The 57,671-nt window shown below is 71.1% G+C and carries 47 protein-coding genes and 1 tRNA gene (2 of these 48 only partly in view); 25 read left to right on the forward strand and 23 right to left on the reverse strand.

Annotated features, from left to right (window positions below):
- Positions 1-419, forward strand: the 3' portion of a protein-coding gene (locus tag AMK18_RS20100) for an SSI family serine proteinase inhibitor (RefSeq protein ID WP_018101812.1). Its footprint begins 40 nt before the window's first position; 419 of the gene's 459 nt are visible here — the last part of the coding sequence; the start codon falls outside the window, past its left edge; the stop codon is at positions 417-419.
- Positions 420-631: 212 nt separating this feature from the next.
- Positions 632-5,011, forward strand: coding sequence for a response regulator (locus tag AMK18_RS20105; protein ID WP_073863816.1), 4,380 nt, complete (start codon positions 632-634; stop codon positions 5,009-5,011).
- 75 nt (positions 5,012-5,086) lie between these two features.
- Here AMK18_RS20105 and AMK18_RS20110 read toward each other — a convergent pair whose 3' ends face one another.
- From AMK18_RS20110 to AMK18_RS20135, 5 genes are all read right to left on the reverse strand, one after another.
- Positions 5,087-6,736 (reverse strand): long-chain fatty acid--CoA ligase, encoded by a 1,650-nt coding sequence (locus tag AMK18_RS20110; RefSeq protein ID WP_073863817.1) that lies wholly within the window; start codon positions 6,734-6,736, stop codon positions 5,087-5,089.
- 168 nt (positions 6,737-6,904) lie between these two features.
- A complete protein-coding gene (locus AMK18_RS20115; RefSeq protein ID WP_018101815.1) occupies positions 6,905-7,528 on the reverse strand; it encodes a SigE family RNA polymerase sigma factor in 624 nt (207 codons plus the stop codon).
- Between the two features lie 258 nt (positions 7,529-7,786).
- Positions 7,787-8,098, reverse strand: a complete 312-nt coding sequence (locus tag AMK18_RS20120) for a hypothetical protein (RefSeq protein WP_018101816.1) — start codon at positions 8,096-8,098, stop codon at positions 7,787-7,789.
- A 390-nt stretch (positions 8,099-8,488) separates the two neighbouring features.
- Positions 8,489-8,573, reverse strand: a tRNA-Ser gene (locus tag AMK18_RS20130).
- 54 nt (positions 8,574-8,627) lie between these two features.
- Positions 8,628-10,133: a S1C family serine protease gene (locus AMK18_RS20135; RefSeq protein ID WP_073863818.1), complete on the reverse strand. Its 1,506-nt coding sequence runs from the start codon at positions 10,131-10,133 to the stop codon at positions 8,628-8,630.
- 190 nt (positions 10,134-10,323) lie between these two features.
- On the opposite strand from AMK18_RS20135, the gene AMK18_RS20140 reads away from it, so the two are divergent.
- From AMK18_RS20140 to AMK18_RS20155, 3 genes are all read left to right on the forward strand, one after another.
- Positions 10,324-11,172: a glycerophosphodiester phosphodiesterase family protein gene (locus tag AMK18_RS20140; protein ID WP_073863819.1), complete on the forward strand. Its 849-nt coding sequence runs from the start codon at positions 10,324-10,326 to the stop codon at positions 11,170-11,172.
- A 284-nt stretch (positions 11,173-11,456) separates the two neighbouring features.
- On the forward strand, positions 11,457-11,996 hold the full coding sequence (locus tag AMK18_RS20150; protein WP_202534888.1) for an ATP-binding protein: 540 nt from the start codon (positions 11,457-11,459) through the stop codon (positions 11,994-11,996).
- Between the two features lie 121 nt (positions 11,997-12,117).
- The gene (locus AMK18_RS20155) at positions 12,118-13,083 is read left to right on the forward strand and encodes a DUF5926 family protein (RefSeq protein WP_018101820.1); all 966 of its coding nucleotides are present in this window, start codon (positions 12,118-12,120) and stop codon (positions 13,081-13,083) included.
- Between the two features lie 606 nt (positions 13,084-13,689).
- On the opposite strand, the gene AMK18_RS20160 is transcribed toward AMK18_RS20155, so the two are convergent.
- The gene (locus tag AMK18_RS20160) at positions 13,690-14,385 is read right to left on the reverse strand and encodes a bifunctional DNA primase/polymerase (protein ID WP_018101821.1); all 696 of its coding nucleotides are present in this window, start codon (positions 14,383-14,385) and stop codon (positions 13,690-13,692) included.
- A gap of 595 nt (positions 14,386-14,980) precedes the next feature.
- Between AMK18_RS20160 and AMK18_RS20165 the strand changes: the two genes are divergently transcribed.
- Both AMK18_RS20165 and AMK18_RS20170 read left to right on the forward strand, forming a co-directional pair.
- Positions 14,981-16,351, forward strand: coding sequence for a PP2C family protein-serine/threonine phosphatase (locus AMK18_RS20165; protein ID WP_376455873.1), 1,371 nt, complete (start codon positions 14,981-14,983; stop codon positions 16,349-16,351).
- A 98-nt stretch (positions 16,352-16,449) separates the two neighbouring features.
- Positions 16,450-17,910, forward strand: coding sequence for an aminopeptidase P family protein (locus AMK18_RS20170; RefSeq protein WP_073863820.1), 1,461 nt, complete (start codon positions 16,450-16,452; stop codon positions 17,908-17,910).
- Between the two features lie 36 nt (positions 17,911-17,946).
- On the opposite strand, the gene AMK18_RS20175 is transcribed toward AMK18_RS20170, so the two are convergent.
- Entirely contained in the window at positions 17,947-18,492 is a 546-nt protein-coding gene (locus tag AMK18_RS20175; RefSeq protein WP_073863821.1) for an ATP-binding protein, read from the reverse strand.
- A 269-nt stretch (positions 18,493-18,761) separates the two neighbouring features.
- Between AMK18_RS20175 and AMK18_RS20180 the strand changes: the two genes are divergently transcribed.
- The 9 genes from AMK18_RS20180 (at position 18,762) to AMK18_RS20220 (ending at position 28,493) form a co-directional block, all read left to right on the forward strand.
- Positions 18,762-19,577, forward strand: coding sequence for a hypothetical protein (locus AMK18_RS20180; protein ID WP_198957045.1), 816 nt, complete (start codon positions 18,762-18,764; stop codon positions 19,575-19,577).
- Positions 19,578-19,718: 141 nt separating this feature from the next.
- Positions 19,719-20,456 (forward strand): YcnI family copper-binding membrane protein, encoded by a 738-nt coding sequence (locus AMK18_RS20185; RefSeq protein ID WP_073863823.1) that lies wholly within the window; start codon positions 19,719-19,721, stop codon positions 20,454-20,456.
- A gap of 69 nt (positions 20,457-20,525) precedes the next feature.
- The gene (locus tag AMK18_RS20190; RefSeq protein ID WP_073863824.1) at positions 20,526-21,179 is read left to right on the forward strand and encodes an SCO family protein; all 654 of its coding nucleotides are present in this window, start codon (positions 20,526-20,528) and stop codon (positions 21,177-21,179) included.
- On the forward strand, positions 21,176-21,625 hold the full coding sequence (locus AMK18_RS20195; RefSeq protein ID WP_018101828.1) for a copper chaperone PCu(A)C: 450 nt from the start codon (positions 21,176-21,178) through the stop codon (positions 21,623-21,625). Before AMK18_RS20190 ends, AMK18_RS20195 begins: the two co-directional genes overlap by 4 nt.
- Before the next feature lie 14 nt (positions 21,626-21,639).
- Positions 21,640-23,574 (forward strand): copper resistance CopC/CopD family protein, encoded by a 1,935-nt coding sequence (locus tag AMK18_RS20200; RefSeq protein WP_073863825.1) that lies wholly within the window; start codon positions 21,640-21,642, stop codon positions 23,572-23,574.
- Between the two features lie 8 nt (positions 23,575-23,582).
- Entirely contained in the window at positions 23,583-24,887 is a 1,305-nt protein-coding gene (gene efeB / locus AMK18_RS20205; RefSeq protein WP_073863826.1) for an iron uptake transporter deferrochelatase/peroxidase subunit, read from the forward strand.
- 59 nt (positions 24,888-24,946) lie between these two features.
- Positions 24,947-25,882, forward strand: coding sequence for a prephenate dehydratase (gene pheA / locus AMK18_RS20210; RefSeq protein WP_018101831.1), 936 nt, complete (start codon positions 24,947-24,949; stop codon positions 25,880-25,882).
- A 518-nt stretch (positions 25,883-26,400) separates the two neighbouring features.
- The gene (serS, locus tag AMK18_RS20215) at positions 26,401-27,690 is read left to right on the forward strand and encodes a serine--tRNA ligase (protein WP_073863827.1); all 1,290 of its coding nucleotides are present in this window, start codon (positions 26,401-26,403) and stop codon (positions 27,688-27,690) included.
- Complete coding sequence (locus AMK18_RS20220; RefSeq protein ID WP_073863828.1) at positions 27,687-28,493, forward strand: HAD family hydrolase; 807 nt, start codon at positions 27,687-27,689, stop codon at positions 28,491-28,493. Before serS ends, AMK18_RS20220 begins: the two co-directional genes overlap by 4 nt.
- Before the next feature lie 81 nt (positions 28,494-28,574).
- On the opposite strand, the gene AMK18_RS20225 is transcribed toward AMK18_RS20220, so the two are convergent.
- The 5 genes from AMK18_RS20225 to AMK18_RS20245 all read right to left on the reverse strand — a co-directional run bounded on the left by AMK18_RS20225 (position 28,575) and on the right by AMK18_RS20245 (position 33,075).
- Positions 28,575-29,267, reverse strand: a complete 693-nt coding sequence (locus tag AMK18_RS20225; protein ID WP_073863829.1) for a hypothetical protein — start codon at positions 29,265-29,267, stop codon at positions 28,575-28,577.
- Positions 29,268-29,557: 290 nt separating this feature from the next.
- Positions 29,558-30,277 carry an ABC transporter permease gene (locus AMK18_RS20230; RefSeq protein ID WP_018101835.1) on the reverse strand — a complete coding sequence of 240 codons (720 nt, stop codon included), beginning with the start codon at positions 30,275-30,277 and terminating at the stop codon, positions 29,558-29,560.
- A gap of 23 nt (positions 30,278-30,300) precedes the next feature.
- The gene (locus tag AMK18_RS20235; RefSeq protein WP_073863830.1) at positions 30,301-31,212 is read right to left on the reverse strand and encodes an ABC transporter ATP-binding protein; all 912 of its coding nucleotides are present in this window, start codon (positions 31,210-31,212) and stop codon (positions 30,301-30,303) included.
- The gene (locus AMK18_RS20240; protein WP_018101837.1) at positions 31,209-32,117 is read right to left on the reverse strand and encodes an ABC transporter permease; all 909 of its coding nucleotides are present in this window, start codon (positions 32,115-32,117) and stop codon (positions 31,209-31,211) included. Before AMK18_RS20240 ends, AMK18_RS20235 begins: the two co-directional genes overlap by 4 nt.
- The gene (locus AMK18_RS20245; RefSeq protein WP_073863831.1) at positions 32,107-33,075 is read right to left on the reverse strand and encodes an ABC transporter ATP-binding protein; all 969 of its coding nucleotides are present in this window, start codon (positions 33,073-33,075) and stop codon (positions 32,107-32,109) included. The genes AMK18_RS20240 and AMK18_RS20245 overlap by 11 nt, the downstream gene beginning before the upstream one ends.
- Before the next feature lie 369 nt (positions 33,076-33,444).
- Between AMK18_RS20245 and AMK18_RS20250 the strand changes: the two genes are divergently transcribed.
- The 3 genes from AMK18_RS20250 to AMK18_RS20260 all read left to right on the forward strand — a co-directional run bounded on the left by AMK18_RS20250 (position 33,445) and on the right by AMK18_RS20260 (position 36,899).
- A complete protein-coding gene (locus tag AMK18_RS20250; protein ID WP_107422355.1) occupies positions 33,445-35,217 on the forward strand; it encodes an SDR family oxidoreductase in 1,773 nt (590 codons plus the stop codon).
- 41 nt (positions 35,218-35,258) lie between these two features.
- On the forward strand, positions 35,259-36,188 hold the full coding sequence (locus AMK18_RS20255) for a MerR family transcriptional regulator (RefSeq protein WP_073863832.1): 930 nt from the start codon (positions 35,259-35,261) through the stop codon (positions 36,186-36,188).
- Between the two features lie 168 nt (positions 36,189-36,356).
- Positions 36,357-36,899 carry an RNA 2'-phosphotransferase gene (locus AMK18_RS20260; RefSeq protein WP_073863833.1) on the forward strand — a complete coding sequence of 181 codons (543 nt, stop codon included), beginning with the start codon at positions 36,357-36,359 and terminating at the stop codon, positions 36,897-36,899.
- Positions 36,900-36,956: 57 nt separating this feature from the next.
- On the opposite strand, the gene AMK18_RS20265 is transcribed toward AMK18_RS20260, so the two are convergent.
- Positions 36,957-37,907, reverse strand: coding sequence for an LLM class flavin-dependent oxidoreductase (locus AMK18_RS20265; RefSeq protein WP_073863834.1), 951 nt, complete (start codon positions 37,905-37,907; stop codon positions 36,957-36,959).
- 151 nt (positions 37,908-38,058) lie between these two features.
- Here AMK18_RS20265 and AMK18_RS20270 point away from each other — a divergent pair, with 151 nt between their 5' ends.
- Positions 38,059-38,943 (forward strand): Cof-type HAD-IIB family hydrolase, encoded by an 885-nt coding sequence (locus AMK18_RS20270; RefSeq protein WP_107422350.1) that lies wholly within the window; start codon positions 38,059-38,061, stop codon positions 38,941-38,943.
- A gap of 55 nt (positions 38,944-38,998) precedes the next feature.
- Here AMK18_RS20270 and AMK18_RS20275 read toward each other — a convergent pair whose 3' ends face one another.
- The 5 genes from AMK18_RS20275 to hisC form a co-directional block, all read right to left on the reverse strand.
- Entirely contained in the window at positions 38,999-40,675 is a 1,677-nt protein-coding gene (locus AMK18_RS20275; protein WP_018101844.1) for a GAF domain-containing sensor histidine kinase, read from the reverse strand.
- A 125-nt stretch (positions 40,676-40,800) separates the two neighbouring features.
- Positions 40,801-44,325, reverse strand: a complete 3,525-nt coding sequence (gene cydD / locus AMK18_RS20280; protein WP_073863835.1) for a thiol reductant ABC exporter subunit CydD — start codon at positions 44,323-44,325, stop codon at positions 40,801-40,803.
- 44 nt (positions 44,326-44,369) lie between these two features.
- Positions 44,370-45,371, reverse strand: a complete 1,002-nt coding sequence (gene cydB, locus AMK18_RS20285) for a cytochrome d ubiquinol oxidase subunit II (protein ID WP_018101846.1) — start codon at positions 45,369-45,371, stop codon at positions 44,370-44,372.
- 16 nt (positions 45,372-45,387) lie between these two features.
- Positions 45,388-46,896 (reverse strand): cytochrome ubiquinol oxidase subunit I, encoded by a 1,509-nt coding sequence (locus AMK18_RS20290; RefSeq protein WP_073863836.1) that lies wholly within the window; start codon positions 46,894-46,896, stop codon positions 45,388-45,390.
- Between the two features lie 252 nt (positions 46,897-47,148).
- On the reverse strand, positions 47,149-48,228 hold the full coding sequence (gene hisC, locus AMK18_RS20295) for a histidinol-phosphate transaminase (RefSeq protein WP_018101848.1): 1,080 nt from the start codon (positions 48,226-48,228) through the stop codon (positions 47,149-47,151).
- A gap of 371 nt (positions 48,229-48,599) precedes the next feature.
- Between hisC and AMK18_RS20300 the strand changes: the two genes are divergently transcribed.
- From AMK18_RS20300 to AMK18_RS20310, 3 genes are all read left to right on the forward strand, one after another.
- Positions 48,600-49,712 (forward strand): LacI family DNA-binding transcriptional regulator, encoded by a 1,113-nt coding sequence (locus AMK18_RS20300; protein ID WP_026171354.1) that lies wholly within the window; start codon positions 48,600-48,602, stop codon positions 49,710-49,712.
- A 175-nt stretch (positions 49,713-49,887) separates the two neighbouring features.
- On the forward strand, positions 49,888-50,946 hold the full coding sequence (locus tag AMK18_RS20305; protein WP_073863837.1) for a metallophosphoesterase: 1,059 nt from the start codon (positions 49,888-49,890) through the stop codon (positions 50,944-50,946).
- A gap of 182 nt (positions 50,947-51,128) precedes the next feature.
- On the forward strand, positions 51,129-51,938 hold the full coding sequence (locus AMK18_RS20310) for a hypothetical protein (RefSeq protein ID WP_073863838.1): 810 nt from the start codon (positions 51,129-51,131) through the stop codon (positions 51,936-51,938).
- Between the two features lie 56 nt (positions 51,939-51,994).
- On the opposite strand, the gene thiC is transcribed toward AMK18_RS20310, so the two are convergent.
- The gene (gene thiC, locus AMK18_RS20315) at positions 51,995-53,788 is read right to left on the reverse strand and encodes a phosphomethylpyrimidine synthase ThiC (protein WP_073863839.1); all 1,794 of its coding nucleotides are present in this window, start codon (positions 53,786-53,788) and stop codon (positions 51,995-51,997) included.
- A 196-nt stretch (positions 53,789-53,984) separates the two neighbouring features.
- Here thiC and AMK18_RS20320 point away from each other — a divergent pair, with 196 nt between their 5' ends.
- On the forward strand, positions 53,985-55,307 hold the full coding sequence (locus tag AMK18_RS20320; RefSeq protein ID WP_026171355.1) for a YibE/F family protein: 1,323 nt from the start codon (positions 53,985-53,987) through the stop codon (positions 55,305-55,307).
- Between the two features lie 79 nt (positions 55,308-55,386).
- On the opposite strand, the gene AMK18_RS20325 is transcribed toward AMK18_RS20320, so the two are convergent.
- The 4 genes from AMK18_RS20325 to AMK18_RS20340 form a co-directional block, all read right to left on the reverse strand.
- Positions 55,387-55,824, reverse strand: a complete 438-nt coding sequence (locus AMK18_RS20325; RefSeq protein ID WP_018101854.1) for an SsgA family sporulation/cell division regulator — start codon at positions 55,822-55,824, stop codon at positions 55,387-55,389.
- Between the two features lie 101 nt (positions 55,825-55,925).
- Positions 55,926-56,696 (reverse strand): IclR family transcriptional regulator, encoded by a 771-nt coding sequence (locus AMK18_RS20330; RefSeq protein WP_275940990.1) that lies wholly within the window; start codon positions 56,694-56,696, stop codon positions 55,926-55,928.
- Positions 56,697-56,936: 240 nt separating this feature from the next.
- Positions 56,937-57,152 (reverse strand): DUF5326 family protein, encoded by a 216-nt coding sequence (locus tag AMK18_RS20335; protein WP_026171356.1) that lies wholly within the window; start codon positions 57,150-57,152, stop codon positions 56,937-56,939.
- Positions 57,153-57,281: 129 nt separating this feature from the next.
- Positions 57,282-57,599, reverse strand: coding sequence for a cupin domain-containing protein (locus AMK18_RS20340; RefSeq protein ID WP_018101857.1), 318 nt, complete (start codon positions 57,597-57,599; stop codon positions 57,282-57,284).
- 68 nt (positions 57,600-57,667) lie between these two features.
- Between AMK18_RS20340 and AMK18_RS20345 the strand changes: the two genes are divergently transcribed.
- Positions 57,668-57,671, forward strand: partial view of a phage holin family protein gene (locus tag AMK18_RS20345; RefSeq protein ID WP_018101858.1) — the 5' end (the start) only. 374 nt of this gene lie beyond the right edge of the window; the window shows 4 of its 378 coding nt (coding positions 1-4); its start codon is at positions 57,668-57,670; the stop codon falls past the right edge of the window.

Raw genomic sequence — 57,671 nt, forward strand, 5'->3', positions numbered from 1 at the left:
CCGCGCTGTCCGCCGCCGCGCCCGCCGCCACCGCCGCGTCCGGGCCCCTGCCGCTGCCGCTGTCCCTGCCGCTCCTCCAGGACGACGGCGCGGGGACGCGGCTCACCGTGGTCGTCGCCGGGTCGGGGAACCCGGAGGCAGACGGCAGGTACGAGCTGGAGTGCGGGCCGGCCAGGGGAAGCCACCCGGTCGCGGCGCAGGCGTGCGAGCGGCTGGATCAGCTGGAGGGGGAGGGGGCAGACCCCTTCGCGCCGGTTCCCCGGGACGCGATGTGTACGCAGCAGTTCGGCGGGGAAGCCACCGCCCGGGTCACCGGCACCTGGCACGGCCGCCACGTCGACGCCTCGTTCCGGCGGACGAACGGGTGCGAGATCGCCCGGTGGAACGGTCTGCGGCCGGTCCTGCCGAACGTGCGGTGACCGGGCCCGAGGCCCCTCGGCGGGCCGGCCGCGGAGTGCGAGGCGACTCGGAGCCGTACAACGTACGCACCAAACCTTGGTGAGAGCTCCCCCTCATCCGCAGCCCCACGCCCCTCCCCTGCCTTTAGACTCCTTCAGTGACAGCCTGAGGCCCGAGGGGCAAGATGGGGCCGCTGTCGGCAAGGTGCAGTAATCAGGGAGGAAGCGTCGTCGTGAGCAGCAGGCCATCCCGAGGCGCTGCTCGCCTCGCAGCCATACTCGACGCCCTTCCGGACGGGCTTCTGCTCGTCAACTGCAACGGTACGGTCGTCAACGCCAACACCATCGCCCTCGAAATGTTCGAGTCGCCGGGCACCGCGCTCGTCGGCCGCGGGCTGCTCGATCTGCTGCCGGAGTTCGACTCCAAGCTGATCCCGGGGTCGATGCGCCGGCCCGAGGCTGCGGACGAGCGGGGCCGTACCAAGCCCACGCGCATGATCGCGCGGCGTACCGACGGCAACGAGTACCCCGTCGAGGTGACCAGCGCCAGCCTGGAGGACGGGCAGGCGGCCTACAAGGACGTCCAGGGCTCGTACGGGGGCAGCTACACCGGTGACGAGCTGCTGATGCTCGTCGTGCGCGACCTCTCCGGCACCGTCGACACCGAGGCCGAGCTGGCCCGCTCGCAGCGCCAGACCGAGATGATCCTGCGCGCCGCCGCCGAGGGTGTCGTCGGTACGGACACGGACGGCCGGGTCGTCCTCGTCAACCCCGCCGCCGCGCAGATCCTCGGCTTCCGGGCCAGCGATCTCGGCGGCCAGGAGCTGCACCCGCTGATCCTGCACTCGCGCGCGGAGGGCGAGCCCTTCCCGTACGAGGAGTCCCCCCTCGCCGACACGCTGAAGTCGGGACGCAAACACCGGGTGCGCGGGCAGGTTCTGTGGTCCAAGAGCGGGGAACAGGTGCCGGTCGACCTGACCACCGCCCCCGTCCGCGACGGCGACCAGCTCGTCGGCGCCGTGATGACGTTCACCGACCGCCGCCCCTACGAGGAGCTGGACAAGCGGCGCAAGGACGAGACCGCCGAGCTGACCGCGAGCCACACCGCCGCGGTCACCGAGCTCACCGAGCGGCACACCGCCGAGCTCGCCGCCCTCAAGGAGGCGCACGCCGCCGAGCTGGCCGACCGCACCGAGCGGTACGCCTCCGAGCTGGAGGAGCAGTCCGAGCGGCTGACCGACCTCACCGCCCGGCACACCCAGCTCACCGCCGTGCTCGGCGAGTCGCTGCGCGGCCCCCTGGAGGAGCTGCGTGGTGAGCTCTCCGCGCTCGCCGCCGACCCCGCCGGTCAGCTGTGGCCCGAGGCGAACCAGATCCTGCACCACCTGGCCGCGGGCTATGCGCGCATGACGACGCTCATCGACAACGTCCTCGGCTACCAGCGCCTCGACGCCGGTGCCGAGGCACTGGTCAAGACGCGGGTGCTGCTCGACGGGGTCGTCACGGCCGGGATCGACGCCGCGGTCGAGCTGATCGGCCCCGGCCGAGCCCAGTTCGCGGTGCACGCCCCGCCGATCGAGGCCGAGGTCGACGCCGGACGCCTGGTGACCGCCCTCGCGCACCTCGTCGCGGACGTCGCCGGCGTCGACTCGACCGGCAAGGCCCGCCTCGTGCCCGGTGGCGGGTACGTCGACTCCACCGTCGTGGTCGCCGCCGCCCAGCGCGGTGACGTCGTACGCATCGAGGTGCGCGGACCGTTCGCCGGGGGAGACCCGGTGCACGTGCCCATCGTGAGCGGCATCGTCCGCGCGCACGGCGGTGTGCTCCAGACGCACGAGATGCCGGGCATGAGCGGCAGTGCGTACGTACTGGAGGTACCGATCGGCGCGGGTGCGGGGACCGTGGCGCCTCCGGAGCCGCCCGCACTGCCGCAGGTGGAGGCCGCTCCTCTGGTGGCGCCCGCGTCTCTTCCCCTCGGGGAGGCCGGTCATGCGGACCCGGCGCCGGTGGTGTCGGACGCGCCCGAGGCGGGAAGGGGGCGGCGCCGTGCGCGGCGTTCCTCCACCGACGCCTTCCTGGACAGCCCCGTGGGCGGCTCCGACGGCAGCGGCGAGCTGGAAGCGGCCCCCGGGGACACCGGCGCGGCCGCGCCGACCGGGCGGCGGCGTGCGCGCCGTGCCGCCCCCGCGCCCGAAGCCCCGAACGAGCTGATCCCCGCCCAGCAGGTCACCGAGGGCTCCGGCCGCCGTCGCGGGCGCCCCAGCCCCGCCGAGACGGGCGCCCCGGGCCAAGCCCTCGCGCTGCCCGCGGCCGCCCCGTCGGAGGGGTCCGTGGTGACCGCCGCCGAGGGTGCGCAGGGTGGGCGGCCGCAGCTCGGGCAGACGGTGCCCCCGCAGGGCGTTCCGGCCGGGGCGCAGGTCCCGGTCGCCGCCGGCGGACACCGGGGGAACGCGGGTGACGAGGGCCGCCTCGCCCTTCCCCCCGTGGTGAACGCCGTCGAGTCCACGGCACCCGCCGCCTTCTCGAACCTCGAAGACGCCGGACGTCCGGCTCCCGCCCCGGTGGGCCCCTCGCCGGAGCTGCCCGCCCCGGCACCGCAGCCGACCGGGCGACGCCGCCGCGCCCTGGCCGCCGCCCAGGAACGGGCCGCCGCCGCCGAGGCCGGACCGCGCGTCCCCTTCGCCCTCCCGCCCGCCGACGCGGACCGGGCGGTCCCTGCTGCCGGGGGGCCGGACGGGTCCCTGGGCGCGGGGGTCGAGGGTGCGGTCGGGGTGCCGGGTTCTGCCGACGCGCTTGCGGGCGCCGATTCGGGTTCGTATGACGTCGGCGTGGGTACGGACGAGGCCGCTGCGGGCGATTCGTACGGCATCGGTGCGGGTACGCGTGCGGCCGGGCCCGCCGCGTTCCAGCCCGGGACCGGGCTGCCCGGTGGGGCGGAGGCCGCCGCCGGCGCCCCCGCCGCCACCCCGTCCGACTCCCCGGCCGGGACGCCGGAGCACGCCCCCGTGCCGCCGCAGGCCCAGCCCGCCCCCACGGGTCGGCGCCGCGCCCGCCACGGGGACACGGGGTCGCAGGAGGCGCAGACCGCACCGGCCGCGCAGACCGCACCGCCCGGCCCGGCCGCCGAGACCGCGCCGCCCGCCCCCGACAGCCCCATCGCCGACCCCAGGCTCGGCACCCCGGGCGCCCCCTTCGCGCCCGCCCGGCCGGAGCAGCCCGGCGGCCCGGCCGATGTGCCCGCACCGGCCGCGCACCCCGGCGGCTGGGAGGACGACGACGCCTCCGGCCAGGGGCCCGCCGCACCCGCCGCCCCGCCGGAAACGCAGAGCACCGGCCGTACGACCCACACCACCGGCACGGCCGCCCCCGGCGCAGCCGCACCCGCCGGCCCCCCGGCCCGCCCCCGTACGCTGGCGCCCGCGCCCGACGCCCGGCGGCAGCCGCTGCCCGCCGAGGCGCCGATGCCAGGGGGCTCGGACTCGACGCAGGGGCGCGCGTTCAGCGTGCGCACGCTGGGGCAGGGCGTGCCGTTCGCCCAGCACATCGCCCACCAGCAGAACCAGACCCTGGGCGGCAGCAGCGTCGGCCGCCGTCGCAAGCTGGCCGCGCCCCCGGAGCCCGAGCCCGCCCAGGACGAGCGCCCCGCGCCGCCCGCCCCGGCTCCCGCCCCCGCACCCCCGCAGCCCGCGCCCGCCGCCACACCCCCCGCCCCCACCGTGCACGGTCAGGGATCGGGGCAGCTGCTCTCCGCACCCGCCGCCGAAGGGCGCGCGTACGCCATCGGGGCGCCCGACGAGGGCGCGGCCGAGGGCCCGGAGCCGCTGGACGGCCCCGGTGGCGCCGTCGAGGTCGCCAACCGCCCGTCCCCGCAGCCGGTGGACGACGAGCTGCCCCCCGAGCCGCTGGACAACCCGCGCCGACTGCTCGTCTGGCCCGCGCCCGACGTCTCCACGCAGCAGGCGCTGAGCGACCGCGGCTACCGGCCGGTGATCGTGCACTCGCGCGAGGAGGTGGACGCGCAGATCGCGGCGTTCCCCGCCGCGCTCTTCGTAGACCCGTTGACCGGGCCCATCACCCGAAAGGCGCTCCAGTCCCTGCGGCAGGCGGCGGTCGCCGCCGAGGTGCCCGTCCTGGTGACCGCCGGTCTCGGACAGGCGTCGCGGGAGGAGGCGTACGGTGCCGACCCCGCCGTACTCCTGAAGGCGCTCGCGCCGCGCGACAGCGAGCAGCACCCGCCCCGCGTCCTGCTGATCGAGGAGCACCAGGACATCGCGGCGGCGCTGACGGAGACGCTGGAACGGCGGGGCATGCAGGTGGCGTGCGCCGCGACGGACAGCGAGGCCGTGGCGCTGGCGACCCGGATGCGGCCGAATCTGGTGGTGATGGACCTGATGCAGGTACGCCGCCGCCGGGCCGGGATCGTGGACTGGCTGCGCGCCAACGGACAGCTGAACCGCACCCCGCTGGTCGTCTACACCTCGGCCGGTATCGACGAGGCGGAGCTGCCTCGCCTCGGCTCCGGCGAGACCGTGCTGTTCCTGGCGGAGCGCTCCACGAGCGACGAGGTGCAGTCCCGCATCGTCGACCTGCTCGCGAAGATCGGCACGAACTGACCGGCGTACCGAGGCATACGACGAGGGCGGTACGGGAACACACCCGTACCGCCCTCGCCCTGTCCCTACAGGGGCTCAGAGCTGCGTGATGTCCAGCTCGCCCTGCGCGTACTGCTTGCGGATGACCTTCTTGTCGAACTTCCCGACGCTCGTCTTCGGCACGGACGGGATGACCGACCACCGCTCCGGCAGCTGCCACTTCGCGATGCCGGACTCGGCGAGGAACGCCCGCAGCGCCTCGTAGTCGGCGGTGGCGCCCTCCTTGAGGACGACCGTGGCGAGCGGACGCTCACCCCACTTGTCGTCCGGTACGGCCACGACGGCGGCCTCCGCGACGTCCGGGTGGGCCATCAGCGCGTTCTCCAGCTCGACGCTGGAGATCCACTCGCCACCGGACTTGATGACGTCCTTCGCCCGGTCGGTGAGCGTGAGGAAGCCGTCCTCGCTGATCACACCGACGTCACCGGTCTTCAGCCAGCCGTCCTCGCTGAACTTGTCCGCGGGCCGCAGCGCCTCGCCGTCCGCGCCGCCGTAGTACGCACCGGCGATCCAGGCACCGCGCACCTCCAGCTCACCGGCCGACTCGCCGTCCCACGGCAGATGCTCGCCGGCCGGGCCGACCAGCCGCGCCTCGACGCCCGCCGGGAAGCGGCCCTGGGTGACGCGGTAGGGCCACTCCTCCTCCGGGGTCAGTCCGGCGGGCGGGTTGGCCATGGTGCCGAGCGGCGAGGTCTCCGTCATGCCCCAGGCGTGACAGAGACGGACGCCCAGCTTGTCGTACGCCTCCATGAGGGAGGGCGGACAGGCGGCGCCGCCGATCGTGACGTTGGCCATGGACGTGAGGTCGCGCGGGTTGGCGGTGACCTCGGCGAGCAGGCCCTGCCAGATGGTGGGGACGGCCGCGGCGTGCGTCGGGCGCTCGCGCTCGATCATGTCGGCGAGCGGGGCGGGCTGGAGGAAACGGTCCGGCATCAGCATGTTGACGCCCGACATGAACGTCGCGTGCGGCAGGCCCCAGGCGTTCACGTGGAACTGCGGAACGACGACGAGGGTGGTGTCCTTGTCGGTCAGACCCATCGACTCGGACATGTTGACCTGCATGGAGTGCAGGTAGATCGAACGGTGCGAGTAGACGACGCCCTTCGGGTCCCCCGTCGTGCCGGAGGTGTAGCACATCGCGGCGGCCTGGCGCTCGTCCAGCTCCGGCCAGTCGAAGCTGGTGGGGCGGCCGGCGAGCAGCTCCTCGTAGTCGTGCACGCGCACCGCCGCGCCGTCCAGGACGGAACGGTCACCGGGACCCGAGACGATCAGGTGTTCCACCGACGTCAGCTGGGAAAGCAGCGGCGCGATGAGCGGCAGCAGGGAGCCGTTGACGATGACGACCTTGTCGTCCGCGTGCTTGACGACCCAGACCAGCTGCTCGGCGGGAAGGCGGAGGTTCAGCGTGTGAAGGACGGCGCCCATGGACGGGATGGCGAGGTACGCCTCCACGTGCTCCGCGTTGTTCCACATGAGCGTGGCAACACGCTGATCTGCGTCGATGCCGAGTTCGTCGCGCAGGGCGTTGGCGAGCTGGGTGGCGCGCCGGCCGACCTCCGCGAAGCTGCGCCGGTGCGGCTCCGGCTCTCCGGTCCAGGTCGTGACCTGCGACTTCCCATGAATCGTCATCCCATGCGTCAGGATGCGGGTGACAGTCAGCGGTACGTCCTGCATGGTGCTGAGCACGGCGTCCTCCCGGTGGGCGCTACGCGGCAGTAGGGTTCCGCTGATTCTGCGCACATACCGCTTGGTATGTCACTACTTCCGGGGGTACGAATCGGTGTCGCCCCGCAATGTCACACCACCCGGGACCGGGCCGGATCACCCTGTTCCGCCGCTGCGGGAGGCCACCGCTCAGCGGTCCGAGGTCAGCTCCGGGTCCTCGCGGAGCTTGCCGAGCGCCCGCGAGACCGCGCTCTTGACCGTGCCGACGGACACCCCGAGGACCTCGGCGGTCTGCGCCTCGCTCAGGTCCTCGTAATAGCGGAGGACGACCATCGCCCGCTGGCGGGCCGGCAGCTTCAGGACCGCGCGCCACATCGCGTCGTGCAGCGACTGCCGCTCCGCGGGGTCGGGGCCGGGAACGGCCTCCGGCTCGGGCAGCTCGTCGCAGGCAAACTCGTCGACCTTGCGCTTGCGCCACTGCGAGGTCCTGGTGTTCAGCAGGGCCCGGCGGACATAGCCGTCGAGCGCACGGTGGTCCTCGATCCGGTCCCAGGCGACGTACGTCTTGGTGAGCGCGGTCTGCAGCAGGTCCTCGGCGTCGCTCGGATTGGCGGTGAGCGAGCGCGCCGCCCGCAGCAGCACCGGACCGCGCGCCTGCACGAACGACGTGAACGAGGGGTACGGGAGGTGCGGCACCGCCGAGGTGCGCGCCGTGTGCGCGGCGCGGCCGGAGGCGCCCGGCGTGCGCGCAGACGCGTACGTGCGTACCGGTGCGGCTCCCCTGTGGGTGCCCGTGCGGACTGGCGTGGTCATGCCTCCACGCTAGGAGCGGGGCCCGCTGCCCAAATCGCCCCCAGGTCCCGAAACCGCGTCCGCCTCAGGGTGTAGGACCGGGGCCCCCTCCACCTCCTGAAGGTGGAGGGGCAGGTACCTGCGGCGTCGGGGTCACCCCTGAGGCCGAGGGCGCGAACGGCGGACGGCCCGCCCGCGCGCCGGAGTGGCGTACGGACGGGCCGTCGGGTGCGCCCGTCGCGGCCCGGCCCCCCGACCGGGCCGCGAACGGAGCGGCGGTCACCAGAGGTTCGTGAAGTTCACCGCCAGGTTGTGCGTGGACTGGTCGATGTTGGTGAAGGCGGACCCGTTCACCTGCGCGGAGGTGCTCTGGTTCGACGCCCCGGACCCCGTCGCCTGCTGCTGCGAGGTCGAGGAGTTGCCCGCGTTGTCCCGGCCGACCCCGCTGCCACTGATCGTGGCCACGCCCGCGTTCGATCCGCTGCTCGCGAACGAGCCGTTGTCCGCCTGGGCCACTCCGCCGAGGAGAACGGCGGCCAGCGGCAGCGCGGCAACAACGGCGAGGACACGAGCGGTACGGATGCTTGCCATGTCTGTTCCTCCAGGAACCGGAAGTAGGGCTGAGGCTGAACCCGGGCCGGCGGCCGACCCGCCCGGTGTGCTGATCACGACGTCGCGGACCAGAACTGCCCACCGCCACCCCGGCGAACCACCCACAGCTTCCGGTTCCCTCGCAAGCGTGAGGAACCCGAACCAAACCCCTGACCTGGGGCGAACTATGCGCCCAGCGCCCGCATGAGCGACCTCGAACGAGGGAAAGGCGGAGGCGGACCCGACCGGATTCGAACCGGCGTCCTCACGGTTTTGGAGACCGCGCGCGACGACCTCTGCGCTACGACCCCGCCCCCACCGGCCATCCTAGGAGCCCCCGCACATACGAACGGCCCCCGACCGATGCGCCCGGTCGGGGGCCGTTCACCGCGGTGGGTGTGGGATTTGAACCCACGGTGACTCGCGCCACGACGGTTTTCAAGACCGTTCCCTTAGGCCGCTCGGGCAACCCACCCCGCGCCGGCGCGGTCGGTGAGGACCGGTCCGGCGCGGGGAACAGCCTAGCCGGTCAGCTGTCGCCCTTGCGCTCCCCCAGGGTGACTTCGGCCGTTGCCGTCTTGCCGTCGCGCTCGTAGGTCAGGGTGACCCGGTCGCCCGGCTTGTGGGTCCAGATCTCGCCGATCAGGGTGGGGCCGCTGTCGACGGGGGTGTCGTTGAACTTCGTGATGACGTCGCCCGCGCGCAGGCCCGCCTTGGCGGCCGGACCGTCCTTCGTGACCGCCTCAGTGCCGCCCGTGCCCTGGTCCGCGATGACGGCGCCGTCGCCCTTCTCGTCCATCGTCACCGTGGCACCGATGACCGGGTAGACGGGCTGGCCGGTCTTGATCAGCTGCCGGGCGACGGTCGACGCCTGGTTGATCGGGATCGCGAAGCCGAGGCCGATGGAGCCCGCCTGGCTCTGGCCGGAGCTGCCGGTCGACTGGATCGCCGAGTTGATGCCGATGACCGCGCCGCCCGAGCTGAGCAGCGGGCCGCCGGAGTTGCCCGGGTTGATCGAGGCGTCGGTCTGCAGGGCGCTCATGTACGAGTTGCTGCCGCCGTTGCCGTCACCGGAGGCGACCGGGCGGTTCTTCGCGCTGATGATGCCCGTGGTGACCGTGTTGGACAGGCCGAACGGGGCACCGATCGCGATCGTGGAGTCGCCGACCGCCACCTGGTCCGAGTTGCCCAGCGGCAGCGGGGTCAGGGACTGCGGCGGGTTCTTCAGCTTGATGACGGCCACGTCGTAGCCCTGGGCCCGGCCGACCACCTCGGCGTCGTACTTCTTGCCGTTGGAGAACGTCGCCGTGAGCTGGCCGCTGTCCGCTGCGGAGGCCACCACGTGGTTGTTCGTGAGGATGTGGCCTTCCTTGTCGTACACGAAGCCGGTGCCCGTACCGCCCTCGCCGTCACCGCCCTGCGCCTCGATCGTCACGACGCTCGGCAGCGCCTTGGCGGCCACACCGGCGACCGTGCCCGAGTCGCGCTTGAGGTCCTGCGGGTTCGCCGAGGCGGAGACCGTGGTCGAGCCCGAGCCGTCGTTGCGGTCCGCGGCCCAGTAGCCGAGGGCACCGCCGATGCCGCCCGCCACGAGCGCCGCCACCACCACGGCGGCCACCAGACCGCCCGCACCGCGCTTGCGCGGCGCCTCGGGCGTGTGCGTTGCGCCGGGCGGGCCCCAGACCGGGCCGCCACCGCCGCCGTGCGCCCCCTGGGCGTACGCCGGGACGGCGGGCGGCGGCGGGGGCCAGCCCGCGTCGGCCGCGGACTGCGGCGGGGGCGGGGGCGCGTACTGCGGGTTCGTCGGGAAGGCGGCCGTCTGCGCGGTCGCGGGGTCCGGCGAAGAAGGGACGGGGGCGGGCTGCTGGTCCGGCGCCTGCGCGACCGGCTGCTGCCGGGTGGCCGTCTCGTCCGGGTGGGAGGCGGCGGGGGGCGCGTCCTCGGGGTGCGCCTGGGGAGCGTCGGCCGGCACGGGAGGTACGGACGGGGCGGCCTCGGCCGCGTTGCCCTCGTTGCCCTCGTTCTCGGTGCTCACAGCTCTTTACTCCTCGGTTCCACATCAGTCATTCGGCAAGAGATCCGCTGTGTACGTGTCCGCAGTCAGCTTTTCCCACGACACGTCAGGCCACTGTAAGCAGGAGCTGTGCATCTGCGCACGACCCTTACATCGGACAAAACGGCCCGGCGTCGCAAGGTGTGCACGGCCGTGTTCCCGCGGTGACACCATGAACCGGGTGAACCGAGCACGGCAGCAGCACCCCATGCAGCGTCCCATCCAGGTCATCGCACACCGGGGCGCGTCCGACGACGCCCCCGAGCACACCCTCGCCGCGTACCGGAAGGCGATCGAGGACGGTGCCGACGCCCTGGAGTGCGACGTACGGCTCACCGCCGACGGCCACCTCGTCTGCGTACACGACCGCCGGGTGAACCGTACGTCCAACGGGCGCGGCGCGGTCTCCGCCCTGGAGCTGAACGCCCTCGCCGCCCTCGACTTCGGCTCCTGGAAGGACCGCGACGAGACGGAGTCGCCGGACTGGGACCCGGTGCCCGGCGAGCTCACCTCCGTACTCACCCTGGAACGCCTGCTCGAACTCCTCGTGGAGACGCGGGCGTCCGGGCGGCCGCTCCAGCTGGCGATCGAGACCAAGCACCCGACCCGCTGGGCGGGACAGGTCGAGGAGCGCCTTCTGCACCTGCTGAAACGCTTCGAGCTCGACGCGCCGCCACCGGCCGGCACCCCTTCGCCGGTCCGCGTCATGAGCTTCTCGGCCCGCTCGCTGCACCGCGTCCGGGCGGCCGTGCCCCATCTGCCCACCGTGTACCTGATGCAGTTCGTGTCGCCCCGGCTGCGCGACGGACGGCTGCCCGCCGGGGCACGGGTCGCCGGACCCAGCGTCCGGATCGTACGCAGCCACCCCGGCTACATCGAACGCCTGCACCGGGCCGGACACCGGGCGCACGTCTGGACGGTCAACGAACCGGAGGACGTCGAGCTCTGCGTACGGCTCGGAGTCGAGGCGATCATCACCAACCGCCCCAAGCAGGTCCTGGCCCAGCTCGGCCGTTCGTGACCGCGGCGCACCCTTACCGCGACGCACCTCTACCGCGGCGCCCCCTTTGCACAGGAACGCACCTTTACGTATGAACGCATCAGCCCATCTGCTCATCAGGAGATCAACTACAGGGAGTACACCGGCGCACTCGGACTGTGCCTGTTCGTGACGAGTGCGTCACTGACAGCCCCTTGGCCGGTTTCCGGCACAGCTCAGGAGGGCATCCACTCCGTGGCGTGGGGGCAAAGGAGGTCTCGGGGGTGGCGTTGGTGGTGGCACAGGAGGTGCCCACGTCGTCGAGCATGGCCGTTCCCCATGGTCCTGCGGGCGTGGGCCAGGCGCGGCACCGGATGCGCGAGCAGTTGCGCAGCCACGGGGTGTCGGATTCGGTCGTCGACGATGCGGTGCTGATTCTTTCCGAACTGCTCAGCAATGCCTGCCGGCACGGCAGGCCGCTGGGCTGGCAGACCGAGACGGGCGACGGCGACGTGCGCGCCGCCTGGCGTGTCGACAGGACGGGCGGACTGACCGTCGAGGTGACGGACGGCGGCGGCCCGACCCGGCCGATTCCGGCCACCCCCTCGGTGACCGCTCGCGGCGGCCGGGGGCTCAACATCATCAGCGCCCTGGCCCAGGAGTGGGGCGTACGGGACGACGCACCGGGCGAGGTCACCGTCTGGGTGCTGGTCGACGGGGGCCACGGCTCCCACGGCGCGCGGGGCAGCGGGCGACCGGCCGGGATGACCGGGCTGGCGGCCGCACCGAAGGCCACCGTCGTACCGGGGCTCGAAGGGCTGGATTTCAGCGGCGCGTTCGACGACGCGTTCGATGACGCGGGCTGAACACCCGAGCGGGGCCGTGCGGGTCGTGTACGTGAACCGGGTCGGCCGTACGCGCGGTGGTGCCCGGGGCGACTAGGCTCGCGGGCCAGACCGCACTGTCGCAATCGGGAGTAAGCCCACCATGGCGAAGAAGCGCCCTCAGACCAAGGCCGGGAAGCAGCAGCTCAAGGACGGCGAGATCCCGGTGGTCGGGGCTCGTGAGCCCTGCCCGTGCGGTTCGGGCCGCCGCTACAAGGCGTGTCACGGCCGCGCCGCGGCACAGGCGGTGACCGAGCTGGTCCAGCGTCCGTTCGAGGGCCTGGCCGGGGAGTGCGACTGGGTCGCGCTGCGCGAGCTGGTCCCGGCGGCCACGGCCGGGCTGACGCTCAAGGGCGGCCTGCCCGAGGGCGTGCCGTCGGTGACGCTCGCGACGGTCCTGCCGATGGCGTGGCCCGCCCTGCGCCGCGACGACGGCTCCGTCCTGCTCGCCCTGCAGAACGACACCTCCTCCGGCGACCTCAGCCGGGACCTCGCGGACACGCTGAGCCGCGCGCTGGAGGCGGAGCCCGGTTCGCCCGTGGCCGCCCGCCGCGTGCCGGCCGACGGACCCCGGCTGCAGGACCTCCTGGACACCGAGGCGCCCTTCGAGCCGGTCGTCCACTCCGGCTTCGAGTTCTGGGTGCCGGACTCGGAGAACGCCACGGCCGAGGTGTCCGCCTCGCTCGAACGCGCGAACGAGGCTGCGATCCCGACCGCCCTGCTGTCGGGCGTGGACGCCGCCTACTGGTGCGAGACGCCGGAGAAGAACCACCTGCGCTGGGTCATGCCGCACGCCGAGGAGGAGCTCCTCGACGCGCTCGCCCGGCTGCACGCCGCGGGCGAGTCCTCGCTCGGTGAGGACACCCGGCTGGTCGGCTCGTTCCGGGCGCACGGGCTGATGGTCCCGGTCTGGGACCTGCCGAGTGCGATGGGCGCCGAGGACTGCGAGAAGCCCGCCGCCGCGTTCGCGGAGCGGCTCGCCAAGGCGCTCGCGTCGGACGCGCCGCTCACCGCCGAGGAGCGGCGGGCGCGCGGCGGCCTCACCAACCGCCAGGTGACGCTCAGCTGACCGTGACCGCCGCTCGGCCCGGACGGTGACTCCCGTCACAACTCGCCGTACTGGCAGGTAAATCGCTGTCCGAATACGCGAGATCGAATTTGCGAACGGCAGATCTCTTGTTACGGTTCAAGAAGCCCGGTCGCTGGTGCATCCCCCGTCGCCAGCGACCGGGCATCCTCATTTCCGGGTACGGCGCGCTCCGCGCACCCGGGGCGCGCAGGCCCGCGTACGGGCCCCTCCCGGTCCGCCCCACCGCTCACCCGCCCCGGCTCCTCGGCACGATGGCCCGGCGTCAGCCCTGCGGCCCAGGAAGCCGGTTGGACCTGCGCCGGGACCGGAACAGCCCCGAGGTGCCATCAGAAAGCTTCGCGCCGCCGGGTTTTACGACGCCCGAATTCCGCGGCATCACCGACACCTCCGGACAAACGGATGCGCCGAGAGCAACGCCACCGTTTACCCGGAAATCGTGAAGCCAGACAGAGGGAAGTGGGGGGAACGAGGGAGAACGGAAGGGATTCACCGGAGATCGGACAGAGAAGCGACAGAACTCCGTAATGAATGCCATCTGAAAGAACACGCACGCATCAGAATCTGGCCAACCCTGCCCCCGACCGCTCAGTGCGTCAGTCTGCTACCGCCGTCCGGGGCACTCGTGCTCGCCTCGACCAGGGCGTCCAGCACGGCCTCGACGTCCGGCAGCCAGGGCGACGGCACGGCGGCGCCCTTGGGGCGTGAACCCGGAGTGCGCTCCGGCGCGCGCTCCCAGCGAACCTGCCCGGTACCGATCTCCGAGGGCGGCAGGACGACGTAGCCGCCCTCCCCGTGGAACCGCAGCGAGCTGGGCACCCGGTCCTGCGCGTACAGCAGCTCGCCGAGCCGTTCCAGGGTGTACGGGGCGACCAGCAGCGCCCACCGGGTGGGCGTCGCCACCACGGGGCCCAGGCGCAGGCCCGCCCGGTCGAGCGCGGTCAGGGCGCGGGCACCGGCCACCGCCGGCAGGCTCAGGGCGCACGGCGCGCGGCCGCCCGTGGCGAGCAGCACCGGCGCCGTCGGCCGGTTCGTCCACCACCAGCGCACCATCCGGGCATCGGTGGTCGCGGCGAGCAGTCCGGGGTCGAAGGGGTGCGCGCCGGGCACCGCGCACTCGGGATCGGGGCACGCGCAGCGACGGGTGCGGTCACCGTCCCCGCGCAGCCCCGCTCCGGGGAGCACGGGCCACTGCCACTCCGTGGCGCAGGTCAGGGCCGCGTCGAGCCGGGCGGAGCCGCCCCTGCGGCCGAGCCTGCGTCGCCTTCCGAGGATCTCGCGCATGACCGCTCGTTCCTTTCCGTTGAACGCCGAGGGTCCGCCTCACATCGTGCGTGGTCACACCATGCCTGCGGATCTTCTGGGTGTACGTGCTCGTCGAGCCTGCGGTACGGGTCGTTCGTCGGTACCGAGCGTGAGCCGTGCTGAGCCGGATCGAGCTGCTTGCTGTCGGCATCGTGGCGAGGTGCGGGGCACACGGCGCTTCCGCGGTCCGTGCGTGCGGCCTCACCACTCGGGGGTGGGGCGCGGCCGTCACAAGAGAGGACGTCCGGACCCGCTGCCAGGTTCCGGGGGCGGGCGGGGCCACCCCTGGCCATCCAAAGAATTACGTACCCAGCATGCCCGGAATGACGCGCCCCAGGGACTTCACCCGGAGGTGCACCCCCGTAGGGCAGACCCAGTCGACCGCTAATGCGCACGGCGAGGTGCGTTTTTTGGCCAAGTTGATTTAGGCGTGGACACCGGGTTTTCCGGGGGGACAATGCTGGACATCGCCTCACTTGTGCGTGTACATGTGGATGCACTGGTAGCGGCGCAGAATGACATGGGGGTTTGCGATGCTATTCGACGGAACACACCGCTCGGAAAGCCGGCGACCATGAGCGCTCCGCACCTGCCAAAACTGGCTGGAATCGATCCCACAGTTCCGGTTTCGGACGAGACTCCCGGGCCAATCGAGGCGGTGCCCGCGGCGCCCGGCGCCTTCATCCAGGACCGGCTCGCCGGCTGGGTCTCCGACCTCACCACGCTCCACGAGCTCACCGAGCGCCTGGCCGGAACCAGCACCCTGGACGACGCACTGCACGAGTTCCTCGACGCCGGAGCCGCCCTGGTCGGCGCCCGCCGGGGCCTGGTCGCCTTCGAACCCTCCGATCGGCGGGGCCCCGTCAGCACCATCGGTCTCGGGCTGGCCCACGCCGAACTGGGCCAGATCGAGACCGTGCCGCGCAGCGCCACCTCGTACGGACGCATCCTGGAGGGCCTGCCCAACCCGGACGGCCCGCTGACCACCCCCGACCTGCTCGGCGACACCGGCCTGGACCCCCGCAGACGCAAGGTCGCCGCCCGCCTCGGCTACGCCGCCAGCTACGCACTGCCCCTCGCCACCGCGACGACCGGACGGCTCGGCGCCGCCGTCTGGCTCTACGACGAACCCGCCGAGCCCCTGGAACGCCAGCGCCACCTCGTCGGCCTGTACGCCGGATACGCCTCCGAGCACCTGGCCCGCCTGCTCGAACTGGAACGGGCCAGGGCGGACGTCGCCACCGTGGCCGAGGAGCTGCTGCCCACCCGGCTGCCCCGGATCCCCGGCGTCCAGCTCGCCGTCCGCCACGAGGTGGCCCCGCAGGGCGGCGGCGACTGGTACGACGCGCTCGCCCTGCCGGAGGGCGCCCTCGGGCTCGCCGTCGGCTCCGTGGGCGGCTCGGGCCCCAGCGCGCTCGCCGCCACGGGACGGCTGCGCGCCGGACTGCGCGCGTACGCGGTGATGGAGGGCGAGGACCCCGTCGCCGTGCTCTCCGACCTCGAACTGCTGCTCCGGCTGACCGAGCCGGCCCGTTCGGCGACCGCGCTCTTCGCGTACTGCGAACCGGCCCGCCGCAGGATCCTGCTCGCCGGGGCCGGGCACACGCCGCCCCTGATCATCGGCGAGCGCCGCACCTCGTACGTGGAGACCACGCTCTCCGCCCCGCTGGGCATGCTGTCCTGCTGGGAGGCGCCCAGCGTGGACATCACCGCCGCACCCGGAGAGACGGTTCTGCTGTACACCGACGGGCTGCTGCGCCGGGCCGGCGACTCGATGGACCGGGCGTACGCACGCCTCCATTCGGCGGCGGCGAGTGTCCCCAGGGCGCTGCGCGGGGACCCCGCCTCGGTGGCCGACCACGTGGTGCGCACCGTGCTGCCGGACGGGGCGGGGCGGGCGGACTGCGCCGAGGACGTGGTCGTGCTCGCGGCCCGCTTCGACTGATCCGGGACCTTCGCGTGTAAGAGGTCTTCCGGCCCTGGGCCCCCTTCCGTACGCCCGTACGATGGAAGAGGTCCAGCGTCGTATCAAGGAGAACAGTCGTGTCTGAGGAGTTCCCGGAGACCCCGGAGACCGAAGAGACAGAGCCGGTCAAGCAGCGGAAGAACGGCCTGTACCCGGGCGTGTCCGACGAGCTCGCCGCGAGCATGCAGTCCGGCTGGGCCGACACCGAGCTGCACGGTCTGGAGCCGATCGCCCAGGCCGGTCACACCGCCGACCGCCGCGCCGCGCTGTCCGCGCGCTTCCCCGGCGAGCGGCTGGTCATTCCCGCGGGCCGGCTGAAGACCCGTTCCAACGACACCGAGTACGCCTTCCGCGCCTCCACCGAGTACGCGTACCTCACCGGCGACCAGACGCAGGACGGCGTCCTCGTCCTGGAGCCGGTGGAAGACGGCCACGAGGCGACCATTTACCTGCTGCCCCGCTCGAACCGGGAGAACGGCGAGTTCTGGCTCGACGGCCAGGGCGAGCTGTGGGTCGGCCGCCGCCACTCCCTCACCGAGGCCGAGCAGCTGCTGGGCATCCCCGCCAAGGACGTGCGCGAGCTGCCCGCCGCGCTGGCCGAGGCCACCGGCCCCGTCCGCAACGTCCGCGGCCACGACGCCGGCATCGAGGCCGCCCTGACCGACAAGGTCACCGCCGAGCGCGACGAGGAGCTGCGGGTCTACCTCTCCGAGGCGCGCCTCGTGAAGGACGCCTTCGAGATCGCCGAGCTGACGAAGGCGTGCGACATCACCGCGCGCGGCTTCGAGGACGTCGTGAAGGTCCTCGACAAGGCCGAGGCCACCAGCGAGCGCTACATCGAGGGAACGTTCTTCCTGCGCGCCCGCATCGAGGGCAACGACATCGGGTACGGCTCGATCTGCGCCGCGGGACCGCACGCGACCACCCTGCACTGGGTGCGCAACGACGGCGCCGTCCGCTCGGGCGAGCTGCTGCTGCTGGACGCCGGGGTGGAGACCAACGACCTCTACACGGCCGACGTGACCCGCACCCTTCCCATCAGCGGCACGTTCACACCGCTCCAGCGCAAGATCTACGACGCGGTGTACGAGGCGCAGGAGGCGGGTATCGCCGCGGTCAAGCCCGGCGCCGACTTCCGCGACTTCCACGACGCCGCACAACGGGTCCTCACCGAGAAGCTCGTCGAGTGGGGCCTGCTCGGCGACCTGTCGGTGGAGAAGGTCCTGGAGCTGGGCCTCCAGCGCCGCTGGACCCTGCACGGCACCGGCCACATGCTCGGCATGGACGTCCACGACTGCGCCGCCGCGCGCACCGAGGCGTATGTGAACGGCACCCTGGAGCCGGGCGTCTGCCTCACCGTCGAGCCCGGTCTCTACTTCCAGGCCGACGACCTCACCGTGCCCGAGGAGTACCGCGGCATCGGCGTCCGGATCGAGGACGACATCCTCGTCACCGAGGACGGCAACCGGAACCTCTCGGACAAGCTGCCCCGACAGGCCGACGAGGTCGAGGCGTGGATGGCCCGGCTCAAGGGCTGATCCGCCGCCTGCGCCGCGTGAGGAGGGGCGCCCCGCTCAGGACACCATGAGCAGGGCGTCCTTCCGCCATTTCAGGACCTTGTCGAAGCTCACGACCGCGCCGGCGCACCCCGGACGGTTGCCGAAGTGGACGTGGTCGGCAAGCTGTTCGATCAGGCACAGGCCCCGTCCCTCCTCGGCGGTGACGGGCGGATACGACGCGTACTGCGGGTCCGGCAGTCCGCTCCCGGGCTGCCGCTCCGACGTGCGGGGCCCGCCCCGGGTGGGAAAACCGGGGCCCGAATCGGCGACTTCGATGCGGCACTTCTCGCCGTCCAGATACGCGGTGACCCGGTACTGGCCACTGGCCGTGGCCGACGGTTCCTCCCAGGCATCCCGGTCCTTCCGGGTGCCGTCGGAGGTGGCGTCGTACTCCCCGCCGTGCTCGACCGCGTTCGCACAGGCTTCGCTGAGCGCGAGAGACAGGTCGAAGGAGATGTCCGGGTCCACGCCCGCGGATTCCATCGTGCCGAGCAGGAACCGGCGGGCGAGCGGGACGCTCGCAGCATCGCGCCGCAAATGGAGTGACCACCAGATGCTCATGCTCCGGCCTCCTGGTTGCGGCTAGACATACCGCTACGTATTGCCGCACTCGGGCGGTCGTAAGCACGTGCGTGCTCTGATGCCGCCCATTCGGCGGATAGCCGGAGGCACCACACCGGTGTATTCCGGGCCCCGCACGCCCGTTGCACCCGTCCGGGGAGCTGCCGGAATCCGCGCGAACAACCCTGGTCACACCCAATCCGCCCGGAAGACGACCTTCCGGACCTGCCGTACGGGGGCGGGGGGCCGGGTGCGATGATGGGCCCGCCATGTCTGTGTCAGTGGGACGCGCCGGAGCCGGTCTACGGCTACTGAGGGCCGCGGTGTTCGCCGCGGTCTGCGTCGCGTTGTCCGCGGCCGGACACGCGCTGGCCGCCTGCGCGACCGTCCCCTGGTGGACACTGCTCGCCGGTTTCCTCTGCGTCCTCGCGGTGGCCGTCCCCCTCGCCGGACGCGAACGCTCACTGCCCTCCATCGCCGCGGCCCTGGCCGGCGGACAGCTCGCCCTGCACAGCCTGTTCGGGCTGGGCACGCACACCATGACCCCCGGGGCGACGGGCGGCGACGACGCGCTGATCCGGTTCGCGGCGAGCCTCGTCTGCGGCGCCGGACCCCAGCAGTTGAACGCCGCCGACGCGCGGCACATCGTCGGCACCGCGGGCATCGACCCGGCGGCGGTGACCGCTCAGGCGCACCAGCATCCGACCGCCGCCCCTTCCGGCCCCGCCTGGGACACCCCGGCCGGCCTCCTCCACACGCTTCCCAGCCTGCCCATGCTCCTCGGGCACCTGCTGGCCGCCCTGGCCACCGGCTGGCTGCTGCGGCGGGGCGAGGTCGCCCTGTTCCGGCTCGCCCGGCTGTCGGCGCACGGCGCCCAGCAGGTCGCGGCCGGGGCCCGGCTCCGGGCGCTGCGCGACGCGTTCCGGCTCGTCGCCGCCCTGCGCACCGGCCTGGCCGACGGGCCCGCGACCGGGCCGCGCACCCCTCGTACCGCCGTGGACGCACCGTGCCCGGCCACCGGGGATCCGTTGCAGCACCTGGTGATCCGGCGCGGACCGCCCTCCGCGCTCGCTCTCGCAGCCTGACGCGACGCCCTCCACACGATGCGCACCCGCCCCTCCGGGCCGCGGTGCGCGTTGCACCCGTACGGAAGTGGCGTCGCGATACCGGTGCGCACCCGTGCGCCGGAGCACCCTTCCTTCGTGCCCTGTGGAGTGATCCCTGTCATGAACGTTTCCCGCATCGCCCTCGCCGGCGGCGTCGCCGCGTCCACCGTGCTGCTGCTCGCCGGTACGGCGTCCGCCCACGTCAGCGTCCAGCCGCAGGGCGAGGCCGCCAAGGGCGGCTACGCCGTCATCAACTTCAAGGTCCCCAACGAGCGTGACAACGCCTCGACGACCAAGCTCGAAGTGAACTTCCCGACCGACCACCCGCTGGCGTCCGTCATGCCGCAGCCGGTGCCCGGCTGGGACATCGAGGTGACGACGAGCAAGCTGGCCAAGCCGCTCCAGATGCACGGCAAGACGATCAACGAGGCCGTCTCCAAGGTCACCTGGACCGGCGGCAAGATCGAGCCCGGCCGCTTCCAGCAGTTCCCGCTCTCCGTCGGCCAACTCCCCGAGGACGCCGACCAGCTGGTGTTCAAGGCGATCCAGACGTACTCCAACAAGGAGGTCGTGCGCTGGATCGAGGAGCCCAAGGAAGGCGCCGACGAGCCCGAGTCCCCCGCTCCCGTCCTCAAGCTGACGGCCGCGGCCGATGACGCGCACGGGGCGGCCGGCGCGGACTCGAAGTCCTCGGACTCCGCTGCCGACTCCGCCGAGAAGGGCGGCGAGACCACCGCTTCGGCGGCCTCCTCCGACTCCTCGGACAACACCGCCCGGGTGCTCGGCATCGTCGGCATCGTCATCGGCGTCGCCGGCGTGGCGTTCGGTGTCCTGGCCGGGCGCCGGCGTACGACCTGACAGGCCCCACGGGGGCCAGGCTCTTCCTGGCCCCCACCCGCTCCACCGACTCCTCAGGAACAGTGCTCCATGGTTAAGAAGATCGTTCCGGCCGCGGCGCTCGTCGTCGCGGCCGCGCTCGCCCTGTCCGCCTGCGGCGGCAGTGACAACGACAGCAAGAAGCCCGTGGCCGACGTGTCGATGCAGACGAAGACGCAGGCCGCGACGGTGCTCGACCAGCCGTTCACCAAGCCCGACCTCGTCCTGACCAACACGCACGGCAAGAAGTACGACCTGCGCAAGGAGACCAAGGGCAAGCCGACGCTCATCTACTTCGGTTACACCAACTGCCCCGACGTCTGCCCGCTCATCATGAGCAACATCGCCATCGCCAAGAAGGCCCTGCCCAAGGCCGACCAGGACGACCTCCGGGTCGTCTTCGTCACCACCGACCCGGAACGGGACACCCCGGCCTCCCTCGGCAGCTGGCTCAAGGCGCAGGACCCGTCCTTCGTCGGCCTCACCGGCGACTTCCCGGCCATCCAGGCAGGCGCCCGGCAGATCGGCATCGGCATCTCCCCGCCGAAGAAGGAGAAGGACGGCACGATCGTCTCGATGCACGGCTCGCAGGTCATCGCCTTCTCCCCGAAGACCGACAAGGGCTACGTGCTGTACAGCGAGGACACCACGCCCGACGACTACACCAAGGACCTCCCCAAGATCGTCAAGGGGGAGAACCCGTGAACCACCGCACCACCCTCGCCGCCGTCCTGGCCGTGACCGCGGGCCTGACGCTGGCGGGGTGCTCGACCTCCTCGGACAAGCCGGAGCTGAAGGTCATCGGCGGGTTCATGCCGCAGCCCGTCAACGACATGGCGGCCGGCTTCCTCGTCGTGCAGAACAACGGCACCGGCGACGACCGCCTCACCTCGGTCACCAGCCCGCTCTCGGACGACGTCACGATCCACGAGACGAAGGACCAGGTCATGCGGAAGGTGACGTCCTTCGACGTGCCCGCGGGCGGTGAGCTGGATCTCGAACGTGGTGGCAGCCACATCATGTTCATGAAGCTCAAGAAGCAGCCGAAGCAGGGCCAGAAGGTGTCCGTGGAACTGCACTTCGAGAAGGCCGGCGCGATCGAGGTCGACCTTCCCGTGAAGGAGACCACCCACAACCCGAAGAAGCAGTGAGGGACTGACACGCCATGACAGCCACCGCCCCGCCCTTCGGGCCGCCCCCGTCCGCCCTGCGCCGGCCGCTCGCCGCGGCCGGACTGCTCACCGCGCTGCTCGGCGCGGTGCTCGGTCTGCTGCTGGCCGTCGCGGCTCCCGCGTCGGCCCACGCCGCGCTCACCGGGAGCGATCCGCAGGACGGGGCGGTGGTCGCCACCGCACCCACGCAGGTCACCCTCACCTTCTCCGAACAGGTCGCCCTCGGCGCGGACTCCATCCGCGTCCTGGACCCCTCGGGCAAGCGCGCCGACACCGGGGCCGCCCCGCGCGACCTGCACAGCGGGTCCACCGTGAAGTACGGCGTGGCCCTGCGCGGCGGCCTCGGCGACGGCACGTACACCGTGGCCTGGCAGGCGGTCTCCGCCGACAGCCACCCGGTCTCCGGCGCCTTCACCTTCTCCATCGGGGCGCCCTCCGAGACCAGCGTCGCCCTCCCGGACAGCGAGGCCGGGGGCGGACTCGTCGGCACGCTCTACGACATCGCGCGCTACGCCGCGTACGCCGGGTTCATCGTGCTCGCGGGCGGTGCCGCCTTCGTTCTGGCCTGCTGGCAGCGCGGAGCGGGGGCGCGTCCGCTGCAACGCCTGGTCGTACGCGGCTGGATGACGCTCACCGCGGCGACCATCGCGATGCTGCTTCTGCGCAGCTCGTACACCGGCTCCGGGAAGCTGGGGGACGTCCTCGACCTCGACGGCCTCAAGGCGGTCCTCGACACCAAGCCCGGTGCCGCCCTCGTCTCGCGGCTCCTGCTGCTCGGCGCCAGCGCCCTGTTCGTCGCGGTGCTCTTCGGCGCGTACGCCAAGCGCGAGGACCCGCGCGAGAAGAGGGACCTCACCTTCGGCCTCGCCATCGGCGGCGCCGTCATCGCCGCCGGTATCGCCGGTACCTGGGCGCTCGCCGAGCATGCGTCGACCGGTATCCAGCCCGGCATCGCGATGCCCGTGGACGTGCTCCACCTGCTGGCCGTCGCCGCCTGGCTGGGCGGTCTCGTGGCCCTGCTGACCGCGCTGTACCGCACGCCCGACCTGACCTCCGCGGCCGTACGCCGCTTCTCCACGATCGCCTTCGTCAGCGTGGTCGTCCTCGTCGCGACGGGCGTCTACCAGTCGTGGCGGCAGGTCGGCACGTGGTCGGCGCTGACCGGTACGGGTTACGGGCAGCTGCTGCTGGTCAAGGTGGGGCTCGTCGCCGTCCTGGTGGGCATCGCGTCGATGTCGCGCCGGTGGACGGGGAAGCTCGCGGAGGGCAGCGATGCCCCGGCCGCGGTGACACCCGAGGCCGACGAGGAGCCCGAGGCCGGCGCGGAAGCCGAACCGGATACCGTCGATGACCCCGCCCGCGCCGCTCAGCTCGCCCGGCAGCGGGCCGCCGTGGCCACCGCCGAGAAGAAGCGGATACGCGACGCCGACCCCGGCCGGTCGGGGCTGCGCCGCTCCGTACTGGCCGAGGTCGGCGTCGCCGTGGCCCTGCTCGCGGTGACCACCGTGCTGACGTCGACCGAGCCGGGCCGTACGCAGGAAGAGGCGGCCCGCTCCACGTCTGCGGCGGCCGGCCCCGTGGACAGCGGTCCCGTCAACCTCGCGCTTCCCTTCGACACCGGCGGCACGAACGGCAAGGGCACGGTACGGATGGACATCGACCCGGGCCGTACCGGCGCCAACGTGATCCACCTGTGGATCGAGGACCCCGCCAAGAAGCCCATGGACGTCCCCGAGGTGAAGGTCGCCTTCACCCTGGAGTCCAAGGACATCGGCCCCCTGCCGGCCGTCCCGGTCCGGCTGACCGAGGGCCACTGGACCGCCACCGGCCTCCAGCTCCCGATCGCGGGCGACTGGAAGGTCGCGGTGACGGTACGGACCTCCGACATCGACCAGACGACGGTCGACAAGAACGTGAAGATCGGCTGAGCAGGACCGTGAGCGGAAAGAACACGCGCAGCGAAACCCGTAACACCCAGGCCACGGGTAACACCCAGGCCCTCTCCCGGCGGCGGCTGCTCGGCACCGCAGGCGCCGCCGGGGCGACCGGGCTGGTCCTCGGCGCGGCCGGCGGCGCCACCGGCTATGCCGCGACCCGTGACGAGGCACCGGCCGCGCTGACCACGGTCGGCTCCACCGAGGTGATGTTTCACGGGAAACATCAACCGGGGATCACCACTCCGCTTCAGGCGTCCGGCCATCTGATCGCCTTCGACCTCGCCCCGGGGGCCGGACGTAAGCAGGCCGCCGCCCTGATGCGCCGGTGGTCCGCCGTGGCACAGCGGCTGATGGCCGGCGAACCCACCGCTGGCGCGGCGGACGGCCCCGGACACGACACCGGTGTCGCGCTGGACGCGGGCCCGTCCTCGCTCACCGTCACCTTCGGCTTCGGCGCCACCTTCTTCGAACGCACAGGCCTCACCAAGCACCGCCCGCCGGGGCTCGACCCGCTGCCGCCGTTCTCCTCCGACCACCTCGACGCAGGCCGGTCCAACGGGGACCTGTGGGTCCAGATCGGCGCCGACGACGCGCTCGTCGCCTTCCACGCGCTGCGGGCCGTACAGAAGGAGGCCGCCTCGACGGCCACCGTGCGCTGGCAGATGAACGGCTTCAACCGCACGCCCGGCGCGACCGCGAAGCCGATGACGGCCCGCAACCTGATGGGCCAGATCGACGGCACCGGCAACCCGAAGTCCACGGACGACGACTTCGCCCGGCGCGTGTTCGTCCCCGGCGGCCAGGACCCGGCGTACGACTGGCTCACGGGCGGCTCCTACGCGGTGGTCCGGCGCATCCGGATGCTCCTGGACGACTGGGAGAAGCTGCCGGTGGAGCGCCAGGAGCGGGTCATCGGCCGGCGCAAGGCGGACGGCGCCCCCCTCAGCGGCGGCACCGAGACCACCGCGATGGACCTCGACAAGGCGGGCCCGGACGGCAAGCTGCTGATCCCGGACAACGCGCACGCCCGGATCTCGTCCCCCGAGCGCAACAGCGGTGCGGCGATGCTCCGCCGGCCGTTCTCGTACCACGACGGGATCTCCCGGGACGGCACCCCGGACGCCGGGCTGCTGTTCATCTGCTGGCAGGCCGACCCGCTGCGCGGCTTCGTCCCGGTGCAGCGCAAGCTCGACCGGGGGGACGCGCTCTCCCCCTTCATCCGCCACGAGGCGAGCGGGCTCTTCGCGGTGCCGGGCGGGGCGGCGGACGGTGAGTACGTGGGGCAGCGGCTCCTGGAATCCTGAGCCGCGGAGGCCCACCCGTCCGGGGCTTCCGCGCCGCCACCGCGCACTAGGGTGACGGTATGTCCGCCACGCGCTACGCCTATCTCGGCCCCGAGGGCACCTTCACCGAGGTGGCCCTCCGTACGCTCCCGGAAGCCGCCACCCGCGAGCTCGTCCCGATGGTCTCCGTGCCGGCGGCTCTGGACGCGGTGCGCAACGGAACGGCCGCCGCGGCACTCGTACCGATCGAGAACTCCGTCGAGGGCGGCATCACCACCACCCTCGACCAGCTCACCAGCGGAGAGCCGCTGATGATCTACCGCGAGGTGCTGCTCTCCATCACCTTCGCGCTGCTCGTACGGCCGGGCACCCAGCTGTCCGACATCAAGACGGTCACCGCGCACCCGGCCGCGCAGCCGCAGGTGCGCAACTGGATGGCCGCCCATCTCCCGCAGGCGGTATGGGAGTCGGCGGCATCCAACGCGGACGGTGCGCGGCTCGTGCAGGAGGGCCGCTACGACGCCGCCTTCGCGGGGGAGTTCGCGGCGGAGCGGTACGGACTCGAACCGCTGGTGACCGAGATCCACGACGCGGAGAACGCGCAGACCCGCTTCGTGCTCGTGGGCCGCCCGGCCCGGCCCTCCGCGCCGACCGGTGCGGACAAGACCTCCGTGGTGATCTGGCTGGGCGACGACCACCCCGGCGCCCTGCTCGAACTGCTCCAGGAGTTCGCGGTGCGCGGGGTGAACCTGATGCTGATCCAGTCGCGGCCGACCGGGGCCGGCATCGGCAACTACTGCTTCGCGGTGGACGCGGAGGGCCACATCTCCGACCGCCGGGTCGGCGAGGCGCTGATGGGGCTCAAGCGCATCTGCCCGAATGTGCGCTTCCTCGGCTCCTATCCGCGGGCCGGTGTGGCTCCGGAGGACGTACGCCCGCTGCGCGCGGGCACCTCCGACGCGGAGTTCACCGAGGCGTCCGACTGGCTGGCACGCAGCCAGGACGGACGGGCCTGATCCAGCCCTGGGCCTCCTGGCCCGGGGCTGCTTCGTGTCCACAGGGCCGGTGCGATCAGAGGATTGTCCACCCCGTGGAAAAGTTATCCACAGGCGAGGGATTCCACCTGGGGACAAGTCGACACCGCAATCCGACATGGTCGACAAACCGACACAGCACACTCACACCCGTCCACAGGGCATCCGTTCGCCCCGTGTCAGCCCAATTCCGTTGATCAACTCTTTAGGGCTAGCAATTCCCACCCGAACGAGCGCGTGAAACGGGTTTGGACCTTGAATCCAGGTGTATTCAGCAGGCCCTCGGAATGATCTCTTCCACGTCCACAGACTTCCCCCACAGCCTGTGGATAACTTTGACGAGTCGGTCACTCCTGTGGAAAAGCGCCGCCCAACTACCCCACCACGCAAGCCTCGTGGCCCGCTCGCCCCACAATGCCGAATACCGGCAATTCGGGCAAAGCGCCACGCTTGGTCCTATCGGTTCAAGTGGGCGAAGCCGACACCGGTAGCCTGGAGGAGTGATTGACCTTCGCCTGATTCGTGAGGACCCCGACCGTGTTCGCGCCTCCCAGCGCAACCGGGGAGAGGACATCGCACTCGTCGATGCCCTGCTCTCCGCCGACGAACGGCGCAGGTCGTCCGGGGCCGCTTTCGACGAACTCCGTTCCGAGCAGAAATCGCTCGGCAAACTCATCCCCAAGGCTTCTCCCGAGGAGCGCGCCGAACTCCTGACCCGCGCCGAGCAGCTCAAGGCCGACGTCAAGGCCGCCGACGCCGCCCAGGACGAGGCCGACGCGGAGACCAGGAACCTGCTGCTGCGGCTCGGCAACATCGTCCACCCGGACGTGCCGGTCGGCGGCGAGGAGGACTTCGTCGTCCTGGAGACGCACGGAACGATCCGCGACTTCGGCGCCGAGGGGTTCCAGCCCAAGGACCACCTCGAACTCGGCGAGGCCCTGGGCGCGATCGACATGGAGCGCGGCGCCAAGGTCTCCGGCTCCCGCTTCTACTACCTGACGGGCGTCGGCGCGCTGCTGGAGCTCGCCCTCGTCAACGCGGCGATCGCCCAGGCCACCGAGGCCGGCTTCACCCCGATGCTGACCCCGACCCTGGTCCGCCCCCGCGCCATGGAGGGCACCGGCTTCCTCGGCCAGGCCGCGGAGGACGTCTACCACCTGGACAAGGACGACCAGTACCTGGTCGGCACCTCCGAGGTACCGCTCGCCGCGTACCACATGGACGAGATCATCGACGCGGAGAAGCTGCCGCTGCGCTACGCCGGCTACTCCTCCTGCTACCGCCGCGAGGCGGGGACGTACGGCAAGGACACCCGCGGCATCTTCCGGGTGCACCAGTTCACCAAGGTCGAGATGTTCTCGTACGTCGACCCGGCGGACGCGGAGGCCGAGCACCTGCGGCTCCTGGACTGGGAGAAGCAGTGGCTCACCGGCCTCGAACTGCCCTTCCAGGTCATCGACGTCGCCAGCGGCGACCTGGGGGCCTCGGCCACCCGGAAGTACGACTGCGAGGCGTGGATCCCGACCCAGGGCAAGTACCGCGAGCTCACCTCGGCGTCCAACTGCGGCGAGTTCCAGGCGCGCAGGCTCTCGGTCCGGATGCGGGACAACCGCGACGGCAAGAAGACCATGCGGCCCCTGGCCACGCTGAACGGCACGCTCTGCGCCGTCCCACGCACCATCGTGGCGATCCTGGAGAACCACCAGCTGGCCGACGGTTCGGTGCGGGTACCCGAGGTACTCCGCCCCTACCTGGGCGGGCGCGAGATTCTGGAGCCGGTCGTCAAGTGACCTTCCCCTACAAGCTCGTCGCGACCGACCTCGACGGCACCCTGCTGCGCGACGACGAAACGGTCTCCGCACGGACGCGCGAGGCGCTGAAGGCCGCCGCCGGTGCCGGCGCGGCGCACATCGTCGTCACGGGCCGCGCCGTCCCGTGGACCCGGCACATCCTGGACGACCTCGGCTACGAGGGCCTGGCCGTCTGCGCGCAGGGCGCCCAGGTGTACCACGCGGGTGAGCGCAGGCTGCTCACGTCGCTCACCCTGGACCGGCAGCTCGCCGGGCTCGCCCTCTCCAAGGTCGAGGCCGAGGTCGGTCCGCTGGCGCTGGCCGCGAGCCGCGACGGGCTCGACGGCGAGGTGCTGGTCGGGCCGGGCTACCGCGTCCAGGAAGGACCGCGTCCGGCCGTCTTCGTCCAGGACCCGGCCGAGATGTGGGCCGCTCCGCTGAACAAGGTGTACATACAGCACCCGGATCTGGACGACGACGCACTGGCGAAGGCCGCGCGGGCGGCGGTCGGCAATCTGGTGGACGTGGTCATGGCGGGCCCCGGGGTCGTGGAGATCCTGCCGCTGGGACTGAGCAAGGCCACCGGCCTCTCGCTCGCCGCGCGCCGGCTGGGCGTGAAGGCCGCGGACACGATCGCCTTCGGCGACATGCCCAACGACATCCCCATGTTCGCCTGGGCCCGGCACGGCGTGGCCATGGCCAACGCCCACGCCGATCTGAAGGCCGTCGCCCAGGAGACGACCACGTCGAACGACGACGACGGGATCGCGGTGGTGCTGGAGCGGCTGCTGCGGGAGTCGTAGACCGCCCGCTCTCTTCGCGCGGCTCAGGGACCGGGGCGCCGCCTCGGTCCCTGAGCCCTTTCTCCGGCTGCCCGGGCCGGATCAGCGCTTGTTGCGGCGGTTCAGCTCCTTCAGATTGCGCGCCAGGGCGTCCATGCGGTCGTCGAGCCGGACCACGTCCTCGGAGACCCCGCTCAGCCGCACGCTCATGGCTCCGACGACCTGGTGGGTCGCCTCCAGCCTGCGGTCGAGGCTGTCGAGCCGGTGCGACATGCGGTTGAGGACCGGGCCCAGCTCCTGGAGCGCGGTGCCCACGCCTGCCAGGTGGCTCTCGACCCGGGTGACCCGGTGTTCGAGCGACGCGTATCCCGCGCGCAGGTCCTGCTCGGCGTCGAGCAGATACGTACGCACGCAGCGCGCGACGTCGCTGTCGCGAAGAAGCATGGCGACGTTGAGCACGGTACGGCGCGTGTACAGACGGAGCTGAGTGGCTGCCTGTGGATAACTTTCCCCTTCCTCACCACCCCATAGCGACAGCATGTCGCTATGGAAGTCACGCAGGTCAGAGCCACGCAGTACGCGCATCCCATTCTCCGAGAGCTCGACCTGGTGCCGGTCGGTCAGCCTCCTGACCGCCCTTGTGGATACTTCGAAGTAACGAGCCACACCCTCTGTGCGAAGGTGAATCCCATCCGGGAGCATGACAAGGCACTTCACCTTGTCCAGGACGTCGACGCGTCCCATCTGTTCGACGCGCAGGGCGCGTGATTCGAGCAAGGCGACTTCCGTCGGCATGAGCTGCCTTCCGTTCGTGAAGCTTCGCGGAAATGGACAGCCCTCTCCCCGGGCTTCAGGGGCGGAGGACGCTCACGGTTGCCACTCACTCAAGGAACCGACCGGCGGGTGCTCCCTCGCCGTATCGGCCATCTGCACATTTCACGAACGCTACGACGCCACGGATTCCAGTTGCCTCCACGCACCGTGAACAACGCACCGATAAACGTACAGTTACGCGTAAGACTGTCCGACATGTGACAACCCCCGGCCGATGACCGGGGGTTGTCACATGTCGGACGGCGGTCCGCTCACTCCTCGCCGGCCAGCTTCAGCGTGCGCAGCTTCTGCCCCGCGTACCAGGTCGCCGCGACGGTGACCACGGCCAGCAGGACCGTGGCGAGCGGCAGACCGACGTCCGAGGTGATCGCACCGTTGCCGCCGGTCTTCTCCGCCAGCGCGAGCGACCACTGCTGCACGCTGAGCGTGCGCGCGCCCGGCACCAGGCTGCCGAACAGCGCCTCCCACACCAGCGCGTAGACGAGGCCCAGCACCACCGCGTGCCGGCTGACCGTGCCCAGCAGCAGGAACAGCGCGCTGTAGGCGATCGAGGCGACCAGGGCGGCGATGGTGTACGCCACCGCGATCTGCTGGCCGTTGCCGTTGAGGATCAGGCCCGCGATCAACGTCGGTACCGCCGAGAAGACCATGGTCACCGCGATCGCGACGATCAGCTTGGTGAAGATGATCGTCGGCCGGCTCACCGGCTTGGACAGCAGGTAGACGATCGAGCCGTCATCGATCTCCGGTCCGATGGCGCCCGTGCCGGCAATGACGCCGATCAGCGGCACCATGGTGGCGATGGCGAATCCGCCCAGGACGTCCGAGGCCACCTGGTCGTCGGCCCCCGCGAACATCCGTACCGCCACCGCGATGACGATCAGCAGTGCGGGCAGGACGAAGAGGATGGCGGCCCGGCGCCGGCCGAGCAGCGCCCGGTAGGTGAGCCGGGCGACTGTGGGGTCGTACATGACGTCACAGCTCCTTGTCGGCCTCAGGCCGCTACGAGATAGGAAAAGACCGATTCGAGGGACTCGTCGGACGGTGAAACGGTCAGCAGACGAATGCCCTGCTCGCGTGCGACCTTGGGCAACAGCGTGGTGAACCGGGCAAAGTCGATCGCCTGGATACGCAAAGCGTTCTCGCTCAGGTCCACTTCGATCCCCGCCGTCGACGGGTCGGCGATGAGCGCGGCGGCCAGGGCCCGGTCGTCGCTGGACCGTACGAGATAGCGGTGCGGGCGGTCCGTCATCAGCCGGCGGATGCGGCGGAAGTCACCGGAGGCCGCGTGCCGGCCCGCGACGACGACCTCGATGTGCGAGGCGAGCTGTTCGACCTCTTCGAGGATGTGCGAGGAGAAGAGGACCGTCCGGCCCTCCGCGCCCATCCGCCGCAGCAGGTCCATCAGCTGCATCCGCTGGCGCGGGTCCATCCCGTTGAACGGCTCGTCCAGCAGCAGTACGGACGGGTTGTGGACGAGCGCGGACGCCATCTTCACGCGCTGGCGCATGCCCTTGCTGTACGTCGCGATCTTGCGGTCCTGCGCGTACTCCATCTCGACCGTGGCCAGGGCCGTGGCCGCCTCGGCGGCGCCCAGTCCGTGCAGTTCGGCGTTGGCCACCACGAACTCGCGGCCGGTCAGGAAGTCGTACATCGCCTCGCGCTCCGGGACGATGCCGATCTCCCGGTACACCGTCTCGTTGCGCCAGATCGCCTTCCCGTCCAGCGTGACCGTGCCCGTGGACGGAGCGAGGAACCCGGCCATCATGTTGATCAGCGTCGACTTGCCGGCGCCGTTGGGGCCCAGCAGACCGGTGACACCAGGGCCCACGGTCATGCTGACGTCGTTGACGGCGACCACGTTGCCGAACCAGCGGGAGGTGTGGTCGATCTCGATCGTGGTCACAGCCCGACCTTCCGGTAGCGGCGCATCAGTACGGCGTACGAGCCGGCGACGAGCGCGAGGACAACGAGCAGGTAGACGACTCCGGCACCGGCGCCCGGGCCGTTCCCGCCGGGGAAGGCCGAGGTCGCGCCGAGGAACGCGGTCTGCACCCCGTCGACCAGCGTGAGCGGGGAGAACAGCCCCAGCCACGGCACCGCGCCCTCCGACCCCGTGGACCAGGCGATGCCCTGGACGGTCGAGACCGCGCCGTACGTGATCATCAGCAGCGCGATGACGGCCGCCACACCGAAGCCGCGGCGCGGGGTCAGCGCGGCCATCACCAGGCCGAGTCCGGCGAACAGCACGGAGAGCAGCAGCACGGAAACCATCCCCTGGGCGAACCACGTGGTCTGGTCGCCGAAGTCGAACTTCCCCAGCAGCGCGCCGATGTAGAGGATCACGACCGGCGCCCCGGTGAGCACGAAGACCGCGGAGGCCATGGCGGCGAACTTGGCGAGGACGTAGTCCCCGTGCTCGATCGGCCGCGAGAAGTACAGCGGCACGGTCTTGAACCGCAGGTCCCTGGAGACCGCCTGCGGCGCCTGCGCGGCGATGAACAGGCTGATGACGGGCTGCAGGTAGATCGCGAACGACGTGTACTTGATGGGGAGTTTCGTCGTCCCCGGGGCGGCGATGGCGACGGCCACGATGATCGCCGCCACCATGCACATCACGCCGAACAGCAGCATGGGCAGCACCTTGGACTTGGCCGACCGGCCGAGCCCGAAGGAGCCGCGCAGGGTCTGCGAGTACAGCGAGCGGCGGGCGTACGCGCGCCCGAGCCGCGGGCCGTCGTAGGCGCGGTAGCCGATGTTGTGGATCCGGGAGGTGTCGTTCCCGGTCGCGGCGCCGGTCTCAGTGCTCATCGCGTCCGCTCCCCTTCTGCAGTACGGCTCCGGCCGGCACGGCCGCGGGCGTCGCCTCGTCGCTGCGGAACACCTCGGCGATGTGGTGACGACGCTGTTCCATGCGTACGAGGCCGAGTCCGAGCCCCGCGACGCTGTCGCGTACGAGGTCGTACGTCTCCTCGCCCGTCGCCTCGACCAGCAGGATGTGCCCGGCACCGGGCAGCCCCTGGGTGTCCAGTCCGTCGAGACCGACGAGTGTGACGCCCGCCTCGGTGAGGGAACGGCGCAGGGCGCCCGTTCCGTCCGGGTGGGTGTCGCTGTCGGTGACCTCGACCGCGAGGGTCGTCGTGGTCTGGGTGAAGTCGCTGGTGGAACTGGAGCGCAGCAGCTTTCCGCCGTCGATGACGACGACGTGGTCGCAGGTGCGTTCCAGCTCGCCGAGCAGGTGCGAGGTGACCAGGACCGAGATGCCGAAGTCGCTGTAAATCCGGCGGATCAGGCCGAGCATCTCGTCGCGGCCGACCGGGTCGAGCCCGTTGGTCGGCTCGTCGAGCAGGACCAGCTGGGGGTCGTGCACCAGCGCCTGGGCCAGCTTCACGCGCTGCTTCATGCCCGTCGAGTAGCCGCCGATGGGGCGGTAGCGCTCCTCGTACAGGCCGACATGGCGCAGGGTGTCCGCCGTGCGTTCTCGGGCGGCGGTCGGCGGCAGGCCGGACATGCGCGCCATGTGGACGACGAACTCGGTGGCCGAGACGTCGGGCGGCAGGCAGTCGTGCTCCGGCATGTAGCCGACCCGCTCGCGGATGGCCGGACCGCTGGTCGAGACGTCGAGCCCGAGCACGGCGGCCCTGCCCTCCGTCGCGGGGGACAGCCCCAGCAGGATCTTGATCAGCGTGGACTTGCCGGCCCCGTTGGCGCCCACCAGCCCGGTCACACCCGGGCCGATGTCCAGGGTGAGCCGGTCAAGTGCGGTCACCCGGGGGAACCGTTTACTCAGACCTTCGGCAGCGATGACATTCACAAATACGACGGTAGTGGCGCGGACCACAGCGGTCGTCAGACCTGACGGCTGGATCGGCGTCAGCCTCGAGTTGTAGGGGACCCGTAAGGGGACCCCATTGAGGACCACGGCAGCCCGCACCGAAAGCCGTCATGGCCTGCACGAAGAGTTGTCCACAGGCCTTGCGCACCCCTTGACGTAGCCGCCGGTCATTGTCACATTCATCAGTGTCACGTTACGAGCACGTACCGCACACAGCAGCGAACGGACGGTGGCATGGCGTCACGAGGGAAGAGCGAACGGCCCGTGGGCACGGGGCAGTCCGGAGGGGACGGCGGCCCGCGTCTGCTTGATCTGCCGGGCGCCCGCGAGCGCCGGGTGGCCACGGGCGGCATCGAGCTGTGCGTGGTCGAGCTGGGAGACCCGGAGCGGCCGACGATCGTGCTGGTGCACGGCTATCCGGACAGCAAGGAGGTCTGGACACAGGTCGCCGCCCAACTGGCCGACGCGTGGCACGTCGTGCTGTACGACGTGCGCGGGCACGGCGGCTCGACGGCGCCGAAGCCCCTGCGCGGCGGTTTCACACTGGAGAAGCTGACCGACGACTTCCTGGCCGTGGCCGACGCGGTGAGTCCGGACCGCCCCGTGCACGTGGTGGGGCACGACTGGGGCTCGGTCCAGTCCTGGGAGTTCGCCACGGTCAGCCGTACGGAGGGCCGGATCGCGTCCTTCACCTCGATGTCCGGCCCTTCCCTGGACCATTTCGGGCACTGGATCAAGCGCCGGGTGAACCGGCCCACCCCGCGCCGGGTCGGCCAACTCCTCGGGCAGGGCGCCAAGTCCTGGTACGTGTACATGCTGCACACCCCGGTCCTGCCGGAGCTGGCCTGGCGCGGGCCGCTCGGCAAGCGGTGGCCGGGCATTCTGGAGCGGCTGGAGAAGGTGCCCCCGGGCGACTACCCGACTTCCTCCCTGCCCAATGACGCGGCGCACGGGGCCTGGCTCTACCGGGACAACGTCCGTGCCCGGCTGAGCAGGCCGCGTGCCGATGCGTACGCGCATGTGCCGGTGCAGCTGATCACGCCGACCGGGGACGTCTTCCTCTCGGAGCAGCTCTACGACGACCTCGAGTCCTGGGTCCCGCAGTTGACCCGTCGCTCGCTTCCGGCCAAGCACTGGGTGCCGCGCACCCGGCCGGACCAGCTGGCCTCGTGGATCGGGGAGTTCGTGACGGCCACCGAGTCGGCCCGGACGACCGGCGCTCCGGTGGAGGCCCGTGCGAGTGGGCCCTACGCGGAGTGGTTCGGCGGCCGGCTCGTGCTGGTGACGGGGGCTGCGGGCGGGATAGGGCGCGCCACGGCGCTGGCCTTCGCGGAGGCGGGTGCCCGGGTGGTGGCCGTCGACCGGGATGCCGAAGGGGCCGAGCGGACCGCGGTGGCGGCCCGGCTGGCCGGGGCTCCGGAAGCCTGGGCCGAGGCGGTGGACGTGAGCGACGAGCAGGCCATGGAGAAGCTTGCCGCCCGGGTGGCCGCCGAGTACGGCGTGGTCGATGTGCTGGTCAACAACGCGGGCATCGGGCTGTCGGGCCCGTTCCTGGAGACGACGTCCGAGGACTGGCGGAACGTCCTCGATGTGAACCTGTGGGGGGTCATCCACGGCTGCCGGCTCTTCGGGCGGCAGATGGCGGAGCGCGGTCAGGGCGGCCATATCGTCAACACCGCTTCCGCTGCGGCCTTTCAGCCGTCCCGCGCTCTCCCCGCGTACAGCACGTCGAAGGCCGCCGTGCTGATGCTCAGCGAGTGTCTGCGCGCCGAGCTCGCCGAGAAGTCGATCGGGGTCAGCGCGATCTGCCCCGGGATCGTCAACACCGGCATCACGGCCACGGCGCGGTTCGTCGGTACGGACGCGGCGGAGGAGCAGCGCCTGCGGAAGCGCGCCGGCAAGCTCTACGGCAGGCGCAACTATCCGCCCGAGAAGGTCGCGCAGGCGGTCCTCCGTGCGGTCGTGCGCAATCAGGCCGTCGTACCGGTGACGCCGGAGTCCCACGCCGTACGCTTCCTGTCCCGCGTCGGTCCCGGTGTGCTGCGGGGTGTCGCCCGGCTGAAGCCGCCGCTGTGAGCAGGGCGAGGTCTGCGGGCTCAGAGGGACAACCGGGTGCGGTGACAGGCCTGTTGGTGCCCGAGTACCGGATCGAGGATCTCGCGCACGCGAGTGGCGCCACGGTCCGTACGATTCGCGGCTACCAGGACCGCGGGCTGCTGCCCGCCCCGGAGCGGCGGGGCCGTTCCAATGTGTACGGCCCCGCCCACCTCGGCCGCCTCCGGCAGATCGCCGACCTGCTGGACCGGGGCTACACCCTGGCCAGCATCAAGGAGTTGCTGGAGGCCTGGGACACGGGGCGCGGCCTGGGCGGTGTGCTGGGGCTCGTCGCCGAGGTGCACGGCCCGTGGACCGACGAGCGGGCCGGCCGCATCACCCTCGCCCAACTGGTCGCGAAATTCGGGGGAGAGGCGGATGAGCGGGCCATCGGCGAGGCGATCGAGCTCGGCGTCCTCGAACGGATTCCGGGAAACGACGATGAGTTCGGTGTGCCGAGCCCCCAGGAACTCGCCGTCGCGGCCGAGTTGTACGCGGCGGGCGTGCCGCTCTCCGCGATCGCGGGACAGCTGAGGGAACTTCGCGGCCAGGTCGAGCAGATAGCGTGCCGCTTCCTGGAGTTCACGACCGAGCATGTCTTTGCCCGTTACCTGGGCCATCGGCCTCCGACCGACGCGGACGCGGATGACGCGGCGTCGATGGTGCGGCGGCTGAGACCGCTTGCCCAGCAGACCGTGGACGTCGAACTCGCGCGTGCGATGAGGATGTTCGCCACGCAGTACCTGGCGGACAACCTGGCCGTCGACGCGCTCGCCGGAACGGTCCCCGCTGCTCGGAACGAGGTGTCCGTGAGCCTGCCCGCCTCGACAATCGACGCGGTCGAGCGCCTGGTTGGGCCGGACGGAGTTGGCGCGTTCATTGCCGCCGCCTCCGAACGGGAGGTGAACAAGAGGACGTTGGACTCGCTTGCCTCACCAGCCCACAGAGACTGACAAGTTACCCAAAACGCCTATTTAGGGCGTCTGTTGTCCACAGCAAAGCCAATTTGCCTGTGGATAAGTCGAACTGACTGTGGATCAAACCTCGGAGCGAAAACCGTTCCGGTGAAGCTCGGGCGAAATGGAGATGCATCGAGTACATGTCAGGGGCACGCTGAAGGAATGGATGAAAGACGCACCGTCAAGGTGTCCAAGTACCTCTCCAAGCACCTGCGGCATCAGCCCGAGCGGATCGGGCTCACGCTCGACGCCCACGGCTGGGTGCCGATCGAGGAGCTGCTGAGCGCGGCGGCTCGCCATCACTTCCCGATCAGCAGGGCGGAGCTCGACCATGTGGTCGCCGCCAACGACAAGCAGCGTTTCGCCGTGGACGACGACCGCATCCGGGCGAGCCAGGGCCACACCGTGGCCGTCGACCTGGGGCTTCCGCCCGCCGAACCGCCCGCGTACCTCTACCACGGCACGGTCGGCCGGACCCTGGACGCGATCCGTGCCGAGGGGCTGCGCCCGATGAACCGCACCCATGTGCATCTCTCACCCGACCGCGAGACCGCCACCCGCGTGGGGGCCCGGCGCGGGCGCCCCGTCGTGCTGTCCGTGGACGCGGGCGCCATGCACCGCGCGGGCCACACCTTCTGGGTCAGCGCCAACGGGGTGTGGCTCACGGATGCCGTGCCCGCCGAGTTCCTGCGCCTGCCGGGCTGATCCGGGAACCGAGAGCGTGCGGGCCCGGCCCTGCCCCCAGCCCCGCCCCTGTCCCCGTCAGCCGGCCAGCTGCGCCGCGCCCCGCGTCGCGATCTCCTCGAACAGCTTCTCGTCCGGCACCGCCGCGTCGAACCCCGGCCCGTCCGCGGGCACCGGCGCATGGATGACGATCTCCGTGAACCCCAGCTCCGCATGCCTGCCCGCGAAGTCCACGAACGCGTCGACGGAGTCGAAGGGCCGCCCCTCACCCGCGGCGAGGCCCGGGTTGAACTCCGGCGTGAACCCGGTGAGCAGCACCTTCTCCAGCCCGGCCGCATCCCGCCCGGCCTCCGCGCACGCGCGCCCCAGTCCGTCCACCTGCCGGCCGAGAGCCTCGACCGACTGCGCGCCGCTGCCCGCCTCGTACAGCTTCGGATCCCCCGTGGTCACCCACGCCTGACCGTGGCGCGCGGCCAGCGCCAGACCGCGCGGCCCCGTGGCGGCGACGGCGAAGGGCAGACGGGGCCGCTGCACACAGCCGGGCAGGTTCCGGGCCTCGGTGGCCGCGTAGAACTCCCCCTCGTACGACTTGCCGGACGGCTCGCGCAACAGGGCGTCGAGCAGGGTCACGAACTCGCCGAAGCGGTCGGCGCGTTGCCGCGGCGTCCACGGCTCCTCACCGCTCCGCAGCAGGGTCGTCGCGTCGAAACCGTTGCCGCCCGCGCCGATGCCCAGCGTGATCCGACCCGCCGAGATGTCGTCGAGCGAGATCAGCTCCTTGGCGAGGGTGACCGGGTGGCGGAAGTTCGGTGAGGTGACGAGCGTGCCGAGCCGGAGCTGGTCGGTGGCCGCCGCGGCCGCCGTGAGCGTCGGCAGCGCCCCGAACCACGGGCCGTCCCGGAAGGCCCGCCAGGACAGGTGGTCGTAGGTGTATGCGGCGTGGAAGCCCAGCTCCTCGGCGCGCCGCCAGCGCTCGCGCCCGCCCTGGTGCCAGCGGTGGATCGGCAGAATCACAGTGCTCAGTCGCATGGGGCGACCCTACGAGAGGACGAGGAGGCGCCGCATCGCGTGCGTGGCGCGGACGGCCTCTCGGGCGACGGCGACATATGCCGGAGGAATGTTCGGAGGTCAGGGGCGCGTGCTCTCAAATGTGCGACCCTCCGCACGCACGTGCGCTTCCATGCGCGAGAATGTACGGGTGACCACCGTTATCGAGCAGTCCGCTCCCGTCGCTCCCCGGCTGATCGCCACGGATCTGGACGGCACTCTTCTGCGCGACGACAAGACCGTCTCGGACCGCACGGTCCGGGCGCTCGCGGCCGCCGAGGAAGCGGGGGTCGAGGTCTTCTTCGTCACCGGCCGCCCCGCCCGCTGGATGGGCGTCGTCAGCGACCACGTGCACGGACACGGTCTGGCGATCTGCGCCAACGGCGCGGCCGTCGCCGATCTGCATGCCGGAGGACGGCTGCTGAAGGTCCGGGGCCTGGAGCGCGAGACGGCACTCGACGTCGTCCACACGCTGCGCGACGCCGCTCCCGGTACGTCCTTCGCCGTCGAGCTGGCCACCGGCATCCACTACGAGCCCGCCTACCCGCCCTTCTACCTCGACCCGGGCGCCACCGTGGCCGTCGCGGAGAAGCTGCTGCACGAGGAGACCCCGGGCGACGGCGTTCCCGTGCTGAAGCTGCTCGCCCGCCACGGCGAGCTCGACCCGGACGAGTTCCTGGCCCTGGCCCGGGCAGCCGCCGGGGAGCGCGCCACCTTCACCCGGTCGAGCCCCACCGCCCTCATCGAGATCAGCGGGCCCGGCGTCTCCAAGGCCAGCACCCTGGAACTGTGCTGCGCCGAGCGCGGCATCACGGCCGCCGAGGTCGTCGCCTTCGGGGACATGCCCAACGACGTGGAGATGCTGAGCTGGGCCGGCAGCTCGTACGCCATGGGCAATGCCCACCCTGCCGCCCTGGCCGCTGCTTCCGGCCGTACGATCACCAACAACGAGGACGGCGTGGCCGTGGTCATCGAGCGCATCCTCGCCGACCGCACGGGAAGCCTCGCGGGGCGCTGAGCCGGGCGGAAGACACGGCCGGGGCGCTCAAGGCCCCCACACCGCACACCGGCCCTCACAGCGGCGCCTGCCACACCACCGTCGTACCGCCGCCGCCCTCACCGATCCCCCGCTCGAACCAGCTGGCCCCGCCCAGCGACTCCGCCCGGCGGGCCAGATTCCGCAGTCCGCTGCGGCGGCCTCCCTCCGGCATGCCCACCCCGTCGTCGGCGACCGAGAGCCGCACCGCCTCCCGCCCGTCGTCCAGCGTGACGGTCGCGTCCACGACCACCTCGATGCGGGCCGCACCGGCGTGCCGGAAGGCGTTGGACAGCGCCTCCCGCAGCGCCGCGATCAGGTTCTTGGCCGTCAGCTCGCCGACCAGTGAGTCGACCGCCCCGAGGAAGCGGTGGGACGGCTTGAAGCCCAGGGGCACGGACGCCATGTTGATCTCGCGCAGGACCCGGGTGCGCAGCCCGGACGGCGCCTCCGCCGGTTCCTGCTGGAGCGCGAAGATCGCGGTCCGGATCTCCTGGATGGTCACGTCCAGCTCGTCCACCGCCCGGCCGACCCCGGTCTGCACCTCCGGGACGTCCGACCGCCGCTGCGCGCTCTCCAGCATCATCCCGGTCGCGAACAGCCGCTGGATGACCAGATCGTGCAGGTCACGGGCGATCCGGTCGCGGTCCTCGTAGACCGCCAGACGTTCCCGGTCGCGCTGGGCGTCGGCCATCATCAGGGCCAGGGCGGCCTGCGAGGCGAACTGGGTGGCCAGCGTCCGTTCCGTCTCCGTGAAGGGCCGGTCGCCCCTGGCCCGGGGCGTGGCCAGCGCGCCCAGCACCCGGCCCCCGCTGCGCAGGGGCAGCAGCATGCTCGGACCGAACGGATCCGCCAGCCTGGTGATCAAGCGGGTGTCGGTGGCCGAGTCGTCCACGAAGACCGCCTCGCCGCTCAGCAGCATCCCGACCACCGGGCTCTGCGCGGGAACGATCACCCCGAGCGAGTCGGCCGGATCGTCCGCCGAGACGGCGACGATCTCCAGGCCGCCGCCCTCGGCCGGCAGCAGCACGATGCCGGCGGCGGCCCCCGCGAGACGGCGGGCCTGTTCCGCGACGACCGTGAGGGCGTCGTCGGCGTCGCTGCCGGAGAGCAGGGCGGTCGTCACGGCGACCGATCCGTCGATCCACCGCTCGCGCTGCCGGGCCGCCTCGTACAGCCGCGCGTTGCCGATGGCGATCCCGGCCTCCGTCGCCAGTACGCGCACGAGGTGCAGGTCGTAGTCGCTGAACTCGCCGCCGCCGTCCTTCTCGGCGAGATACAGATTGCCGAAGATCTCGCCCTGGACCCTGATCGGAACGCCGAGAAACGTGCGCATCAGCGGATGCCCGGGCGGAAACCCGGCGAACCTCGGATCGCTGGTCAGGTCCGCGAGACGCAGCGGGCGGGGATCGTGAATGAGGGCCCCGAGCAGGCCCTGGTGCCCGTCGGGCAGCCGGCCGATCTCGTGGGCCACCGGGTCGGGCACCCCATAGGTGACGAAGTCGGAGAGCCCCTCGCCCTCCTCGTTCACGACCCCGATCGCGGCGTAGCGGGCGTGGGCCAGCTCCGCCGCCGTCTCGCAGATCCGGTCGAGCGTGGAATGCAGTTCGAGGCCGGTCCCGACGGAGCGCATGGCTTCCAGCAGGCGCGGCACCTGGGCGGTCAGCTCGGTGGACAGGCCCTGCAGGCTCCTGGCCGGATCCTCCTCAGACATACTGCGAGCCTAATTAGTCGTATTTGCCCTGGAAAGTCGGAAGCGGACTCACGCTGTTCCGGAGGCGGGTCCACGCCGCTTCCGGAAATCGTGCCCGCGCTGTCCCGGGAGCGACCGGGCGGGGCCTACGAGCGGGCTCCCACGGCCGCTTCCGGCTGCCCGGTGCTCTCCCGTTCCCGCGCCAGCATCCGCCGCAGCGGGCCGTCGACCGAGGCCAGTACGTCGTACGGGCCCCGCTGCACGATCGCACCCGCCTCCAGGACCACCACCTCGTCCACGGTGTCGAGACCGGCGAGGCGGTGCGTGATCAGGACCGTCGTACGTCCCAGGGTCGCCGCCAGAAGGTCCGCCGTCAGGGCGTCCGCCGTGGGCAGGTCGAGGTGCTCGGCGGGCTCGTCCAGTACGAGTACGGGGAAGTCGGCGAGCAGGGCCCGGGCCAGGGCGAGCCGCTGGCGCTGGCCTCCGGAGAGGCGGGCGCCGTGCTCCCCGACGAGGGTGTCCAGCCCGTCCGGCAGCGCGTCCGCCCAGTCGAGCAGGCGGGCCCGCGCCAGGGCGTCGCGCAGTTCGGGCTCGGTCGCGGCGGGACGGGCGAGCCGCAGGTTCTCCCGGAGCGAGCTGTCGAAGATGTGGGCGTCCTGGGCGCACAGCCCGACGAACCTCCGCACGGCGTCCCCGTCCAGCGCCGAGGCGTCCACACCGCCGATCCGGTAGCTGCCCGCCCGCGCGTCCAGGAAGCGCAGCAGCACCTGGGCCAGCGTGGTCTTCCCGGAACCGGAGGGCCCCACGACGGCGATCCGGCGGCCCGCCTCCAGGGTGAGGTCCACGGCGGCGAGCGCGTCGTGGGCCGTGCCCGCGTACCGGGCCGACAGCCCGCGCACCTCCAGCGGGAACGGGCTCACCGGTGGCGCGGCCGGTGCTTCGGGCTCCAGTACGGGAACGGGGGCGTCCAGGACCTCGTACACCCGCTCCGCGCTCCGCCTGACCCGCTGCCGGTACTGGGCGGCGAGCGGCAGACCGGTCACGGCCTCGAAGGCGGCCAGCGGGGTGAGGACGACGACGGCGAGTTCCACACCGGCGAGCCGGCCGTCCGCCACCGCCGGAAGGGCGACCGAAGCGGCGGCCACCACGGTGAGGCCGGCGATCAGAGCGGTGAGACCGCCGCCGAGCGCGGTCGCGGACGCCGCACGCGACGCGATCCGGGTGAGGGTGGTGTCGGCCGCGCGCGTGCGGGCCACCCGCCCCGGCAGGGCGCCCGCCACGGTCAGCTCGGCCGTCCCGCCCAGCAGATCGGTGATCCGGGTGGCCAGACCGGCCCGGGCGGGGGCCAGCCGGCGCTCCGCACGGCGCGCGCAGGCACCGCTGACGAGCGGGACCCCGACGCCCGCCAGCAGCAGCCCCACGGCCAGGACCAGGCCCGCCTGGGGGAGCAGCCAGCCGGTGAAGCCGACGGTCGCGGCGCCCACGAGGACGGCGGTGCCGACGGGCAGCAGCCACCGCAGCCAGTAGTCCTGGAGCGCGTCCACGTCCGCGACCAGCCGCGAGAGCAGATCCCCGCGCCGGGCGCCGCGCAGGCCGCCCGGCGCGATGCGCTCCAGGCTGCGGTACACGGCGACGCGCAGTTCGGCGAGCATCCGCAGGACCGCGTCGTGCGAGACGAGACGCTCGGCGTAGCGGAAGACGGCCCGGCCGATACCGAAGGCACGGGTGGCCGTCACGGCGACCATCAGATACAGCACGGGCGGCTGCTCGGACGCCCGGGAGATCAGCCAGCCGGAGACCGCCATGAGCCCCACGGCGGACCCCAGAGCGAGGCTTCCCAGCAGCAGGGCGAGCCCGAAACGGGCACGCTGGGCGCCTGCGGCGTCCCGGACCCGGGTCAGCACGTGCCTGCGCGCCGTCGTGGCCTCCACGAGCGCTTCCGCCGCAGGCGCCGGCTCGGCCGGCAGGATGTCGCTGGGCGAGCCGGCAGCCTTCGCCGGGCTGGGCAGCGACACAGCGGCTTCCTGAGCAAGGGCAGCCGGGGCCGTCAGCGTCACCACCCGGTCCGCGACCGACAGCAGCGCCGGCCGGTGCACCACCAGCAGCACGGTCCGGCCCGCCGCCAGCCTCCGTACGGCCTCGACGATCCCCGCCTCCGTCTCGCCGTCCAGGCTCGCGGTCGGCTCGTCCAGCAGCAGCACCGGCCGGTCGGCGAGGAAGGCCCGGGCCAGCGCGATCCGCTGCCGCTGGCCCGCGGAGAGACCGGCGCCGTCCTCACCGAGCACCGTGCGGTCGCCGTCCGGCAGCCCTCGTACGAACTCGTACGCCCCCGCGTCGCGCAGCGCCGCCGTCACCGCGCTGTCGTCGGCGGCGGGCCGGGCGAGCCTCACATTGTCCGCGATGGTGCCCGCGAAGAGATGGGGGCGCTGCGGGACCCAGGCGATGCGCTCCCGCCAGCGTGCGAGGGAGATGTCCGCCAGATCGGTGCCACCGACCCGTACCCGGCCCTCGTCGGGGGCCGTGAAGCCCAGCACCACGTTCAGCAGGGTGGACTTGCCGACACCGCTCGGGCCGACCAGGGCGACCGTCTCCCCCTCCTCGACGGTCAGCCGGGCAGCGGCGAGCGAAGGCTCAGACCGCCCCTCGTGGCGTACCGTCACGTCCTCCAGCTCCAGCCGCAGCGACCCGGGCACCTCCCCCGCACCGCTCGCCCGGGGCTCCGTCTCCAGTACCGCGAAGACCTCCTCCGCCGCCGAAAGGCCCTCGGCTGCCGCATGGAACTGCGCCCCCACCTGCCGGATGGGCAGATATGCCTCGGGCGCGAGGATCAGGACCAGCAGACCGGTGTAGAGGTCGAGTTCACCGTGCACCAGCCGCATGCCGATGGTGACCGCGACGAGGGCCACCGAGAGGGTGGCGAGGAGTTCGAGGGCGAACGAGGACAGGAAGGCGATCCGCAGGGTGCGCAGGGTGGCCTGCCGGTACTGCGACGTGATGCGGCGGATGGATTCGGCCTGGGCCTTCGCCCGGCCGAACACCTTCAGCGTCGGCAGTCCGGCCACCACGTCGAGGAAGTGACCGGAGAGCCGGGAGAGCAGCCGCCACTGACGGTCCATCCGCGACTGGGTCGCCCAGCCGATCAGGATCATGAAGAGCGGGATGAGCGGCAGCGTGACCACGATGATCGCCGCCGACACCCAGTCCTCGGTGACGACCCTGGCCAGCACGGCCACCGGCACGACCACCGCGAGCCCCAACTGGGGCAGATAGCGGGCGAAGTAGTCGTCCAGGGCGTCGATCCCCCGGGTGGCCAGCGTCACCAGCGAGCCGGTGCGCTGGCCGCTCAGCCAGTCCGGCCCCAGTTCCGCAGCCCGGTCGAGCAGCCGTCGGCGCAGCTCGGACTTGACCGCCGCACCGGCCCGGTGGGCGGCCAGCTCGGTGAGCCAGGCGACCAGGGCCCGCCCGAGCGCGACCGCCGCGAGCAGCAGAAGCGGGGTGCGCAGCCTGACCGCCGTGAGCCCGTCCTCGAAGCCGCCCACCACGATCTCGGCGATGAGCATGGCCTGCGCGATGACCAGCACCGCCCCGGCCAGGCCGAGAACCACCACGGCCACCATGAACAGGCGTGTGGCGCGAGCGTGGCGGAGCAGGCGCGGGTCGATCGGTTTCACGTGAAACATCCCTTACGGCTCGGCTCGGTCAGGGAACTCACCGCTCAGTGCGCTTCGGCGATGTGCTGGGTGCCGATCCGCTTGCGGAACACCCAGTACGTCCATCCCTGGTAGAGCAGTACGACCGGGGTGGCGATCCCGGCGCACCAGGTCATGATCTTCAGCGTGTACGGGCTGGACGAGGCGTTGGTGACCGTGAGGCTCCAGGCATCGTTCAGCGAGGACGGCATGACGTTCGGGAAGAGCGTCAGGAACAACATGGCGACCGTCGCCGCGATGGCCACGCCGGAGAGCGCGAAGGACCAGCCCTCACGCCCCGCCCCGATCATCACGATCGCTCCGACGAGCGCTACGGCGGCGACGATCATCGCGATCAGACTCCACCCGTCCCCGTTGTCGAGCTGGGTCCAGATGAGGAAGGCGAGCGCGAGCACCGCCGTGACGGCGCCCAGCTTCAGGGCCAGCCCGCGCGCCCTGGCCCGGATGTCACCGGCCGTCTTCAGCCCGGCGAACACCGCGCCGTGGAAGGTGAAGAGGGTGAGGGTGACCAGGCCACCGAGGAGCGCGTAAGGGTTCAGCAGGTCCCAGAAGTTGCCCACGTACTCCATGTCCGCATCGATCTTCACGCCGCGCACGATGTTCCCGAAGGCCACACCCCACAGCACGGCGGGAATCAGCGAGGTCCAGAAGATCGCGTGCTCCCAGTTGGTCTGCCACTTCTCCTCGGACCGCTTCGCCCGGTACTCGAAGGCGACGCCGCGCACGATCAGGCAGAACAGGATGATCAGCAGCGGCAGATAGAAGCCGGAGAACAGGGTGGCGTACCACTCGGGAAATGCCGCGAAAGTAGCCCCGCCGGCCGTGAGCAGCCACACCTCGTTCCCGTCCCAGACGGGGCCGATGGTGTTGATGAGGACCCGCCGCTCCAGCCGGTCCCGGGCCAGCAGCTTGGTGAGAACGCCGATCCCGAAGTCGAAGCCCTCCAGGAAGAAGTAGCCGGTCCACAGGACGGCGATGAGCACGAACCAGACGTCGTGGAGTTCCATATCTCGGCTCCCGCTCTCAGTAGGAGAAGGCCATGGGCCGGTCGGCGTCTTCGTGGTCGCCGCCGATCCGGGTGGGCGGGTTGAGGTCGTCGTCCGTGAGCTCCGGGGGTCCGGCCTTGATGTACTTCAGGAGGAGCTTGACCTCGATCACCGCAAGCGCCGCGTAGAGCGTGGTGAAGACGATCAGCGAGGTGAGCACCTCACCCTGGGAGACGCCGGGGGAGACCGCGTTGCGGGTCTGGAGCACTCCGTAGACGACCCACGGCTGCCGGCCCATCTCGGTGAAGATCCAGCCCCAGGAGTTGGCGATCAGCGGGAAGAGCAGGGTCCACAGGGCGACGACCCAGTAGCACCGGGCCAGCTTGGGGCTCAAGGCCTTGTTCTTGAACAGGACCAGGTGCGGCACCTCGTCCTCACCGGTGCGCATCGCCTCCGGCAGCATGAACTTCTTTCGCGTGAGCCACAGCCCCAGGATTCCGAGTGCGAAGGACGCCATGCCGAAGCCGATCATCCACCGGAAGCTCCAGAACGCGACGGGGATGTTGGGCCGGTAGTCACCGGGGCCAAAGCGTTCCTGCTCCGCCTTGTTGATGTCGTTGATGCCCGGCACGTACGAGTGGAAGTCGTCGTCGGCGAGAAAGGACAGTATCCCGGGGATCGAGATCTCGACCGAGTTGTGGCCCTTGCTGACGTCTCCGTAAGCGAAGATCGAGAAGGGTGCGGAGTTCTGTCCGTCCCACAGCGCTTCAGCCGCCGCCATCTTCATCGGCTGCTGCTTGAACATCACCTTGCCGAGCTGGTCGCCGCTGATAGCGGTCAGCAGGCCGGCGATCACCACGGTGACCAGGCCCAACCGCAAGGAGGTCCGCATCACCGGAATGTGCTTCTTGCGGGCCAGGTGGAAGGCCGCGATGCCGACCATGAACGCGCCACCGACCAGGAAGGCGGCCGTGATGGTGTGGAAGAACTGGGTCAGCGCGGTGTTCTGCGTGAGCACGTGCCAGAAGTCGGTGAGCTCGGCGCGCCCGCGTTCCTCGTTGATGCGGTAACCGACCGGGTGCTGCATCCAGGAGTTGGCCGCCAGGATGAAGTAGGCGGAGAGGATGGTGCCGAGGGACACCATCCAGATGCAGGCGAGGTGGATCTTCTTCGGAAGCTTGTCCCAGCCGAAGATCCACAGTCCGATGAAGGTGGACTCGAAGAAGAACGCGATCAGGGCCTCGAACGCGAGCGGAGCCCCGAAGATGTCACCGACGAACCGCGAGTAGTCGGACCAGTTCATCCCGAACTGGAACTCCTGGACGATGCCGGTGACGACACCCATGGCGATGTTGATCAGGAAGAGCTTTCCCCAGAACTTGGTCGCCCTGAGGTACTTCTCCTTGTTGGTCCGCACCCAGGCGGTCTGCAGGCCGGCGGTGAGCGCCGCGAGAGAGATCGTCAGAGGAACGAAGAGGAAGTGGTAGACGGTCGTCGTACCGAACTGCCATCGCGCCAGGGTCTCCGGCGCCAGAGCTAGCTCCACGTCGTCTTCTCCTTACGTCGCCGTAGTTGCATACCGGCAGTTTGTCCGTTAAATCCAACGGATCACGGGAGGAAGCAGGACACGCTTGTGAACGCGTTCACATTCACAAGCAATTATGGCGCACACGCTTTCGGGACCTTCGCCGGGGGGTCCCCTGTCGCACGCCGTCCTCGCGCCGGGCCTGTGAAAGGGCATACGAAAGGGCCCCGCACCTCCTACGAGACACGGGGCCCGGTCGCCGGGTGGAACCGGCTACAGCTCCTGGCGGAACGACTCCGTCACCTTCAGGAACAGGTCGTTCGCCTCGCCCTCGCCGATCGTCACGCGCACGCCCTCACCCGCGAACGGCCTCACCACCACCCCGGCCTTCTCGCAGGCCGCCGCAAAGTCCAGGGTGCGGTCGCCCAGCCGCAGCCAGACGAAGTTCGCCTGGGACTCGGGCACCGTCCAGCCCTGCCGCACCAGGGCCTCGGAGACGCGGTCCCGCTCGCACACCAGCGAGCCGACCCGGCCGAGCAGCTCGTCCTCGGCACGCAGCGAGGCCACCGCCGCGTCCTGGGCGAGCTGGCTCACGCCGAACGGCACCGCCGTCTTGCGCAGCGCGGCCGCCACCGGCTCATGGGCCACCGCGAAGCCGACCCGTAGCCCCGCGAGCCCGTACGCCTTGGAGAACGTCCGCAGCACCGCCACGTTGGGGCGGTCCCGGTAGATCTCGAGGCCGTCGGGGACCTCGACGTCGCGGATGAACTCCTTGTACGCCTCGTCCAGCACCACGAGCACATCGCTCGGCACCCGGTCGAGGAATCGTTCCAGCTCGGCCCGGCGCACGACGGTGCCGGTCGGGTTGTTCGGGTTGCAGACGAAGATCAGCCGCGTCCGGTCGGTGATCGCGTCCGCCATGGCGTCCAGGTCGTGCACATCGGCGTCGGTCAGCGGCACCTTGACCGAGGTCGCGCCGCTGACCTGCGTGATGATCGGGTACGCCTCGAAGGAGCGCCAGGCGTAGATCACCTCGTCACCAGGACCCGAGGTGGCCTGGAGCAGCTGCTGGGCCACGCCGACCGAACCGGTGCCGGTGGCCAGGTGCGACACGGGCACACCGAAACGGTCGGCCAGCTCGTTCATCAGACCGGTGCAGGCCATGTCCGGGTAGCGGTTGAAGTGCTGGGCGGCAGCGAGCGCGCTCTCCATCACGCCCGGCAGCGGCGGATACGGGTTCTCGTTGGAGGACAGCTTGAAGGCGGCGGGTCCGTCCGCCGATGCCGGTTTGCCCGGAACGTAGGCGGGAACGCCGTCCAGTTCGGCGCGCAGCTTGGGGCTCGTCTCGCTCACCGCAGGTCCTCCTCGACCGTCCGTACACATCAATACTGCTCACCTTATGAGGATTGGACGCCGCTGCGAACGGGTGGACAGCGGATTCGTCCGGTGAACCCCGGAATGAGGGGGAGCGCGACCGGTGGTGGCGCGCGCCGGTGGCTCACTCCGTGGCGCGCGTCCCTCGAAAAGGTGAGTTGAGACCTCCCCGAGACCTTGCCCCCTCGGCAGGTCCATCCGGCCGGATGCATGACACATGACGGCAGGACCCGCCAACAGCCTTGCTTAGTAGGGTGGTTGCCGCCCGATGACCTTGCAGAAACGTGCCTGTCAACGCCTGAATATGCGACCGGACCGATGCCCCGCCCGACCCCTACTATCGGCTCGCCATGACAGCAGCAGGGAAGCACCAGGTGAGCCGGACGGAGACCCCCCGGCGCGGCGGCAGGCAGGGACGTGCCGGAATCCGGGATGTGGCCGCCGCGGCCGGCGTCTCCATCACGACCGTCTCCGACGCGCTCAACGGCAAGGGCAGGCTCCCGGACGCCACCCGCCGCCATGTCCGCGAGGTCGCAGAGCGCCTGGGCTATCGCCCTTCCGCAGCGGCCCGCACGCTCCGTACCGGCAAGTCCGGCCTCATCGGCCTGACCGTGACGACGTACGGGGATGAACCTTTCACCTTCACCGAGTTCGCGTACTTCGCGGAAATGGCGAGAGCGGCCACCTCGGCGGCCCTCGCCCGCGGCTACGCACTGGTCATCCTCCCGGCGACCTCGCGCCACGACGTCTGGTCCAACGTGGCGCTCGACGGCACCGTCGTCATCGATCCGTCCGACCAGGACCCGGTCGTCTCCGAGCTGGTCCGCCAGGGGCTGCCCGTCGTCTCCGACGGCCGTCCCGCCGGGTCGCTGCCCGTGACCGCCTGGGTGGACAACGACCACCGGGCCGCCGTGCTCGACCTCCTCGATCATCTCGCCGCCGCCGGAGCCCGCCGTATCGGACTGCTCACCGGCACCACCACCGACACGTACACCCGGCTCTCCACCACCGCCTACCTGCACTGGTGCGAGCGCGTGGGACAGGATCCGGTCTACGAGTCCTATCCAGCCCACGACCCGTGCGCGGGAGCGGTGGCCGCCGACCGGCTGCTGGCCCGTCCGGACCGCCCCGACGCCGTCTACGGGCTCTTCGACCCCAACGGCACGGACCTGCTGGCGGCCGCGCGCCGCTACGGCCTGCGCGTCCCCGAGGACCTGCTCCTCGTCTGCTGCAGCGAATCCACCGTGTACGCGACGACCGAGCCGCCCATCACGACGCTCTCGCTGAAGCCGCGGAGGATCGGCACGGCGGTCGTCCAGCTGCTCATCGACGCCATCGAGGGAGTCGACCAGGACGGCCCGGTGGAACGCGTGGTGCCGACGGAGCTCATCGTCCGGACGTCCTCGCAACGCCGTCCGCCCCGCACCACGGTCAGTGCGCCGCGTTCCCCGGCAGGGGACTGATCATCCCAATTAGGACCAATCGACCGACGAACCTGGCATGCGGAAGGATTCACCACCCCTGGTGCGTCCCAGAGCACGATCTGCATTCCTATGATGGGCGCACGACACCGCGGACCAACCCGACCAGCAGGGCCCGTCAGGTGTACGGCGGCGCGACGGTGGTGTGGAGGGGTCGATGACACAGGGGGCCGGTCAGGAACCCGTGGTGCGGACGGCGACGTTGCGCGACTTCCGCGTACCGCCCTATGCGCAGTCCCCCGCGCCGCCCGCGTCGCCGCACCCGGGGAACGCGTTCCCCGAGGGCGAGACGCCCGAGGGATACACCCCGACGGCGCGCGACCTTCCCGTCATCAGCGTCGACGAACCCGCCCAGGTGCAGCCCGTGCCCGAACCGCGTCCCTCCACCGAACCGGGCCTCGGCCCCCTCTTCGTGGTCGGTGACGTCCACGGCTACCTGGACGAGCTGCTCGCCGCCCTCGCGGAACAGGGCCTGATCGACTCCGAAGGCCGCTGGGCGGCGGGCAACGCACGCCTCTGGTTCCTCGGCGACTTCACGGACCGGGGCCCCGACGGCATCGGCGTCATCGACCTCGTCATGCGGCTCTCCGCCGAGGCGGCGGCCGCCGGCGGCTACTGCAAGGCCCTGATGGGCAACCACGAGCTGCTGCTCATCGGCGCCAAGCGGTTCGGCGACACCCCGGTGAACTCCGGCGCGGGCACGGCCACCTTCCAGGCGGCCTGGCTGCTCAACGGCGGGCAGAAGACGGACATGGAGCGCCTTCAGGACGTCCACCTCCAGTGGATGTCCCGGCTCGACGCCGTCGTCGAGGAGGACGGGCACCTCCTGATGCACTCGGACACGACGGCGTACCTCGACTACGGCTCCACCATCGAGGACGTCAACGACACGGTCCACGCCATCCTCACGCGCAACGACGCCGACGAGTGCTGGGACCTGTTCCGCAAGCTCACCAAGCGGTTCGCCTTCCGCGACGACTCGGGCGCCCAGGCCGTCCAGCAGCTGATGGCGGCGTACGGCGGCCGGCGCGTCGTCCATGGTCACAGCCCCATCCCGTACCTGACCGGCGAGGTCGGCTCCGAGGACGGAGAGGACGGCGCCGGGCCGCAGGTCGACGGGCCGCACGTGTACGCGGACGGGCTCGCCATCGCCATGGACGGCGGGGTGACCATGGCCGGAAAGCTACTGGTCGTCCAACTCCCCCTGCATGACTGAGGCCCTGCGGGGAAGACGCATCCCGAGCTGACCACGCCGAGTACAGGGGCTATTTCCGGAAACCCTCTGTCACCCCGTGCTGTGCGCGCTCTACCATCGGCCTATCAGTAGCAGGCTCTCCTCCGTTTCCGCCCGAACTGCCCGGACCCAGCGGGCATACAGGCCCGACGGAGCATCGGGGGATGCAGATGAACAGCGCTCCGCACCTGCTGACCGAGGACCGGCCCGAGTACGAACGGCTCCTCGACGACGCACTGCGTCACGCACACGAACGACCGGAACTGGCCGCTGTCGGCGAACGCCTCAGCGCCGCCCAGCTGCGCACCATGGCGCTGGCGGCCGTCGCCCTGATCACCGCCACGGCCTCCGACGAGTACGAGCAGTACGTGAAGGCCCGTGACGCAGCACGCGCCACCGTCCGGGACACGGCTTCCGACCCGGCGCCGGACGGCCTCGGTCAGTCGGGCGCCGGCATAGGAGCGGTCGTCACCGTTCTGGCGCCGATGCTGGCGGGTACGGCGGCGGCCATATTCCTGCTGGTCGGCTACCTCCTGAAGATGCTGGAGCCACCACCGGCGTTCGCCGGCCCCATGGTGGACGCGGGCTGGTTCTTCGCCGCCGTCACGGCCGCCGCCATCTTCGTCGCCGCCATCGGCCTGCTCATCGCCGCCCTGCGCAACGGCTCGACGTCCCTGCCCGCCCGGGATGCCCGCGAGCAACTCCCCGACGACGTGGCCCTCGCCAAGGACGTCTGGCGGCAGGCGCTGCTGGAGCGGGGCATCGTGCCCTTCCTGCGTGACGCCCTCACCGAGCCCGCCGGGCCCGCGGTCCCCACCCCGCACCGCCCGACGGGCCGCCTCCCCAAGATCGGCTACAGCAGGCCCGACTTCGCCGGGCCGGACGAGGGCCCGGCGGCCGCACCCCGGCCCACGTACAGCAGCCCGGACTTCACCAGCCCCGACTTCGGCGGTCCCGAGCACGAACCGGACTGACCGCCACGGCCCCGGCGGAAGACGCCGGAGCCGTGCGCGGCCGGTCCCGTGCCGGGTCAGTCGGCCAGCGGCAGATAGACCCGGTTCCCGCCCGCGGCGAATTCACGCGACTTGCCGAGCATCCCCTCGGCGATCTCCTCGGCCGTCGCCTCCGCGCCCTCCCCGCCGCCGAACTGCTCGTTGATGCTGTGGCTGATCTTCATCGAGCAGAACTTCGGGCCGCACATCGAGCAGAAGTGCGCCGTCTTCGCGGGCTCGGCCGGCAGCGTCTCGTCGTGGAACTCCCGTGCCGTGTCCGGGTCGAGCGCCAGGTTGAACTGGTCCTCCCAGCGGAATTCGAACCGGGCGTCCGACAACGCGTCGTCCCACTCCTGCGCCCCCGGATGCCCCTTGGCCAGGTCGGCGGCGTGGGCCGCGATCTTGTACGTGATGACCCCGGTCTTCACATCGTCCCGGTTCGGCAGCCCCAGGTGCTCCTTGGGCGTCACGTAACAGAGCATCGCCGTGCCCCACCAGGCGATCATCGCGGCGCCGATGCCCGACGTGATGTGGTCGTACGCCGGCGCGATGTCGGTGGTCAGCGGGCCGAGCGTGTAGAACGGCGCCTCCTCGCAGATCTCCTGCTGAAGGTCGATGTTCTCCTTGATCTTGTGCATCGGGACGTGCCCCGGACCCTCGATCATGGTCTGCACGCCGAACCGCTTGGCGACCGTGTTCAGTTCGCCGAGCGTGCGCAGTTCGGCGAACTGGGCCTCGTCGTTGGCATCCGCGATCGACCCGGGGCGCAGCCCGTCGCCCAGCGAGTACGTCACGTCGTACGCGGCGAGGATCTCGCAGAGCTCCTCGAAGTGCTCGTACAGGAACGACTCCTTGTGGTGCGCCAGGCACCACGCCGCCATGATCGAACCGCCCCGGGAGACGATGCCCGTCTTGCGCCGGGCGGTCAGCGGCACGTACGGCAGGCGTACGCCGGCGTGCACCGTCATGTAGTCCACGCCCTGCTCGGCCTGCTCGACGACGGTGTCCTTGTAGATCTCCCAGGTCAGTTCCTCGGCGCGCCCGTCGACCTTCTCAAGGGCCTGGTAGAGAGGGACGGTTCCGATCGGTACGGGTGAATTGCGAAGAACCCACTCACGGGTGGTGTGGATGTTGCGGCCGGTGGAAAGGTCCATGACCGTGTCCGCGCCCCACCGGGTCGCCCACGTCATCTTGTCCACCTCCTCCTCGATGGAGGACGTCACCGCGGAGTTGCCGATGTTGGCATTGACCTTCACCAGGAACCGCTTTCCGATGATCATCGGCTCGGTCTCCGGGTGGTTGACGTTGGCGGGCAGCACCGCGCGGCCGGCCGCGATCTCCTCGCGCACCACCTCCGCCGCCACGTTCTCGCGGAGCGCGACGTACTCCATCTCCGGGGTGATCTCACCCCTGCGGGCGTACGCGAGCTGGGTGACGGGACGCCCGTCCCTGCTCCGCCGCGGGCGGCGCGGACGGCCGGGGAACACCGCGTCCAGATTGCGCAGCCCGCCCCGCGGCGAGGTGTGCTTGAGCCCGTCGTCCTCGGGACGGGCGGGGCGGCCCGCGTACTCCTCGGTGTCGCTGCGGGCGATGATCCAGTTCTCCCGGAGCGGTGCGAGGCCGCGCCGGACGTCCGTCTCGGCCGCGGGGTCGGTGTACGGCCCGGACGTGTCGTACAGCGTCACGTCCTTGCCGTTGGTCAGGTGCACCTGGCGGACCGGCACCCGGATGTCAGGGCGCGGCCCCTGGACGTATCCCTTGTGCCAGCCGATGGACTTCCCGGCCTCGTCGCTCTGATTGGAGGCAGGCGTGCGTGTGTCCGATGTGGTCATGAGACCTACTCCCTACGCCGGCATTACCCGGTAACAGGTTCGGCGGTCGGCGCAGCGTCTCCCGTACGGTCGTACGGCGGTCAGCGCCCTCTCAGCCCGGTGCTCCGAGCTCCCGCGTGTGCAAAGGTGCCACCACGCTAGCCCCCGGACGGGCGGGCTGAACAGAGGGCCCCGTCCTTCTTGCGATGATCGGCCGGTGACGCCCCCTCATCGCGACCCAGAACCGCAGGGCCATCAGCACACGCACAGCCATGGCCCGGCCGCACCCGTCTCCACCCATCTGCGCAAGGTGATCGCCGCCGTGCTGATCCCCTTCGCGACCGCCGTACTCGTCGGTCTCGTGGCGCTCTGGCCGAATGGTGCGCCGGGGCACGAACGGACCGGTGTCGGTTTCGACCGGCAGACCCAGCAGGGAAAGGTGGTGAGCGTCGTCAAGGTCGACTGCAAGGACGTGAACGCCGCCCAGCTTCCCGTCAGCGGCGAGACCCAGCCCCCCGAGGACCGGCCGGCTTCCGGCGGCCTCTGCGAGAAGGCCACCGTCGAGGTCACCACCGGCCCCGACTCGGGGCGCCGGTTCGTCGAGGTCGTCCAACCGGACGCACCGAGGCAACTGCGGGAGGGCCAGGGGGTGGTGGTGGCGTACGCCCCCGACGCGCCCCATGACCTCCAGTACTCCGTGACGGACGTGAACCGGAAGTTCCCGCTGATACTGCTGGCCGGGATCTTCGCCCTCGCGGTGGTGCTCGTGGGCAGGATGCGCGGGGTCATGGCCCTGGTGGCGCTCGCCCTGTCGTTTGCCGTACTGACCCTGTTCATCCTTCCGGCCATACTTCAGGGCTCGAATCCCCTGCTGGTGGCGGTCGTCGGGGCCGGAGCGATCATGCTGATCGCGCTCTACATCTGCCACGGCCTGACCGCCCGCACCTCCGTCGCCGTCATCGGCACCCTGATCTCACTGCTGCTGATCGGGCTGCTCGGCTCGCTCTTCATCGGCTGGGCGAGCCTGAGCGGGAACACCGACGACAACACCGGCCTCATCCACGGCCTGTATCCGCACATCGACATGAGCGGACTGCTGCTGGCCGGCGTCATCATCGGCTCCCTGGGAGTGCTCGACGACGTCACGGTCACCCAGACCTCGGCGGTCTGGGAGCTGCGCCAGGCGAACCCCACCATGAGTGCGAAGCAGCTCTACCGGGCAGGGATCAGAATCGGCCGCGATCACATCGCGTCCGTGGTCAACACCCTGGTGCTCGCCTATGCGGGCGCCGCGCTGCCCCTCCTGCTGCTGTTCACGGTCGCGCAGAGCAGTGTGGGGACGGTCGCCAACAGCGAGCTGGTGGCGGAGGAGATCGTGCGCACCCTCGTGGGCTCGATCGGACTGGTCGCCTCCGTGCCGGTGACGACAGCGCTCGCGGCGCTGGTCGTTTCCGCGGACCGCACGGGGGTCGGCGCGGAAGCCGGAGCTTCGGCACCCGTGCGGAGCGGCAGGGGCCGGCGACGACGGGCAAGGTCGTGACCGGAACACACAGCGTGATTCACCCGATCGGCAGGTGTCGTGTTCGAGTGGCAAGACGGCTCCCGGGCCGTGGACCGCTTCAGCCCGCGTTCTGCTCTTCGGCCAGAATGCGCCCCAGCGCCTCCTCCAAATTGCCGTCGAAGTCACCCAGAGTGCACTCCTGACCGAGGGGCACCAGCTTGTCCGTACGGTCGAGGAAGGCGACAAGAGGTGCCGTGCCCGCCCGGAAGAGCGCACGGTCGGCGCCCACCTGCAGCCGGATGTGGACATCGCACAGCCCCTCCGGCTCGGTCGGCGCGATGTGCACATCGCCGTCGCCACTGGGGCTGTTGAGGCCGTCGAGCAGCAGCTCACGGCCGAAGGCCCAGGTGACGGGGGCGTCGCCGGGCAGATGGAAGGTCATCCGGATCGCGTACGGATCGCACACTTCGTACCGGAGCTCCACCGGGATACGGAATGAGAGCTCCTCGGAGACGAGGAAGCTCATCATGACCTCAGCTTGAACCGACTCGCGCATCGTTCAACCCCGCAGTAGATGAATCTGGCCAGGAATGATCCCCCATGGCCCTATTGACGCCATCGTGGTGCACGCGATAGCAGATCACAAGGAGTGATTTTTCAGATACTGATAGAGAACACGAACGAACGCAAGAGGCTCGACACTTCACCACGTAGTCGTTCGACTGCGGGCAGCAACCGATCCTCCTCGTGGAGGGGTACCGAAATGGCCATCGCGGCGGCGGTGAATCCGGCCGTGATCGGGATGGCCGCGCAGACGGTCCCGAGCGCGTACTCCTGACGCTCGATGACCGGTTCCGTACGCTCCAGCGACCGCAGCCGGGTGAGGAACGCCGCACGGTCGCGCACCGAGTACCGGGTCAGCGGGCGCACCGGGTGCCGGTCCAGGTGGTCCTCACGGGCCTTCTCGTCCAGCCGGCTCAGCAGACACTGGCCGATCGCGTGCGCGTGCCCGGTCTCGCGGAACGCCGCCCACTCGTCGACCGCCGGCCGCTCGGGGGTGTCCGCCACGGCGAGCAGCTCGATCTCGCCCTCGCGGTAGATGGCGCAGTACACCGGGGCTCCGACGATGTCCCGCCAGCGGCCCAGCGAACGGGCCATGACGCTGCGGCGGCTCTGAGCGGCGCGGTCGCCCATCAGCCGTTCGGCGGCGGCGCCGAAGCGGAAGACGCCGTTCTCCCGGCGCAGATACCCCTCGTGGGTCAGGGTCCGCAGCAGGTGGTAGGCGGTGGGAAGGGGAAGCCCCGCTTCCCTCGCCAGCTGTTTGGCCGGGGCCCCGTCGCGATGGGTACCCACAGCCTCCAGCAGCCTCAGCGCCCGCTGCACCGACCCGATGAGCGTCGGAACAGCCGTACTCGATGCCGTGGTCAACGGTCACCCCCAGGCGTGGTGACGGGCGGTCAGCCCGCCCGTGGGGGCCGCCCCCACAGGTCTGCCGCGGACCTGGGGGTCCGGAGACCGGATCCCGCACAAACCACTGGTCGGGGTGGTGACTTACGGCGTTTTCCCAGGTGATGGCAGAGGAGTGTCACTGTATCGGCCGCCCTGTGACCGGGTGCCGATTCGCGTTTCCCTTAGCTCAGCTGGGCTAATCCCCCGTCGGGCGTGCGGTCACCAGCCGTTTCCGGAGGACGACGACATGAACTTCCGTACGACGAAAACGAGCCCGCCGACCAGGATCACGAAGATCAGGATCTTGAAGAGCAGACCGACCACGAACGCGACCAGGCTGGCGATCAGACCACCGAACACGACGATCGCGAGCACGGGCACCGCGATCCACTTCACCCACCAGGGCATCCCAGCGAATATCTCCCGCACGGCCATCGTCCTTACCTCGTCTCTGTGAGTTCCTGCTTCGATGCTAGAGGCGAAAGACGGCCGCCGGAGCCCGGGAACCCCTTGTCCTCCCCTGATCGATCCCTTAGGGAACCCCGGGACGCACCAGCCGCGGACTCATCCCTCGGGCGGCGAGAAGACCACCATCACGCGCAGGTCCTCGGTGATGTGGTGGAACTTGTGGGCCGTGCCGGCGGGTACGTACACGACGCTTCCTCTTCCCACCTGTGTCGTTTCCATGCCGACGGTGATCGACGCACGACCACTGACCACGAAGTAGACCTCGTCCTGGCTGTGCGGCTTCTGCGGGTCGAGCTCGCCCGCGTCCAGGGCGTACAGACCGACCGACATGTTCCGCTCGCGAAGAAACTGCAGGTACGCACCGTCGTTGGCGGCCCGTTCCGCCTCCAGTTCGTCCAGCCTGAATGCCTTCATGGACCGCCCGCCCCTTGCCTCTGCCCAGCCGGTGTCCGCCACCGATCATGTCTGCCACGATCAGACACATGA

Source organism: Streptomyces sp. CB01249, assembly GCF_001905735.1.
GTDB lineage: Bacteria > Actinomycetota > Actinomycetes > Streptomycetales > Streptomycetaceae > Streptomyces.

What these genes read in the sequence shown, in the direction of transcription:
- AMK18_RS20115 (WP_018101815.1), bottom strand. Translation starts at nt 7,528, where the DNA reads ATGACCACGCCAGTCCGCACGGGCACCCACAGGGGAGCCGCACCGGTA.
- AMK18_RS20120 (WP_018101816.1), bottom strand. Translation starts at nt 8,098, where the DNA reads ATGGCAAGCATCCGTACCGCTCGTGTCCTCGCCGTTGTTGCCGCGCTG.
- AMK18_RS20140 (WP_073863819.1), top strand. Translation starts at nt 10,324, where the DNA reads ATGAACCGGGTGAACCGAGCACGGCAGCAGCACCCCATGCAGCGTCCC.
- AMK18_RS20150 (WP_202534888.1), top strand. Translation starts at nt 11,457, where the DNA reads ATGGCCGTTCCCCATGGTCCTGCGGGCGTGGGCCAGGCGCGGCACCGG.
- AMK18_RS20155 (WP_018101820.1), top strand. Translation starts at nt 12,118, where the DNA reads ATGGCGAAGAAGCGCCCTCAGACCAAGGCCGGGAAGCAGCAGCTCAAG.
- AMK18_RS20160 (WP_018101821.1), bottom strand. Translation starts at nt 14,385, where the DNA reads ATGCGCGAGATCCTCGGAAGGCGACGCAGGCTCGGCCGCAGGGGCGGC.
- AMK18_RS20165 (WP_376455873.1), top strand. Translation starts at nt 14,981, where the DNA reads ATGAGCGCTCCGCACCTGCCAAAACTGGCTGGAATCGATCCCACAGTT.
- AMK18_RS20175 (WP_073863821.1), bottom strand. Translation starts at nt 18,492, where the DNA reads ATGAGCATCTGGTGGTCACTCCATTTGCGGCGCGATGCTGCGAGCGTC.
- AMK18_RS20180 (WP_198957045.1), top strand. Translation starts at nt 18,762, where the DNA reads ATGTCTGTGTCAGTGGGACGCGCCGGAGCCGGTCTACGGCTACTGAGG.
- AMK18_RS20185 (WP_073863823.1), top strand. Translation starts at nt 19,719, where the DNA reads ATGAACGTTTCCCGCATCGCCCTCGCCGGCGGCGTCGCCGCGTCCACC.
- AMK18_RS20190 (WP_073863824.1), top strand. Translation starts at nt 20,526, where the DNA reads ATGGTTAAGAAGATCGTTCCGGCCGCGGCGCTCGTCGTCGCGGCCGCG.
- AMK18_RS20200 (WP_073863825.1), top strand. Translation starts at nt 21,640, where the DNA reads ATGACAGCCACCGCCCCGCCCTTCGGGCCGCCCCCGTCCGCCCTGCGC.
- pheA (WP_018101831.1), top strand. Translation starts at nt 24,947, where the DNA reads ATGTCCGCCACGCGCTACGCCTATCTCGGCCCCGAGGGCACCTTCACC.
- AMK18_RS20225 (WP_073863829.1), bottom strand. Translation starts at nt 29,267, where the DNA reads ATGCCGACGGAAGTCGCCTTGCTCGAATCACGCGCCCTGCGCGTCGAA.
- AMK18_RS20230 (WP_018101835.1), bottom strand. Translation starts at nt 30,277, where the DNA reads ATGTACGACCCCACAGTCGCCCGGCTCACCTACCGGGCGCTGCTCGGC.
- AMK18_RS20240 (WP_018101837.1), bottom strand. Translation starts at nt 32,117, where the DNA reads ATGAGCACTGAGACCGGCGCCGCGACCGGGAACGACACCTCCCGGATC.
- AMK18_RS20260 (WP_073863833.1), top strand. Translation starts at nt 36,357, where the DNA reads ATGGATGAAAGACGCACCGTCAAGGTGTCCAAGTACCTCTCCAAGCAC.
- AMK18_RS20265 (WP_073863834.1), bottom strand. Translation starts at nt 37,907, where the DNA reads ATGCGACTGAGCACTGTGATTCTGCCGATCCACCGCTGGCACCAGGGC.
- AMK18_RS20270 (WP_107422350.1), top strand. Translation starts at nt 38,059, where the DNA reads ATGCGCGAGAATGTACGGGTGACCACCGTTATCGAGCAGTCCGCTCCC.
- AMK18_RS20275 (WP_018101844.1), bottom strand. Translation starts at nt 40,675, where the DNA reads ATGTCTGAGGAGGATCCGGCCAGGAGCCTGCAGGGCCTGTCCACCGAG.
- cydB (WP_018101846.1), bottom strand. Translation starts at nt 45,371, where the DNA reads ATGGAACTCCACGACGTCTGGTTCGTGCTCATCGCCGTCCTGTGGACC.
- AMK18_RS20300 (WP_026171354.1), top strand. Translation starts at nt 48,600, where the DNA reads ATGACAGCAGCAGGGAAGCACCAGGTGAGCCGGACGGAGACCCCCCGG.
- AMK18_RS20305 (WP_073863837.1), top strand. Translation starts at nt 49,888, where the DNA reads ATGACACAGGGGGCCGGTCAGGAACCCGTGGTGCGGACGGCGACGTTG.
- AMK18_RS20310 (WP_073863838.1), top strand. Translation starts at nt 51,129, where the DNA reads ATGCAGATGAACAGCGCTCCGCACCTGCTGACCGAGGACCGGCCCGAG.
- thiC (WP_073863839.1), bottom strand. Translation starts at nt 53,788, where the DNA reads ATGACCACATCGGACACACGCACGCCTGCCTCCAATCAGAGCGACGAG.
- AMK18_RS20325 (WP_018101854.1), bottom strand. Translation starts at nt 55,824, where the DNA reads ATGCGCGAGTCGGTTCAAGCTGAGGTCATGATGAGCTTCCTCGTCTCC.
- AMK18_RS20335 (WP_026171356.1), bottom strand. Translation starts at nt 57,152, where the DNA reads ATGGCCGTGCGGGAGATATTCGCTGGGATGCCCTGGTGGGTGAAGTGG.
- AMK18_RS20340 (WP_018101857.1), bottom strand. Translation starts at nt 57,599, where the DNA reads ATGAAGGCATTCAGGCTGGACGAACTGGAGGCGGAACGGGCCGCCAAC.